This is a genomic window from Corynebacterium sp. TAE3-ERU12 (assembly GCF_019209905.1).
In the GTDB taxonomy this organism is placed as follows: domain Bacteria; phylum Actinomycetota; class Actinomycetes; order Mycobacteriales; family Mycobacteriaceae; genus Corynebacterium.
This window is the reverse complement of the sequence record NZ_JAHUTM010000001.1, coordinates 459,992-517,119: the sequence shown is the minus strand read 5'-3', so window position 1 is coordinate 517,119 and position 57,128 is coordinate 459,992. Positions and strand designations below refer to the sequence as shown.

Here is a 57,128-nt window from a genome sequence, read left to right as displayed (position 1 = left end):
GCGGAGATGACCGCTCCTGCTTCTGCTTCGGTGCGTCCGAAATCGGCCGCGATATAGGGCAGCAACCCCATTGCGGAGAATTCGGTGACACCGATGCCGAAAGCACCGACGGAGAGTGCAGCAATGACCCAGCGGCGCCGGGCCGCGGAGATGTGGTCTTGCTGCGGGACAGGGCGACGGTTAGGCATTCGGGTGCGCGCCATACTCGCTTCCTCCACAGCTGGTTATTAAGTCGGCAGGTAAGCCGGGCGGGAATGCTACCGGCAGCGCACTGAGACTTGGAAATGGGGTTACCGTCCGACAGGGCGTGGCCGTCGGCAAGCTGGCGGTGAGGCGGGAGGTGTGGCCGGTAATAATAATTAACTCTGCCGGTACCGCGGCGACCACGACAGTTATTAGTGTGGCAAAATAAGAAGGGTGGATACAGTTACCTGCCAGCCTCCCGAAAAATAGCGCATGAGCTTGCCTTATGCACCCTACCTGGCACTGTTGTCACTACCGCTACACCAAGAGGCCACGCTGACGGTTTGGCGTGCATTAGTTATCGTAGGGCGAAACCATATCCACGGATGTGAACAGCTGCCACCCACAAGGAGTTCCCTTATATGGCCACCATCATCTGGACTCGGACTGACGAGGCACCACTACTTGCCACGTACTCTTTGAAGCCCATCGTCGAGGCCTTCGCCTCTCATGCCGGCGTTAATGTCGAGACCCGCGATATTTCGCTGGCGGGCCGCATCATCGCCCAGTTCGCCGATCGGCTCCCTGAAGACAAGCGCATCGAGGACCACCTCGCTGAGCTCGGCGAGAAGGTCAACGAGCCCGACGCCAACATCATCAAGTTGCCGAATATCTCGGCATCGGTGCCGCAGATTAAGCGCGCAGTCGCCGAGTTGCAGAACAAGGGATACGACATCCCGAAGTACCTCACCCAGCCGGAAACCGACGAACAGAAGGCCGACCGCGCCAAGTTCGACAAGGTCAAGGGTTCCGCGGTTAACCCGGTGCTGCGCGAAGGCAACTCGGACCGTCGCGCTCCTGAGGCTGTGAAGAACTTCGCCCGCAAGCACCCGCACCGCATGGGTGACTGGGCCGAAGATTCCAAGACCAATGTCGCCACCATGGCTTCCAACGACTTCCGCCACAACGAGAAGTCCGTTGTGATGGATAAGGACGACACCCTCACCTACCGCCTGGAGACTGCCGACGGCGAGGAGATCATCCTCAAGGACGGCCTCGAGGTGCTCAAGGGCGAGGTCATCGACGGCACCGGCATTAATGTGCACATCCTGTCGAACTTCCTGCGCTCGCAGATCCGCCGCGCCAAGCGCGAGGACATTTTGTTCTCGGTGCACCTGAAGGCCACCATGATGAAGGTCTCTGACCCGCTCATCTTCGGTGAGGTCGTCAAGGCCTTCCTGCCCAGCGTGTACCCCAAGTACGAGGAGGCGCTCGCCGAGGTTAACCTGACCCCGGATTACGGCATTGGCGTTATCCTCGACGGCCTGCACAAGCTCGACGACGACACCGCCGAGAAGGTCCGCGAAGCCATTGAGAAGGACCTGGCCGACGGCCCGGACCTGTACATGGTTGATGACGCCAAGGGCATCACGAACCTGCATGTGCCTTCCGACGTCATCGTCGACGCCTCCATGCCCGCACTTATCCGCAATGGCGGCAAGGGCTGGAACCCCAAGGGCGAGAAGCAGGACTGCCTGGCGGTTATCCCCGACTCCTCCTACGCCGGGGTCTACCAGGCCGTTATCGACGACTGCCGGGAAAACGGCAAGTTCGACCCGTCCACGATGGGCTCGGTGCCCAATGTGGGCCTGATGGCCCAGAAGGCCGAGGAATACGGTTCCCACAACAAGACCTTCCAGGTGCAGCACGACGGCATCCTGCAGGTCGTGGATTCCTCCGGCAAGGTGCTCATTGAGCACCACGTCGCCAAGGGCGATATTTGGCGTTCCTGCCAAACCAAGGATGCGCCGATCCGTGACTGGGTGAAGCTTGCTGTAAACCGCGCCCGCGCCACCGGCGACCCGACGGTGTTCTGGCTGGACCGCACCCGTGCGCACGACGCCAAGCTCATCGAGAAGGTCGAGAAGTACCTCGAAGAGCACGACACTGAGGGCCTGGATATCCGGATCATGGACCCGGAGGCGGCCACGAAGTTCTCGCTTGAGCGCATCCGCGAAGGCAAGGACACCATCTCGGTTACCGGCAATGTGCTGCGTGACTACCTCACCGACCTGTTCCCCATCATGGAGCTGGGCACGTCGGCAAAGATGCTTTCGGTGGTTCCGCTGATGGCCGGCGGTGGCCTGTTCGAGACCGGGGCCGGCGGCTCCGCACCGAAGCACGTCCAGCAGGTGCAGGAAGAAAATCACCTGCGTTGGGACTCCCTGGGCGAGTTCCTGGCCCTGGCGGAGTCGCTGCGCTACGCCAATGAGCATACCGCTGATGGCGATGAGTCCCAGGGGCGTGCGCTGGTGCTGGCTGAGGCACTCGACCGCGCTACCGACCGCCTGCTTGAGGACGGCAAGTCCCCCTCCCGCAAGGCCGGCGAGATCGACAACCGTGGTTCGCACTTCTACCTCGCCCGCTACTGGGCTGAGGAGCTTGCCAACCAGGATGCCGATGAGCAGCTGAAAAATGAGTTCACTGAGTTCGCTAAGAAGCTCAGTGATAACGAGGAGCAGATCGCCAAGGAGCTTCTGGAAGTTCAGGGTTCCCCGGCGGACCTGGGCGGCTACTTCTTGCCCGATGATGACAAGACCGAGGCCGTTATGCGCCCCTCGAAGGTCTTTAATGACATCATCGCGGAGATGAAGCAGAGCTAGTCTCTGCCCCACACCAAAGCCCTCCGGCAGCTACGTGGCTGCCCGGAGGGCTTTGTCGTGCGTTATCCGGGTCCGCGGCCGGTTTAACCCCAGATGGCGTGCAGCACAAGTACACACACAGAGGCGATCACTGCTGCGACGGGAAGGGTGATGACCCAGGCCATAGCGATGGGCTTCATAAGCTTCCAGTTGGCAGCCTTATTCACGATGCCGATGCCGAGCACAGCGCCGATGAGGATATGGGTGGAGGACACCGGCAGCGACAGTAGCGACGCCCCCATGACCACGGCCGCAGCGGAGAGCTCGGCGGCGAAGCCGGAAGCTGGGTGCATGGCGGTGAGGCCGGAGCCGACGGTGGCGATGACGAAGCGGCCGATGAACCACAAACCACACACAAGCATGACGCCCATGGCGAGCATGGCCTCTGGGGGCACGGGGGCTTCATCGTGAATCTGGTTGGTGGTCAGTACGTCAAGCACAGCTGCGAAGGGACCGATGGCGTTGGCGATATCGTTCGAGCCGTGGGAGAAAGCAAAAGCTGAGGCGGTAAAGACCTGCATCCAGGAAAACAGCAGGTAGGTGGAGCGGGATAGGGCGTGCTTTTTCAACGTGCGCGCGACGATGAATACCGACAGCCACACCGAGGCGGCGATCATGCCGAGGATGATGAAATTCCCGGCATTGGAGATATCCAGCTGTAGGTTCTTCAGCCCCTTAAACAGCAACATTGAGCCGATAATGACCGAACCGAAGGCAGCTAGTAGCGGGACCCAGGTCTCTAGTGCGCGGTGGGAATCCACCTCATTGGCTTCGTCGTTAAGCCGGTGTAGTTCCTTGTAGTAGTCCGACTCGAGTTCATCTGCGTCGTACTCTTCCTGGGCAACGGTGATGGCGTCGCACACCATCGCCGATGTGTAGGAAATCTGCTGTAGCTCAGATAGCCGCTGGAAGCGGTTTTTGTGTTCCTTCATGAGCTTATGCCGACGTTCCTTCAGCAGCTGCAGCTGCGCATCGGCTTGCTCGTTGTAGACAAGGATGTACCGCTTAATGAGGGAGAACAGCACCCATGCAACGGCACCACCGAGGACCGGTGACAGCACCCACGAAATGGCGATGAGCCCGATACCGCTCCACTGGACCATGTCCCAACCACCAACGCCGGTGTAGAAACCGATGGTTAAGGCGGCGCCGACGATACCGCCGATGATGGAGTGCGTTGTCGATACCGGCCAGCCGAGACGGGTAGCGATGAGCAGCCATAATGCCGCGCCGAGCAGGGCGGACATCATGATGAACGCGAAGTCGAGCGGGTCTTCGAACTGCACGCCTTCGAGGTTGACGATGCCCTTGCGGACAGTATCGGTGACTTCGCCGCCGGCGAGGACAGCACCACCGACTTCGAATATGGCGGCAACCATCAGGGCCTGCTTCATGGACAGCGTGCCGGCACCAACGGAGGTACCGAAAGAGTTGGCGACGTCGTTACCGCCAATATTGAAGGACATGAAGAAGCCGAACACGATGGTTGTGAGCAGCATCAGGAAGCTAGCTTCCTTGGTCAGCTCCCCATACGACCACCAGGTGAAGGTCACCAGGGTCACAGCCAGCAGTACACCGAAGGAGAGATGCCACCATTTATCCGATGGTGGCTTTACGTCTTGACTGGGCGCGTGTTGTACAGCGGTATCACTCAAGGTCGCCACTCTTTTCCGCGCATCTACGAGCGCTAGTTGTCCGATTGGTCGCCCCGGATTGTCGCTGTACTGAGTAATTCTTTCGTGAACTGGTTCATCCCTGCAGGTGAACGAATGGGGAACCCTCGGGCTGGCCGCACTGTGACCAGCCCTGCCTCCTGTGTGCTTCCTCCCCTGCACGCTGTGCTGCGAAATCTTGTTATCGGCGGCTGCCAGCACACCCCAAACAAACCGCCCGGACTGTCCATTATTGATTCCCATGCGCTTCTTACCTGCGCTATTGCAGTAGACCGAGCTGTCCGTTAATGTGCTGTGACAACACCTCAACCGCTTCCTACGCACTAAGGATTAACCAATGACTACGCGCTACGACAACTCAGCTTCGGACTCCTGGGCCCTGGCCACCCGCGCCATCCACGTCGGCCAGTCCCCCGATGAACAAACCAAGTCCCGCAACCTGCCCATCTACAACACCTCCTCCTACGTCTTCGATAACGCCGAACACGCCGCCGCCCGATTCGGCCTCGCCGACCCGGGCCCGATTTACACCCGCCTCACTAACCCCACCGTCGATGCCGTCGAGCAACGTCTAGCCAACCTGGAATGTGGTGTGGCCGCGGTGCTCTTCGCCTCCGGCCAGGCAGCTGAGACCGCTGCGCTGCTCACCCTGGCCCGCGCCGGCGATCACATCGTGGCCTCCCCGCGTCTCTACGGCGGCACGGAAACCCTGCTCAAGGTCACCCTGCCCCGCTTGGGTATCACCACCACGTTCGTGGAAAACCCCGACGACCCGGAGTCCTGGCAGGCCGCCGTGCAGGACAACACCGTCGGTTTCTACGCAGAGACCATCGCCAACCCCCAGGTCGACATCCTCGACGTGCCGACCATCGCCGAGATCGCGCACAACAACCAGGTGCCGCTCATCGTCGACAACACCGTGGCCACCCCCGTGTTGATTCGCCCCATCGAGCTGGGCGCCGACATTGTGGTCTCGTCGGCCACGAAGTACCTCACCGGTAATGGTTCGGCCCTGGGTGGCATCCTCGTCGACGGCGGCGAATTCGACTGGACCGCCCAGCGCGATGGTCGCGACCTCTTCCCCAACTTCACCGAACCGGATGAGGCCTACCACGGCCTGAAGTTCGCTGACCTGGGCGCACCGGCATTCGCATTGCGCGCCCGCGCCGGCATTCTGCGTGATACCGGCGCTGCCCCTGCCCCCTTCAATGCGTGGGGCCTGGCACAGGGCCTGGACACCCTGGCCTTGCGGGTCGAGCGCCATAATGCCAACGCCCAGAAGGTCGCCGAATACCTCGAGAGCAATGACCGCGTCGCCAAGGTTAATTACGCTGGCCTGCCCAGCTCCCCCTGGTACCAGGCCAAGCAGAAGCTGGGGCTTGCTGGTGCCGGCGCGGTGCTGTCCTTCGACCTGAAGGTCGCCGATGGTGCTGATGAGGAGTCCATCCGCAATCAGGCGTGGGCCTTTATTGACGCGCTGAAATTGCACTCCAATGTCGCCAATATCGGCGATGTGCGCTCCCTTGTGGTCCACCCGGCGACTACGACCCATTCGCAGTCCGACGCAGCGGGCCTCAAGCGCGCTGGCATTAACCAGTCCACTGTGCGTCTGGCGGTGGGTATCGAGGCCGCCGAGGACATCATCGCTGACTTAGAGCAGGCGTTCGCCGCCACTGCCTAAGGTCCTTTATCCCCCTTCGCGGGAATGCGCGCGTACCATCCTGCACAATGGTTACAACGGAAGCGGACAGCACGTTCTGTCCGCTTTTGTTCAATTCACCGCCCGCCTACCGGAGGTTTTCGCGCAATGAGTACCCGTTATGACAATTCCGAAGCTGCTAGCTGGGGTTTCACCACCCGTCAGATCCACGCCGGCCAGCCCGTCGACTCTGATAATGGCTCCCGAAACCTGCCGATTCACATGAGCACGGCCTTCGTTTTTGACGATGCGCAGACCGCCGCGAACCGCTTTGACTTGTCTGAACCGGGCTTCATCTACACCCGCCTGAACAACCCCACCGTCGCCGCCGTTGAGGAACGTTTCTGTGCGCTCGAAGGCGGCGTGCACGCGGTTTTGTTCGGCTCCGGTATGGCAGCAGAAACCGCCGCGATTTTGAACCTCGTTCGCGCAGGCGACCAGATCGTCACCTCCCCGCGCCTCTACGGCGGCACCGACACCCTGTTCTCGGTGACGCTGCCACGCCTGGGCGTCGAGGTCACCTATGTAGACAATCCCGACGACCCGAAATCCTGGGCCGCTGCGGTTCAGGACAACACCCGCGCCTTTTTCGCTGAGGCCATCGCCAACCCGCAGGCCGACGTCCTGGATGTGCCGCTCGTCGCCGAGGTCGCGCACGACAACCAGGTGCCACTAATTGTCGATAACACCATCCCCACCGCGTGGGCACTGCGTCCGCTGGAACTCGGCGCGGATATTGTCATCGCTTCGACCACGAAGTTCTACACCGGCAATGGCAGCGCCCTGGGCGGTGTGCTGGTCGACGGCGGCAGCTTCGATTGGACTGTTCAGCGCGACGGTAAGCCCGTATTCCATGACTTCGTTACCCCGGACCCGGCCTACCACGGCCTGAAGTACGCCGACCTCGGCCCGGCCGCCTATGGCCTCAAGGCCCGTGTGGGTTTGCTGCGTGATACCGGCGCGGCCCCCAGCCCCTTCAACGCATGGTTGATTGCCCAGGGCCTGGATACTCTGTCGCTGCGGATGCGCCAGCACAACACCAATGCGCAAAAAGTCGCCGAGTACCTTGAGGAGCACCCCTTGGTACGCAAGGTCGCTTTCCCGGGTCTTCCCTCATCGCCGTGGAATGACACCCTCACTCGCCTGGATATGCCCGGCGGCGGCGCGGTGCTCACCTTCGATATCGCTGGTGAAGATGGCGGACCGGCCTCCCGTGAGCGCGCGTGGGCGTTTATCGACGCGCTGAAGTTGCACTCCAATGTCGCCAATATCGGCGATGTGCGCTCCCTTGTGGTCCACCCGGCCTCCACTACCCATTCGCAGTGCAGCGATGAGCAGAACGCCGCAGCTGGGGTCACCCAGGCCACGGTGCGACTGTCGGTGGGCATTGAGGATATTGAGGACATCATCGCCGATTTGGATGGCGCTTTCGCCGCCCTATAAACCCATCAGGAAAGTGTCATGATTCAGCACACACTTCCCCCGGAAGGCCAACCCGGTTCCATCGCCATTGGTGATGTCATAACCGAGGCTGGTGCGACCATCAATGATGTCACCGTCGCTTTTGAGCGCTGGGGGCGGCCGAATGCTGATTTCTCCAATGTGGTGCTGCTTGAGCACGCGTTGACCGGCGATGCCCACGCCTCGGGCCCTGTGGATACTGAGCACCCCACCCCTGGCTGGTGGAATGGCATGATTGGTTCGGGCCGGGCGCTTGATACTGACCGATTCTGCATTATCTGCACCAATGTCATTGGCGGCTGCCGGGGCACGACGGGGCCGGCCTCATTGCATCCCGACGGCGCCGCCTGGGGCTCCAGGTTCCCGGCAGTATCGGTGCGGGACGCGGTCAATGTCGAATATATGGCGCTGAAAGAACTGGGGATACACCAACTCGTCGCAGTCGTTGGCGGATCGCTGGGTGGTGCTCGCGCCTTGGAGTGGTCGCTGATGCATCCCGACGTGGTGGGTCGCGCTTTGGTGCTGGCCGCTGGTGCTCGCGCTAGCGCCTGGCAGATCGGTATTCAATCGGCACAGATCCAGTTCATTGAGACCGATCCGCACTGGTATGGCGGCGATTACTACAGCACTGGTGAGGCCCCGGTGCGGGGTTTGGGTTTTGCCCGTCGGGTAGCTCACCTCACTTACCGCGGAGAGCTGGAACTCGATGACCGGTTCGGCGCGTCTGCCCAAGCTGGTGAGAACCCGCTGGGCCCGAGTCGTGGTGAGGGCCGCTTCCAGGTGGAGAGCTACCTGGACCACCAGGCAGATAAACTCGCTGCCCGTTTTGATGCTGGTTCATATGTGGTGCTGACCGACATGCTCAACCGGTATGACATTGGTCGTGGCCGCGGCGGCATGAACGACGCTTTGGCGTATTCCACGGTGCCGACGATGGTCGCCGGTGTGGATACCGACATTCTCTACCCGTTGCATCAGCAGCGGCACCTGGCGCGCAATCTGGGCAATTGCTTAGGCCTGCGCACAATCTGCTCCCCGACCGGGCACGATGGTTTCCTCACCGAGTTCGACCAGGTCGAGGCGATTATTCGTGAGTTCTTCCAGGTTTGTTAAGCCCACACAGCCCTAGCTGCCGAGCGCGTCGACGGAGGCAGAAAGGAACACCATCAGCCCGCCAAGGGCGAGACAAAACAGCAGGTCGAAGGTACGCGAGCGGACAGAGAAAATGCCCAGCATTGTGTCCGGAAGGTACTGGCGCAGCACCCCGAGATAGACCACGGTGAGCCCGAAAACGAAGGTCGCGCGCCGCCAGCGTTCCAGACCGAGAAAGACCGCAGCGGCCCCGACGCCAATAAACAGGCAACCGAACAGGGCCAACTGCACCCAGCGGGGCCAGCTGTCCCCGCGGGCGCCAGCTGGGCTGTGCGGGTTATACCGCGGGTCGGGCAGATGCTGCGGATCTGCGCGCTGGGCGATCTCTCTCATACCTGCAGTGCCTTAGCCCTGCAGACCTGCGGCACGCTCTGCGCGCTCCACCACATTGCTGACTAAGAATGCGCGGGTCAGCGGGCCGACACCGCCGGGGTTCGGCGAGACCGCACCTGCAATATCCCACACGTCGGGGTGCACATCGCCGGCGAGTTTGCCGTCGACACGCGAGACCCCCACATCGAGCACAGCCGCACCGGGCTTGACCATATCCGGGGTAATCATGTGCGGCTGACCGGCCGCGGCGATGATGACGTCGGCACGCTTGGTGTGCTCGGCCAAGTCCCGAGTACCGGTGTGGCACAGGGTGACCGTGGAGTTCTCGCTGCGGCGAGTCAGGATGAGGCCGATGGGCCGGCCGACGGTCACGCCGCGACCGACGACGACAACCTCAGCCCCGTTGAGTGGCACGTCGAAACGGCGCAGCAGATGGATGCAGCCATTGGGCGTGCACGGCAGCGGGGCGGGCTCATTGAGCACGAGCTTGCCGAGGTTGACTGGGTGGAGGCCATCGGCATCCTTATCGGGGTCGATGAGGCCAAGGATGCGGTTTTCGTCGATATGCTTCGGCAGCGGTAGCTGCACGATATAGCCGGTGCATTCGTCATCATTATTGAGCTCTTCGATGACCTTCTCGAGCTCTTCCTGGGTGGTGTCTTCCGGCAGGTCGCGGCGAATGGACCGCACACCGATTTCCTCACAGTCACGGTGCTTCATCTTCACGTAGGAGTGACTTCCCGGGTCATCGCCGACCAGCACAGTGGCCAGCCCCGGGGTGACTCCGGCCTCCTTGAGGCGGTTCACTCGTTGCGCAAGATCGTCAAAGATCTCGGCGCGGTACAACTTTCCATCCAACTTCGTCGCCGTCATGGCACCAAGTATGGCAGGTGCGGCGCCAGCGGTGGCATCAGGCGCGATAATCGGGGCTCTACTGGCTACTGGAAAGCTACTAGAAAGCTACTGGAAAGCCTGATTTCTAGTAGACGCACCCCTCTACCTGCATAAACAGCTCTACTAGACAGCTACTAGAAAGCCTGGTTTCTAGTAGGCGCACCCCTCTACCTGCATAAACAGCTCTACTAGAAAGCTACTGGAAAGCTACTGGAAAATTTTCCAGTAGAGTTTCCAGTATGAATCCGCACTGGTCACAGCACGACGATGATGAAGCGATCACTCCCTCGCTTGAAGAGCTGCGCACACGACCCGAAGACCAGTGGTTTGAACGTAAGTCCTTCAGGATCGAACCCAAGGACCTAGCTAAAGCTCTCGTCGCATTTGCCAACACAGATGGCGGCATAGTCGTGATCGGCGTTGAGGACCGCAAACTTCAGGGCACAGCAAGTGCGGATCAGCGCAATAAATTCCTCCAGACCTCGGTAAATTACACCCAACCTCCAGTCCAGTTCACCTACAAAGAAGCTAAGGGAAAAAGCGGTTCTGGAGAACCTGCCGAAGTCATCATGCTCACTGTGCCGCCCAGCGAACACGTGCATACAACCACCAAAAATGAGTGTTTTATTCGAGTAGGCGACAGCAGTCAGAAGCTCACTGACCCTAACGCCATCATGGAGTTGCGCTATACCAAAGGTGAGCGCCACTATGACGCCACTGCTGTACCGAATACCTCTATCGCCGACCTGGATCACAATGCTTTAGAGGAGTACGCAGCGGAGATCGGCTCGTCAAGTATCAAAGATGCCTTAAATGCACGCAATCTCATTGCACGTGAGGGTTGCATTCATACCGCCGGAATCTTGATGTTTGGCAAGGCTCCGCAGAGATTCTTCCCGAGTGCGTTTATTCGGGTACTGAAGTGGAGCGACCCAGACCGTCATGCGGGACGTCAACAAAACCTAGAAGAAGACGAGCGCTTTGAAGGCTCCATCCCTCAGCAAATCGCTGATGCGCAGGCGTTTATAAAGTCCTTAATTCCCAGCGTCCACAGGCTAGGACCTGGCGGCAAATTCGTGAGTGAGTCGGAAATTCCGCCTGATGCTTGGCTAGAAGGTTTGGTCAATGCAGCCATCCACCGCTCATACAGCATGCAAGGCGATCACATTCGTTTCGAAATCTTTCCGGACCGATTAGAAATTTCAAGCCCTGGTAGGTTCCCCGGACTAGCTGATCCGAGAAAGCCGGAGTCCATCACGCGCTTTGCCCGAAATCCGGTTATCGCGCGCATCGCCTCCGAACTCCGCATCGGACAGGAACTTGGTGAGGGAATTCGCCGTATTTTCCAGGAAATGCGCGGCGTGGGCCTGCTTGACCCTGAGTACAAACAAACTAACGGCAGCGTCATTCTTGTGATGAATGCCGAGCGCAGGATTAATGCTGCCCAGCAACAGAAACTCCCCTTACACGCAGATGAGGTCCTCACTGCGCTACAGCGCGCCAATAAACCATTGGGGACAGGCGAGGTCGCTACCCTAACTAGACTTAGCAAACCCGTTGCCCGCAATGCACTCAATTCACTACGCGATGCCGACCTCGTGGTATGGCAAGGCAAGTCTCCACGAGACCCACGAGCAACATGGAGCGTCCGCGACGCTTTCTAGCTACTGGAAAGCTACTAGAAAGCTACTGGAAAGCCTGGTTTCCAGTAGAAGAAGCCCCCTACCTGCGTAAACAGCTCTACTAGAAAGCTACTAGAAAGCTACTGGAAAATTTTCCAGTAGCTTTCTAGTGCGTCCGAGCTAGCTAGCGCCGCGAAAACCGATCTGGCGCCACGCTTCAAAAGTGGCCACCGCCGCACAGTTAGACAGATTCATCGAACGTCGGCCGGCAAGCATGGGAATCCGCAGCTCAGTGGTGATCCGTGGGTCCGCCAGAGCAGCGGAGTCCAACCCGGTCGGTTCAGTACCAAAGACCAATACGTCGCCAGGCTGGTAGGACACCGTAGAAAACCACGTCGTCGCTTGAGTGGTGAAGGCGAATACGCGCCGCTGCGGCTGGGCCCCATCGGCAGCCTGCTCAGCACTAATCCCGGTCAGTTCGGTCAGTGCCGCATCCAACGACGGGTGCACACGCATCTCAGCTAGATCGTGATAATCCAGCCCGGCGCGCCGAAGATGCTTGTCATCGAAGTTGAACCCCAGTGGCTCAGCCAGATGCAGAGTTGCCCCAGTATTGGCGCATAGGCGAATTGCATTGCCGGTATTTCCTGGGATAACCGGCTGGTCAAACAGGATATGGCAGGTGGGCTCAGGTGGTTTAGGCGTGTTCATCAGCGGTCTCTCCGGAGAAGCGGCGGCGGCCCCGACGCATATCCTCAATTCGAGCATCAAAGTTGGTGAGATTAGGGGTATCCACCACCCCATGTCGCTGCAGGAAGTCAAGCATTGTCGCCGCAATGAGCCGGCGCGACTTTGGTTTGGCGAATTTATGGCCCTCCCCCGGCACCACCAGGTGCTCGACAGGCATACCGCGCGCGGTGAGCGCATCCACCATCTGCTGCGATTCGGCGGGCGGCACGTTGGTGTCAGTATCCCCGTGGATGAATAACACCGGCTCAGTGATCCGGTGCGCGTTGGTAATCGGGGAAATATCGTGCAGCAGCTCCGCATCCTGCAGTGGGTAGCCGTATTTCGGTGCCGCCGCTGCCGCCAGCCACGGCTCAGTGGAGGCGTAATAAGTTTCCCAACTGGTCATGCCACAGGCATCAATGATGGCCCGGAAAAGCCGGGGGAAACGCTCCGCGGCCAACAAAGACAGGAAACCGCCGTAGCTGCGGCCGCCGAGGGCGATGCGGTCAGGGTCGGCAATGCCGGCGGCAATGAGGAACTTGGCGGTATCAGCTAAGTCCCGGATCGCGGCGAAGCGCCCATAGCGGTCATCGGCGTGGATGAAGGCACGCCCAGCACCGGAGGAGCCACGGATATTCGGCGTGAATACAGTGACCCCGGAATCAATGAGCGCAGTAAGAATGTCGTGGTTGACCGGGCGAGACTGCAGTTCAGGCCCGCCGTGGACGTGGATATAGACCGGGCCTGGCCCCTCATTGGCATCGATATCCTTGCCAAGCCCGTTGACAGCGGAGTGGTAGAGCCAGCCGGATAATTCCAGCCCATCGCGGGCCATATACCGCACCAGCTCCGGCATATAGTCAGCCTGCGCCCGCTCGGTGATGCGGCGACTGCGCTCCACATCGAGCGATTCAATTTTTCCGGTCGCGGTACTCAGTATTTCTACCGTCGGCGGCAGGTTGGGGCCCTCCACAGTAAGAGAGAGCAATTCCCCATCATCGGTGATGGACAAGTCGGTGGCAACCATGCCGGGAAGTTCAATGGACCGGCGCACCAGCACTTGCTGGTTCTCCCCCAGGCTCAGCACGTCAAGGGCAGACACACCGCCGGTATTCCACAGCACTGCGGCGGTGGTGAGGTTCTCACTGATCACGAACTCGTCGACATCAGAATCAGCCATAGCGATAAGTTCACTGATCTCTACGTCATCACCCTCGATTTCCAGGCGCAATACTCGACGACGGTCACTGCCGTGATCCGATAAGGCGAGTACGACCTGGGTGTCGAAATCGGGCATCGCGGCGGAACCGAGAATGACTCCGGATTCGGTCATCGCGCCGGGCTCGGGCGGCAGCAGCGGCAGCCACGAACCATCGGGGCGCACCAGCAACAGCTCGCGGGAACCACGTGGGCCCACACGCATCAGGGCATGCCCGGACTCGGCGGCGACAAGCTGGGAGTCAGTGCGCCGATCCAGGACCACGTGGTCACCGGTGCGCGGGTCCACAAGGCGGCCTTCGGCAATGCCGTCGGCAGTGAAGGCATCCATGGCCAACTGGTTGCCGTCCCATTCCACCAGGGTGTTTTTGGCGTCACCGGATAGCTGCGGGTGCCGGGCCTCATTGGTATTCGACCCGGCGGGCACTAACCACGTTTCCAGCCGCTCAGTACCGCCTGGGGACACCTCACAGGCAATCCATTGCGCATCCGGGGAATGCAGTACGCGGGTTACTGGGCCCTCAACGGGTAGTTCCACGGGGCGTTCATCACCAACAGCGCCGTTTTCTAGCGGCACTTCGACGGCTCGTGGGTAGCCACCATCACGGACGATATAGGCAATGGCGGTGCCGTCGGGCGATAGCGATGCCCCGTAGGTGTGTCTCATGCGGTCATTCTAAAAGACGTGCCGACACCGTTTTCCCGCACCTAGAGCATGATCAATAATGCTGTGACCGCGATTGCGTTATTGAGTGCATGTAGGCACACCGAGGGCCACAAGCTGCGGTTATGCCGCACCAGCAGAGCCATGGCGATACCGAGGAAGGAGATCATCAAAATGGCCTGCGGTTCGACGTGGATCAGGCCGAACAGCACAGCGGAACCAAGCGCTGCCACGATCACACCGAAGCGTCGCTCCAGCAAGGCGTAGATGAGACGTCGGAAAACGATCTCCTCTACCAGCGGGGCGACCACCACGGCGACAATGAACACGGCCACTGCCAGCCCGGGGCCCGCGGCAAGGCTAGCGCTGATCGTTTTTGAGCTGGAGTCGGTGGGATTGTCGAAAAGCAGTGGGTGCACCACCACGGTCACCAGGAGTGCCACCACCCAGGCCAGCGGCACTTGCCAGAGCAGTCGCAACCAACCATGAGCGGGCCGTACGAAACCGAGTTCACGGATAGTCCACCCGCGTAGCCGGATCGCAATCCCACACAGCACTAACTGGATAGCCCCGGCTAATGGCAGGACATAAGGAACAGCCGCGGAGCCAAAGATGGTGAGTAACACTGCGGCGACACCGGCTACTGCAACCAGCGACAGCATAAAGGCGCCGATAAGGATGGCGGCGTCCTTGCCGGATACTGGTCGGTCAAACGTGTGCGTCCCCGGTGCAGTGTGCATGCGTACACGATACCGGGCATCTTTCATGACTACCTACCTAAAATCCCGGCTCTTACCTGCGACAACAGGAGAGCTCACCATCTCACGTAGCGGAATGAGTTTATCGGCGATGATCGTCACCGCACCTGAAGCGTTCTGCGCCACACCACGAATAGCCAGTGCTCGCTCTGTGGTGGCGGTGACCCGGTAGCGCTCCCACAACCCCGGAGAGCACAACACGTTCATAAGCCCGGTCTCGTCCTCAACGCCTAAGAAAATGGTGCCCTCGGCGGTACCTGGGCGCTGCCGGTGGGTGACGACTCCCCCAACCCACACGTGGCTGCAGTCCGGCAAGGTGTTGAGCTCAGCTGCGGGCACCACTCCAGCGGCAGCAAGTTCTCCGCGCAGCGCCGCCACCGGGTACTCATCTGGGGTAACTCCCAGGCCACTTAGGTTGGCGGCGGCAAGTTCGAACTCACTCATCCCCGGCAGCGCTGGTGCTGTGGCCACAGTAAGTCCCGGCAGCATGCCGGCGTTTTCGGTGGCAGCCACCCCAGCCGCCCACAGGGCTTGCCGACGGTCCAGGCCGAGGCATTCCATCGCCCCGGCGTGCGCGAGTGCTTCTAGGTGCTTGACCCCAAGATCTGCACGTCTAGCCAGGTCAGCGGGGCTGGTGTAGGGCCCACCGCCATCGCTATCGCGGGCAGTTACGATGCGCTGCGCTGCCTCTTTGCTAAGTCCACGCACCGAGGACAGCCCCAGCCGGATTCGCCCGTTGGGGCAATCCGCTACAACGAGGGAGTCATTAATACTGGCCCCATCGCAGCCCACCCCGTGGCGGCGGGCGTCAGCTACTAATGACTGCGCCGAGTAGAAACCCATCGGTTGGGCGCGCAGCAGTGCAGTGCAGAACTCTGCTGGGTAGTGGTACTTAAACCAGGCGGAAAAATACACCAGGGACGCGAATGACTGGGCGTGGGATTCGGGGAACCCGTAGGCGGCGAAGGCCACGATTTTGTCCCACAGCCGGTCCCCTACGTCCCCGGTGATGCCGTTGGTATCGCGCAGGCCCTGCAGGAAGCGGGTGTGCAGTTGTTCCATGCGTTCTTTCGACCGCTTCGATCCCATTGCCCGGCGCAGCGCATCGGCCTCAGCGCCAGTGAACCCGGCAGCGTCGACTGCGATCTGCATCAACTGTTCCTGGAATAGGGGTATGCCCAGGGTTTTTCCTAAGGATTTCTTCAGCACGGGGTGATCAAAGGTGACCGGGTCAAGTCCATTGCGGCGGCGGATATAGGGGTGCACGCTGCCGCCCTGAATCGGCCCGGGCCTAATGAGGGCGACTTGTACGACAAGGTCGAAAAACTCGCGGGGGCGCAGCCGCGGCAATGTGGCCATCTGGGCACGCGACTCAACCTGGAATACACCCACAGCATCGGCGCGGGCGAGCATGGCGTAGACCTCAGGCTCGGAGATATCTATGGTGTGCAGTTCGATCTCGCGGCCCCGGTGGGTGGCAACCAGGTCCATGCAGTGGTGAATGGCTTCGAGCATGCCCAAGCCCAGCAGGTCGAATTTCACCAGCCCGGCGGCGGCGCAATCATCCTTATCCCACTGCACCACAGATCTATCTGCCATCCGAGCCCATTCCACAGGCACCACATCGGCAATGGCCCGATCACAAATCACCATGCCACCGGAGTGAATACCCAAATGCCGCGGTTGGCCGCGGAAACCGTCGGCAAGCTGCGCCACATCCGCAGGAGGTTCAGCAATGCCATGTACCCACGCGTCAACCAGCCCAGGTGGGTGCCCCAGGGCCCGGGCAGCATCGCGCAGCGCACCCCGACGTCGGTAAGTAATGACGTTGGCGACCTGAGCTGCATTATCGCGGCCGTAGCGGCGGTAACAGTACTGGATAACTTCTTCGCGGCGGCCCGATTCAATATCCAGATCGATATCGGGCGGCCCGTCCCGCTCGGCAGAGAGGAATCTTTCGAAGAGCAAGCCGGCGGCAATCGGCTCCACATTGGTAATGCCCAAGGCAAAGCAGACAGCAGAATTAGCCGCCGATCCGCGCCCCTGCGCCAAAATATTGGTGCTCCGACAGAACTCGCAGATGTCGTGGACGATCAGGAAATAACCGGGAAAGCCCAGCTGGTCGATAATGCCGAGTTCGCGGTCAAGCTGTTCCCACGCGGCGGGGGCTTGCGCACGGGCGCCATAGCGGCGCTGGGCCCCGGCGTAGGTGAGGTGACGTAACCAACTGGATTCATCATGCCCGTCGGGCACATCCCAGGCCGGCAGCTGCGGGGCAATGAGGTCAAGCGTGAAGGCGCATTCGCGGGCCAGTTCAGCAGTATTTTCCAGGGCCCCTGGAATATGCCCGGCACATTGGGCCAACTCTTCTGGTGAACGCAGCCAGGTACCGCCGACCGGCGGCAGCGCACAGGCGTGTGTGTCGAGTGATTCTCGCTCGTGTAGTGCATGTTTCGCTGCGGCCAGGCGGGCCTGAGCAGGGCTTGCGCACGTGGCTGCGGAACTCACCACGAGACGCACGCCATGCCTCGTGGCGGCGGCAGTGAGCTGCTCGGCGGCGTCAGCGTCGGCAGGCTCAAGCCGGATGCGGTGTTCAAGGACCACATGCTCGGCACCAAAAGCGTCGATGAGCTCGGTGAGCTGGGGCAGCCACGCTACGTCGGCAAGTACGCACCACTGCCCGCCGGCGGCTGCGCCCAGTTCGGCCAGAGGCGGGTAGTCCACTCGGTCCTTATCGCGGTGCGCGAGGTGGGCTGCGGTGATCGCCTGACTCAACCGGCGATATCCCTCTGGACCACGGGCTAAAACCGTTAACGGAGCCTGCGGTAGGGATAGTTCGGCCCCGATTAGGGTGGCGATACCAGCCTCAGCGGCGGCCTCAGCGAAGCGGGCAACCCCATAAAAACCATCCCGGTCAGCTATTCCCACTGCACGCAATCCCAGCCGGACAGCCTCTGCAACCAGGTCGACGGGGTCGGCTGCGCCATGCAGGAATGAGTACGACGAGCGGCAGTGCAATTCGACAGCACAATGCTGAGCACTTTGAGATTTACCCCGCTCAGCAGGGGGTTCGACCACTGTGAGGGGGCGGCGCTGATGGTTGCTTCGCATGCCATTGACGCCATAGCCCGGGGCGATAGTGCCTACGGCACGGCCGGACAGGATGCGTTCAATCCGTGACCACGACAGTGGCCCGGCGTCATTGCTATGCGGTGTGTCCCCTCCCATGCGGTTAAGCCTAAGCAGCACCTGGACACTATGCAAACACTTGTTCTAATGAACAATGCGGTTTTGGACATATCGGCACGCCTGATACAGTGGCCCCCACACGAAGAGACAGCTCGGTCTATATGGCTGGTTTTATCGCCAACCACACCCCGGCCAGCTACAAATACAAGGAGACACCATGAACCTGCGACGTATCGCAGCAACTAGCGCCGCGCTAGCCGTCACCGCTGCTGGCCTAGTTGCCTGCGGCTCTGATGAACCGGAAGCTCTTGCAGAAGGCGACACCATCCGCATCGGCACCACCGACCGCGAAAAGGAAGCTTGGTCCGTCTTCGAAGAGAAGGCCGACGATGCCGGCATCGACCTCGACGTCGTCGAGTTCGCCGAGTACCCGCCGGTCAATACCGCCCTGTCTGAGGGCGAGCTGGACGTCAACCTCTTCCAGCACCTGAAGTACCTCGCCCAGTACAACGTTGGCGCCAACGAAAACCTGGTGCCGATCGGCTCCACCGAGATCGTGCCCCTGGCCCTGTTCTGGAAGGGCGGTGACTCTGTTGACGAGATCAAGAAGGGCACCGAGGTCGCCATCCCGAACGACTCCACCAACCAGGGTCGCGCCATCAACGTGCTGGCCTCCGCCGGTCTGCTGAAGCTCACCGACGACTCGGTCTCCAACCCCTCCCCGCTGGATATCGACGAGGATGCCTCCAAGGTGAAGGTCACCCCGGTCGATGCCGCCCAGACCACCCTGGCCTACGGCGAGGGCAAGCCCGCCATCATCAACAACACCTTCCTGGATCGTGCGGGCATCGACCCGAACTCCTCCATCTACGAGGACAATCCGGAAGACCCCGCAGCCGAGCCGTACATCAACGTCTTCGTCACCACCGAGGCCAATAAGGACAACAAGGACCTGCAGACCCTGGTGAAGCTGTGGCACGACCCCGAAGTCCTCGCCGCCGTTGAACGCGATTCCCGCGGTACCTCCGTGCCGGTGGAGCGCAGCCCCGAAGATCTGCAGAAGATCCTGGACCGCGCTGAGGAAGACGCGCGAGAAAACCCCAATGGCGAGTAAGCCCGCACAAACAGCCGCCACCGGCGGCACTACCGTCCGCTTTGAGAACGTCACAAAGGTCTTCGGCTCCGGCAAAGCAGCCACCGAGGCAGTCAACGATGTCTCCCTCAAGGTCGAGTCGGGCAAGATCCTTGGCGTCATCGGTTATTCCGGCGCCGGCAAGTCCACGTTGATTCGACTGGTCAACGGGCTAGAGCGCGCCTCTGAAGGCAAGATCTTGCTCGATGACACCGATATCGTCGGCATGAGTGAGCGCCAGCTGCGCAGTATCCGCCGGGAGATCGGCATGATCTTCCAGCAGTTCAACCTGTTCAGCTCGCGCACGGTGGCAGGCAATGTCGCCTACCCCCTAGAGCTGACCGGGGCGAGCAGTAAAGAACGCAAAGCCCGCGTCCAGGAACTCCTCGAGTTCGTTGGTCTGGGTAACCGCGGCGACGCTTACCCCGAGCAACTCTCGGGTGGTCAGAAGCAGCGTGTGGGCATTGCCCGTGCGCTGGCGACCAACCCCCGCCTGCTGCTTGCCGACGAGGCGACGTCCGCGCTCGACCCGGAGACCACCGCTGAGGTGCTGGCCCTGCTGCGTCAGGTAAACCGGGACCTCGGTGTGACCATCATCCTCATTACCCACGAGATGTCGGTGGTGCGCGCCATCGCCGACGAAGTAGCGGTCATGGATGGTGGCCGAGTGGTCGAGCAGGGTTCGGTGCACGATATTTTCGCCAACCCGCAGACCGAAACCGCCCGCCGGTTCACCGCCACTGCGCTGCGTGACCGTCCCGAAGGCCGCGAGCTGGATTCGGCTCGCGTCAACGCGGACAAGGCAGCATTGGTGACGGTGCGGATCGACGACACAGTTCCGTTGACCACGTTGATGGGCGTCGCCGCCGAGCACGGCCTGGATGCGTCTGTCGCCCACGGCTCAGTGACCAACGTGCAGGCCCACGCTTTCGGCCGGCTCACCCTGCGGCTTACCAACCGCAATGATGAGCCCGCTGACCGTGGTGCCCTGGATGAGGTTATTGCCGCCTGGAAGCAGTACACCGAAACGGAGGTCCTGGCATGAACCAATTAGTTCTCGCCGCCGACACCAACTGGGACCAGTTGCGTCCCCGCATGGTCGAAGCCTTCGGTGAAACCCTGTGGATGGTCGGTTTGACCATGCTCATCGGTGGCATCGTCGGCCTGGCCTTGGGTGTGTTGCTCTACATCAGTCGCCGCAGCGGCATCATGCCGTCCGGACCGTTCAACACGGCCCTGAACGTGCTGGTGAACTTCATCCGCCCGATTCCGTTCATCATTTTGGTCACCGCCATGGGCCCCATCACGGTGCAGGTGGTGGGTTCTACTATCGGCACTGAGGCCGCCATCTTCGTGATGTCGGTGGCTGCCTCCTTCGCTGTGGCACGCCTGGTGGAACAGAACCTGATGTCCATTGACCCGGGCATTATTGAGGCCGCTCGCGCTATGGGCGCCTCACCGTGGCGCATTATCCGCACGGTCATCGTGCCGGAGGCGCTGGGGCCGTTGATTCTGGGCTACACCTTCGCCTTCATCGCCGTGGTGGATATGTCGGCCATGGCCGGATATATCGGCGGCGGCGGTTTGGGTAACTTCGCCATCGTCTACGGCTACCGTGCCTTCGACTGGAATGTGACCCTGGTAACCACCCTGGTCATCGTGCTTATCGTGCAGGCCGCGCAGTTGCTGGGCAACTACCTGGCTAAGCGCGTCATGCGCCGCTAACCACGTCGAACAACCCCACACGGGCCACCGGAGTTTTCCTCCGGTGGCCCGTTTTTATGTTCCCTACCTCGGCGGCAGCACAGTGACTTCAGTAGCCACCCAGCCCTTTTGTGGTTTCGGATTATCCCCGCAGCTGGAGATCACCGCGTCGGTGACGATTTGTTCTAACTGCACCGCGCAGCGTTTACCGGAACGGAAACGCACCACCACTGCCGTATCAGTGTCGGTGACCTCGATGACATCATCTAAACCGCGCGAACCAATAAACCGCCGGGCGGCCAGCTCAGCGACCTGCCCCCGAGGTTTCCAGGTACCCCGGCCCCGACAGCCGGTGAACTCAAGGCGCTCATTAGCTGCAGCATGCACCACTGCATCGGTCTCTGCGATACTGATCCGGCCATAGGAGTAGTTCCACGGCATCAGCAACATCGTCGGGGCGAAGCGGTGGCCTTTGGAATGGGAGGTTTCCCAGACCCGATCACCGTGTTTGCTGTGTAATTCCGCGGCCACCGGGCGGCCCTTGAGCGCACAGCATTTATCCCGTTTGCCGTGGGTGCACACCAGCAATAAGGGCTCTCCGGTGATATGGGCACCAGCGGTGGGCTTGCCGTGGCGGATATCGAGGCTCATCAGCTCCGCAATACCGCTGACCGTGCGGGTTTCCATCCAGGCGCCGCCGGGTTGGTTGGGGCTGCAGTGCGAAATAAACACCACCCGCTGGCCATCATCATCGTCGCCACGGCGCTGCCCGGCGCGGCCGGGACGTCGGATGAGCTGCAATTGCGCGCCGCGTTCTTTGAGCCACCGGGAGATTTCCTTCGACTCGGCCTCGCCGAACACTCCCCCATCAAGAATGTCGCGACTCCAGCCGGCCCGGTATTCCAGGGCGATAAATAGCGTGGCGGATTTGGCCGTGCCGGCAAGTGGTTCGGCGTCTCGGTCAGAGCAGCCTTCGGGGCGCGGTCGTGCTGATTTCGCCTTCGCCCGCGCGGGGCGCCGGGTGGGGGTATCACAACTATCGGAGGCGGTGCTGCACTCCTCAGCAGTATTCACCCCGCGCCGCTGACCTGGGGTGGGTTGGGGCGCGCAGGCAGACTCTGCCGGATCGGTGCAGTCGTTCATAAGTTGTAAGCCTAACAAGGTTATTCCACTGGCTCAGTGCCTCTACCTGGCATTAATTGCGTCGGGCATACCACTATGCCTACGGTTTTGGGCATGACGCAGCAGACGAGTTGGACCCACATGATGAGGCTGATAACTGCCGTGCCCCTGGTTGCCTGTGTGGCGTTCACCGCCGCCTGCGCCGATAATGAACCGGCCCAGCCGGAGCAGGGCGAACAAGCGGTGTCTATGCGTGATGTCGACCCGTCGACCGAAACGGAAACAGAAACGGTCACCGAGACCACAACCAATACCGGCACCAGCACGAGCACCGAGTCGACCACCAGCACCAAAACGCAGACCACCACGGTCACCTTGGACCCGGACGAGCCCAAGGATAAGGAGTTTTCTCGCTCCCCCTCCAACCAGCGCCCCCTGACCACTGGTCTGGGCATTACCGACGTGCGCGTCGGCGCGCATGAGGACTACGACCGCGTTGTCTTTGAATTCGATGGTGCTGATGGGGCCGGCTGGGATGTGCGCTATACCGACACCCCCGCCCAGGACGGTTCCGGGATGCCCATTGCCCACCCCGGCGACCAGGCGCTGATGGTACATCTGTCCGGTACGGGCTACCCCTTCGAACTCGGCATTCAGGATTTGACCGCCGGTACGTTGACCCCCACCACTACTGATGCTGTGGTGGAGGTCTCCGGTCATAATATTTTCGAGGGCCGCACCCAGTACCTCATTTCGATTAAGGGCTCTAAGCGCCCCTTCCGGGTATTCCACCTGAAAGACCCACAGCGCATCGTTATTGATATCAAGCACGACTAGCGGTACGCGCCTTCGATACGCCACTTGCCTTTATGCCCGATGAGTAAATAAGCCTCGGGCGCGCCTTTATTGTCGACCACCACCTGCATCCGGGCTGCCCGGTGCGCACCATCGGGCACCCACCAGCGCTCATCAATGGGCCACGGCCCAGCCCAGGCGGTCACCGGCAGTGTCTGTGCACCGCGCAGCAGCGCTGTGGGTTGGTCGGTCAACATGCCCCGCCCGGTCACCGCAATGGGGTTGTCAGCATCCCCCAGCAACTGCACCTGGGCCGATGGGTGCGTCAGCGGTGGTGATGGCGCAAGCACCGCACCAGGCCACGGGCCAGATTCCGCCGGGGCTTCCTCACCTACGGGGACAAGGGCGACGCGCTCTTGGGGCCCCCGGCCACCGACGGTGACAGGCCGGCGCACCGCATCTGGCCCAAGCAGACCCTGCACTCGTATCGCGGCGCGTTCCGCACGTTGGGCAGCGCCATCAGGCCCACCCCACAAGGCCTCGTGGATATCCCCGGCGACGTTCACGTCGAGCGGCTCAAGCTGTAATTCCACAATGCCGCCGGGCTCATCGGCGCTATCACTATCTGTGCAGGCAGTACCCGCCCGGCGCTCAGTGAGCCACCCGTCGAGTTGCCACCGCACCCGGTCAGCGGTGGTGGCCTCAGTCAACGGGCCTGTGCAGCGCCACACTCGGCGCAAGCGGGCGCCATCGGTGAGTTCGGCTGATACCGCCAACCGGGTGCAGCAGTACCCGGCCTCGCGCAGACTGTGGTGCAGCTGGCCAGCCAAGCTGCGGGCAATAAACGCTGCGGTATCGACGCGGTGTACTGGCTCTTCCGGGCGGTATTGCACACTGAGATCGACTGTGGCGGGTGCCGCAGATACACCTTGGCCATGGTCTCCTCGGGCAACCCGGTGCCAGTACGCGCCCTGCGCGCCGAATCGGTTCGCCACCTCAGCAGCCGGTAACCCGGCGATATCCCCCAGTGTGCGCAACCCCATCCGAGACCACATCTCAACAAGGTCCTCGGACAACCCCAGTGCGGTCTCTGCGGCGACTTCGATAAGCGAAATATGCTGCATGAATGCGGCAGTCTGCCCGGGTGGCACATGCACCCCACGCCTGGCCGCCAGCACCGCAGTGACCAGGTCATCGGCCACCCCACTAAGACAATCCGCCCCGGCAATTGCGGCGGCATCGACGAGTAATTCCATCGCCCGGTCCTCACTGCCGTGATAGCGCGCCGGGCCGTAGGCGGATACGGCAACCAGGCCGGGGCGCAATGATTCCACTCCGGCCGCGATATCGCATAGGCCAGCAAGTACTGGCTCAAACTGGGCGGCATCGCGGGTGGGATCAGCGTCGGTGAGCTGCACTTGGGGGCAGGAGGCCTGGGCGTACCGACGGCTATGGCCACGGCGGATACCGGCCCGGCGCGCTGCTGCGGAACATGCACTGACCTGGTTGCCGGTAATGATCGCGGCCGGGGCTAAGGCAGTATGCGCCTCGGCGCCGGCGGCCAGCCGGGCAGCTTGGACCGGCCAGTCCGGCAACCACACCACAATGACCCGGTGAGTGGTCATGGTGCGATCCGTAGTTGCTGCGCTGCCCGGTCGAACCCGTCAAGGGGCTCAGTGGCGGCTGCTCGTGCCACCGGGTCGGTATCGGCACCGACTACCCACGTAACCCTCTGCGGGGCGCGTCCGGCGATGGCGGCACTGACCTCGTGTTCCAGCGCCCTGATCCGGCCATGCCCGCGTCCCAGGCCATGCACCGCAATAAGCCGGGAGGATAATTGCGCCGCCGCCCCAGGCCAGTTGTGCCCCAGGTAGAGCAACGCGGTCCCCGCAGTACGCAGCCGGGCCTGGACGGGCCGGGCATAGCTGGGTGGCGGGGTGCGGTTGAGTGCCGCGGCCACCAGGTCCACCCCATCGGCGAGAGTGCCAAGTACTTCCAGGGGCCGCTCCCCTGGGTCTGGCACTACCAGGATGCGACTCAGGTCCGCGCCTTGTTCGGCGGCTGCGGTAGGCAAAAACCCTGGTAGGCCCACGATGGCGATATGCCCGCCGGATTCGGTGACAGCGGCAACAATCCCGGCAAGCAACGTCCCCGGGGTATCTAATTCGGTGACCGCACCACGCACCAAGGCGCCGTGGAGAACCCCGGACAGCGCCGCAGGAACAGGTAAGAACCGACTCTGCAGGCCCGTACTGGCCTGGCCAGTTGGCGCGCCAGCAGCACCGCCAGCACTAGCGCCGCCAGCGCCGGCAGCGCCTACGTCGGAATGCGCGGGCAGGTCGGGCACAGCGGCGATGCGCGACATGGAGCGACGCAGTGCAGCAATCGCATCGCTGCGGTCCAGGCCGGAGAGATCCGGTACTGCTTCCATCGCCGCCCCCTCCGCCACAGCTTTCGAACACGTTTTCTTATTTCGAAATCGTATTCGAATCGCTTGGGGGCGTCAACGCCGCTGCACTAGGCGAAAAAGCGAGTTATTCCTCGGTGCCGGGAACGTCCATCACAACATCGAATTCCAGCAGCTTGGCGGCCTCCACCACAGGCTTGCCATGCTCACCTGCGTGCGCAGCCCGGGCTTCACCATCACGCCAATTCGCGTAGGCCTCTTCATCAGTCCAGTGGGTGACCACAAAATAGCGGTCCTCACCGGCAGTGGGGCGCAGCAACTGGAAACCCAGGAAACCGGGCTGTCCATCAATGACACCGGCCCGAGCAGAGAACCGCTTCTCCAACTCGGGCCGGTGGTCGGCGGGCACAGTAAGGGCGTTGATTTTAACGATACTCATACGCCTCAGACTAGCCTCTACTCCCATTCAATCGTTCCCGGCGGCTTGGAAGTGATATCCAGCACTACTCGGTTGACCTCCGGGACCTCATTAGTAATGCGGGTAGAGATCTTCTCCAAGGTCTCATACGGCACGCGGGTCCAGTCCGCAGTCATGGCGTCTTCAGAGGTCACCGGGCGCAACACAATGGGATGACCATAGGTGCGGCCATCGCCTTGCACGCCGACGCTGCGAACGTCGGCAAGCAACACCACCGGGCACTGCCAGACAGTGTCATCCAAACCGGCCGCAGTCATCTCTGCACGGGCGATGGCATCGGCACGACGCAGAGTGTCCAGCCGCTCCGCATCAACCGCACCAATAATGCGAATACCCAAACCCGGGCCCGGGAAAGGCTGGCGGCCGACGATCTCCTCCGGCAGGCCCAGCTCGCGGCCCACCGCACGAACCTCATCCTTGAACAACAGACGCAGCGGCTCTACCAGGGTGAACTCAACATCATCGGGCAAACCGCCGACATTATGGTGACTCTTGATATTGGCGGTACCGGAACCACCACCGGACTCAACCACATCCGGGTACAGGGTGCCTTGCACAAGGTAGTCAATGGTTTCGCCCTCAGGCGCGCCCTCAAGAGCCTGGGCCACAGCGCGTTCGAAGGACCGGATGAACTCCCGGCCAATGGTCTTACGCTTGGTCTCCGGGTCAGTCACCCCGGCCAAGGCATCAAGGAAAATATCGGAGTCGTGCACGGTAATCAGCCGGGCACCAGTAGCGGCGACGAAATCCTGCTCAACCTGCTCGCGCTCGCCCTGACGCAACAGACCATGATCAACAAACACGCAGGTGAGGCGATCCCCAATAGCGCGCTGCACAATCGCGGCAGCCACCGCCGAATCCACACCACCGGACAGGCCACACAAAGCACGGCCCTCACCGACCTGGGCCCGAACCTGCTCAATGAGCTCCTCGGCAATATTGGCCGCAGTCCAGTTCGCATCCAGGCCCGCGATATCGCGCAGGAAGTGTTCCAGCACGCCCTGGCCATAGGGCGAATGCCGCACCTCGGGGTGGTACTGCACACCAGCCATCCGCTTATCGGCGCACTCAAAAGCAGCAACCGGGGCGCCCTTAGTGGAGGCAGTGACGGTGAAACCATCAGGAGCCTGCGTCACCGCGTCACCGTGGCTCATCCACACCTCGTGGGATTGTGGCGCGTCGGTATGCAACACGCCTTCGGTGACACTGAGCTGAGTGCGGCCGTATTCGCGCTCACCAGTGGGGGCAACAGTGCCGCCCAAAGCCTGGGTCATGGCCTGGAAGCCGTAACAGATGCCGAATACGGGGATACCGAGTTCGAGCACCTCCGGGTCCAAGGTGGGGGCACCGTCGGTATGCACAGAAGCCGGGCCACCGGAGAGCACCAAGGCACGCGGATTCTTAGCCTTAATCTCCGCGGCAGTGGCGGTATGCGGGATGACCTCTGAATACAGGTTGGCCTCTCGCACACGGCGGGCAATGAGCTGGGCGTACTGGGCGCCGAAATCGACGACGAGAACGGGGTGATTTACCTGGTCGGACACGCGCATAAGAATAGCAGCCAGGCCAGGTGCTTCCCGGCCGGGCTGCTATTCGAGCTGTATGCGCCTCGTGCTGCGCCCCTAACGCACCGACAGGTCGACCTTCTGGAAGGACTTCACGTCGGTAAAGCCGCACTTAGCCATGCTGCGCTTGAGGCCGCCGACGATATTGCTGGTGCCGAAAGCCTCAGTGGACGGGCCGAACAGCAGCGAGGCCATACTGGGGCGGTCCTGCTCTTCCAGCAGGGCGCTTTCGGTCGGCTCGACAACACCACGCGGGAACTGCGGGTGCGCCGCTGCCGACGGCCAGGTCCAGCCCTTGCCCGGGGCTTCAGCCGCCATCGCCAGTGGTTCGCTCAGCGCAACTGCGTCAGCGCCACATGCAATGGCCTTGGCGACGTCACCGGCGGTCTGGAAGTCACCATCGGCGATAACGTGCACGTAGCGGCCACCGGTCTCATCGAGGTAATCCCGGCGGGCGGCGGCGGCATCGGCAATAGCGGTGGCCATTGGCACCTCAATACCCAGCGCTTCTGGGGTGGTGGTGGGGCCCGTGCCGACGATGACGCCAGCAGCACCGGTGCGCATCATGTGCAGGGCGGTGCGGTAATCCACGACACCACCGACGATGACGGGCATCTCCAAAGAACCAATGAAGTCCTTCAGGTCCAGCGGCTCACCATCACCAGCGACATGCTGGGCGGAAATGAGAGTGCCCTGGATAATCAGAATCTCTGCCCCAGCTGCGGTAATCGCCGGAGTTAATTCGCGGGCCCGCTGCGGGGAGACCCGCACTGCACTGACCCCGCCGCCATCGCGGATCTCTTTAATCCGGCGCACCAGCAGTTCTTCATCAATGGGCGCGGAGTGCAGTTGCTGCAGCACCGCATTGGCACCACGGTTCGAATCGAGCTCGGTGGCTGCGTCGATGACCTCTTCGATCTTGGCGGGCACATCCTCATGGCGCGCCCACAGGCCCTCGGCGTTGAGCACCGCCAGACCGCCGAGGCGACCGAACTCAATGGCGGAGTCCGGGCCGACCACAGCGTCGGTCGGGTGGGTCATCACCGGGATGTCCATGGTGTAGGCATCAATCCGCCAGGAGGTGTCTACGTCCTTCGACGAGCGGGTTCGCCGCGACGGGATGATAGCCACATCTTCAAGACCATAGGTGCGGCGGGCCTCGCGGCCGTGGCCAATTTCAACAACATCGCGCATAGCTAACAGTATTCCTTTACCGCTGGTAGTAGTTGGGGGCTTCGACGGTCATTTGAATATCGTGCGGGTGCGACTCCCGCAGGCCAGCGCCGGTAATCTGCACAAACTTGGCGTTCTGCAGGTCCTCGACAGTGGCCGAACCGGTGTAGCCCATAGCCGCACGCAAACCGCCGACGAGCTGGTGCACGATGGCGTCGAGGGGGCCACGGTAGGGCACGCGGCCCTCAATGCCTTCGGGGACGAGCTTTTCTTCGCTGAGCACATCAGCCTGGAAGTAGCGGTCCTTGGAGAAGGAACGCTTCTCGCCGGTAAGCCCGCGGCCCTGCATGGCCCCCAGGGAGCCCATACCGCGGTACATCTTGTACTGCTTGCCATTGACGACGACGGTCTCGCCGGGCGCCTCGGCGGTGCCGGCCAGCAGGGAACCAAGCATCACAGTCGACGCACCGGCTGCCAGGGCCTTGGCGATATCGCCGGAGAACTGCATGCCGCCGTCGGCGATGATGGGCACCCCGGCCTTCTTCGCCACGCTGGCGGCCTCCATGATGGCGGTGATCTGCGGGGCACCGACACCGGCAACAACGCGGGTGGTGCAAATGGAGCCCGGGCCGATACCGACCTTGATCGCGTCGGCACCAGCCTCAATCATGGCCTGGGCAGCAGCGCGGGTGGCGAGGTTGCCACCAATGACCTGCACCCGGTCGCCGAATTCCTTTTTGACCTTGCTCACCATCTCCAGCACACCGGAGTTGTGTGCGTGGGCAGTATCGACGACAAGGACGTCGACGCCAGCGTCGGCAAGCGCGGAGGCACGGCTCCAGGAATCCTCACCGGTGCCGATGCCCGCACCGACCAGCAGGCGACCGGAGCTGTCCTTGGCGGCGTCGGGGTACTGGTCTTTTTTGACGAAGTCTTTGACCGTGATGAGGCCGGTGAGCTTGCCGTCCTTATCAACGATCGGCAGTTTCTCGACCTTATTGGTGCGCAGCAGGTGCAAGGCCTCCTCATTGGAGACACCGTGCTCAGCAACAACCAGCGGCATAGCGGTCATGACCTCAGCAACCGGGCGGTTCTCATCGGTCTCGAAGCGCATATCGCGGTTGGTGCAGATGCCGACGAGGACACCTTTATCGTCAACGACCGGCAGACCAGAGATGCGGTAGCGGGCGCATTTGGCGTCAACATCGCCGATGGTGTCGGTCGGCGAACAGGTCACCGGGTCGGTGACCATGCCGGCCTCGGAGCGCTTGACGTTTTCCACCTGCTGAGCCTGGGCTTCAACGGAGAGATTGCGGTGCAGGATGCCCATGCCGCCCTGGCGGGCCATGGCAATAGCCATCCGGGACTCGGTGACAGTGTCCATTGCCGCGGAGATAATCGGCATATTCAGTCGCAGTTCGCGGGTGAGCTGTGAGGAGGTGTCCACCGCGGACGGGATGACGTCGGAAGCATCGGGGATGAGAAGAACGTCGTCAAACGTCAGGCCTACAAGCGGGATCTTATTGGGATCGTCTCCGCCAAGGCTGATTCCGGTGGGGTTAGTCATTGCGCTGAGTCCTCCTGGTTGCGGCCACTAATGACTCAAGAGTAATCGCATCAGCGCGGTCTCGGGCAGTGGGGCTATCGGCTTGGGCTACTACGGCGGCATGAGTGCTGTGTGCATTAACACCCACCTGGCCGCTACGGTGTTATGCGTGAGCAGAGACTTCTGGTCCTCGATGCCGCGTGATCCCTTCGAGGACGACCCGAACGACCCCTCCCGGCTACTCGAGCCCGAGGAGCATTTCGAGCCTCTCACTGAGCAAGAACGAGAGGAAGTTCGCACCGATCTGGCGTGCGTCCGTGAATTCCGTGCTGCCATGAGCCCGGTGGGGTTCCTGGGGGTCTGCATGGTGTGCGAAGACTGCCAGCAGATGCACTTCTACACCTGGGAAATGTTGGAGAACCACTACCTGCTGCTACTCGCTGGCAAGCAGTCACCAGTACATGAGCCAGAATTCGACCCGGACGTGACCCGTTACGCCCCGTGGGATTACTGCTTGGGCTACACCGACGCACGGATGCGGCGGCGTCCCTAGCTCTGCAGGCGAAACGCGCCTTACTCGGCCGACTCAGTGGTCGGCTGGGTGGATGAGCCACCCGAGCGCGGCGGCACCGTAGTCGATCCGCTAGCCGGGGTGCGCTGCTCCTGATTCTGAAAACCAGGGGTCCTGGAAACCCCGCCCCTAAAATTGTCCTGCGTGCTCGACGGGGCTGACCGGGTCGAACTCATCGGAGTACTCGGGCTGCCGTTATCAGCATCCTCAGGCTCGGCATTGGGCGCGGTGGGCACGGCGGCGGCCTCGGTGGTGGTTTCCGTGACGGTTTCGGTGACTGTTTCCGTGCGCGCCGGCTTCGCCGGTTCGGTGACGACGGTAGTGCTGCCATCGCGCACAACGGTGGTGGTCACCACAATGGTGCGCACCTTCTGTTGGGCGCGTTCCATGCGTTCTTCCATCATGGCGCGGTCTTCGGCACGCACCTGCTGCAGCAGCACGCGGGCGTGGTCGAGCAGACGCTCAGCCTTTTCCTTATCGCCACTATCAGCAGCAGCATCAGCCTCATCAATAGTCGAGGCCAACTGCACGGACAATGACTGATCCCCCTGCAGCTGCTCACGCAGCGGCCAGAGTGCACTGCCGGGCTCTGCATTATTAATCAGGCCCAGCCCGCCGACGAGCACGACGGCGGCGGCAGCAGCACCGATACCGGCAGAGGAGAGCCGACCCGGCATCATCCGCTGGCGCAGCGGCACAACATTATCGTCACGCTTGGGCTGCTCGGCGGTCTTTTCCGCGCTGCCTGCAGGGCCGGTGGCCCGACCGAAATCGGCGGGCAGGTGCGGGGTCGGCGGCATATCGGCGTCGACCTCATCGCAGAGGCCGATCATCATCTCAGCTAGTGCAGAATCTGTCCCATAAGCGCCTGCACCGGCGGCCACATCGCCTTCGGAAATAGCGGTGAGGAATGCGTCATCAGCAGCGAGCTCCTCGACCGATGGGATCGGCTCAATGCCACTGGTGCCACGGTTGGGGTTTTCACTCACCGTGTTTCCTCCGCTTCTCGTTCAATAATCGCACGCATCTTCATCAGCGCACGATGTTGGGCCACGCGCACAGCTCCTGGGGTGGTTCCGATAATCGCGCCTGTTTCTTCGGCACTCAAACCCTCAAACACCCGCAAAATGACTATGTCGCGAGACCTGTCGTTTAATGCATCGAGTAGACGACGCACATCGTTACTACTTGCGGCAGATAAAACATCCTCTTCGGGGGTACCCATCCCAGATATTTGGTCCGGAACATCCGCCATCGCCTGACTTAGGTCACGCCCGCCGGAGCGGTGGGCGTCGGCCACCTTATGCGCGGCAATGCCGTACACGAAGGCCATAAACGGCCGCCCTCGGTCCTCGTACCCCGGCAGTGCAGACAGCACCGCAAGACATACTTCCTGAGCGATATCTTCCGGGGCGGTGTGCCCATCACTTCCCATGCGCGCGCGGCAGTACCGCACGATTGGTGGGTGAATAGCTGCCAGCAGTTGGGAAGCTGCAGCGCGATCGCCGCGGGCAGCCAGCGGCACCAGGCCGCTGATATCCGCGTCGTCACGCATAACGTCTCCATCTATTCTGACGGCCAAGCTGTTGTGATTGAGATCATCCTAGTACTGACGCAAGCATAAAAATATTCCCGGTCATTAAGCCTGGGCTCACCGCCGGGTGCTGGCCTTCTCCGCCACAAAGTTCGTGCGAACTGCGCTCGACGGTTCCCCCGTTGTCGCACTGATGTAACCAGCGGTTCATATACGACGCGAACACTAGCCTGCGTTGACACCGCAGAGACTCGACCACCGCCGAGCCCCTAGTGCGCGACCACTGCACAGCGAAGGAGCACCCATGACCCACATCGATCATCTCCCGGGACCGAACTCCGATGTTTGGGATTGGCAGCTGCACGGCTCATGCCGCGGCGAAGATTCCTCGGTGTTCTTCCACCCCGAAGGTGAGCGTGGTCGGGCCCGCGCGATGCGCGAGATGCGCGCGAAAAGCATCTGCCAGTCCTGCCCGGTCCTGGTCCAGTGCCGGGAGCATGCCCTGTCCGTAGGCGAGCCCTACGGCATCTGGGGCGGCATGAGCGAGTCCGAGCGCAATGAGTACCTGCGTTCCCGCTCCCGGCGCCGCCAGCGAGTACTCAACTAGCCCGCAGGTTTTTATTCCGGCGGGCATACCGCAAACGCCCCGGCCAGATATCCCGGCCGGGGCGTTTCACTGCGTGGTACGCGAGGGTGACTAGTCGTCGTCCTCGTCGGAGCCTTCCGGCTTGTCGACGACGGAAACCTCGGTGGTGAGCACCATCCGGGCCACCGACGCGGCATTGACCACTGCGGAGTGGGTGACCTTCACCGGGTCAATCACACCCTGAGCAATCAAGTCGCCGTACTCGCCGGTCGCGGCGTTATAGCCGTGACCGTTGTCCATCTCGGAGATGTGGTGGACAACCACGGCACCGTCGATGCCACCATTAGCGGCAATCCAGAACGCCGGGCGCTTGAGGGCCTTGGCCACAGCGGAGACACCGACGGCCTCGTCGCCCTCGAACTCGTTGGCGTAGGCCTCGAGCTCATTAGAGATCTGCACCAGCACGGAGCCACCGCCGGCGATGACGCCTTCCTGCACCGCGGCGCGGGCAGCGTTGACGGCATCTTCAACGCGCAGCTTGCGCTCGTTGACCTCGGTCTCGGTGGCTGCGCCAACCTTGACCACGGCAACGCCGCCGGAAAGCTTGGCCAGACGCTCTTCGAGCTTCTCCTTGTCCCAGGCCGAATCGCAGCGCTCAATTTCGGCGCGAATCTGGGCGCGGCGCTGTTCCACGGCCTCGGCGGTACCAGCACCATCAACGATGACGGTCTCGTCCTTGGCGATGGTGATGCGACGGGCCTGGCCGAGCACCTCAAGGCCGGTTTCCTTCAGGCTCATACCGGTATCTGCGGTAACAACGCTGGCGTTAGTAACCACAGCAAGGTCATCCATGAAGGCCTTGCGGCGGTCGCCGAAGTACGGGGCCTTCACGGCGGCGACCTTGAGGGTCTTCCGCATGGCGTTAATAACCAGGGCGGAGAGTGCTTCGCCCTCGATATCCTCGGCCATAATCAGGGTCGGCTTGCCCGACTCGGCGATCTTCTCCAGCAGCGGCAGGAAGTCCGGCAAGGAGGAGATCTTCTCGCGGACCAGCAGCACCTGGGCGTCTTCGAGCACAGCCTGCTGGGAATCGACGTCGGTGACGAAGTACGGGCTCATGAAGCCCTTATTGAAGGACACACCCTCGGTGACCAACAGTTCGTCGTTCAGCGACTGGGATTCCTCAACAGAGACAACGCCGTCCTTGCCGACCTTGTCCATAGCGCCGGCGACCATATCGCCGATCTGCTCGTCGCGGGAAGACACAGTGGCCACCTGCGCGATGGCATCGGAGCCGGACACCGGGGTGGCCTTCTCCTGCAGCAGCTCGACGGTGCGCTCAGCGGCAGCGGCAATACCGCGGCCAAGCACCATCGGGTTCGCACCGGCGGCAACATTGCGCAGACCCTCGTGGATGAGTGCCTGGGCGAGCAGGGTTGCGGTGGTGGTGCCGTCGCCGGCGACATCATTGGTCTTAATGGCGACGGACTTCACCAGCTGGGCGCCGAGGTTTTCGAAGGGCTCCTCGACGTCGATATCGCGGGCAATGGTCACGCCGTCGTTGGTGACCAGCGGGCCACCGAACGCCTTATCCAGCACTACGTAGCGACCCCGGGGACCCAGGGTGACCTTGACAGCGTCGGCAAGCGTGTCCACGCCCCGCTTCAGGCCCTCGCGGGCCTCTTGATCAAAGGCAATAAGCTTGGACATGCAGTTATAGCCGCCTTACTTTTCGACGATGGCGAGAATATCGCGCTGCGACAGGATGAGGTATTCCTCGCCCTGGTACTTGATTTCGGTGCCGCCGTAGCGGGAGAAGATGACGACGTCGCCTTCCTTGACGTCCATAGCAACACGCTCACCCTTGTCGTTGAAACGACCCGGGCCGGCGGCGATAACGGTGGCCTCCTGCGGCTTCTCCTTAGCGGAGTCCGGGATGACCAGGCCGGAGGCGGTAGTGGCCTCTGCCTCGTTGATCTGGACGAGGAGCTTGTCCTCGAGCGGCGTGATGTTGACGTTCGCCACGATAATTTCCTCCGTATGTGAGTCTTTGGTGTGCCGGTTGACTTCCAGCACAGCCGTCGTCGCGGGTGAACAACTGTGTGTCAAACAACCTTGGTTGGCACTCTACAACCGCAAGTGCCAACACTCAACGTGGAGTAGTGCCAGTTTTTTAAGCCGCCGGCTCATCCTTGGCCACCAGCGGAATCTCCACCGGCAAACCCGGATCCGTACCGCAGCCATAACCCGAGGGCTGACCACCAGCAGCAATCAGGTGCGCCGCCAAGGTGGCAATCATCACGCCATTATCCGTACACAACCGAGCCGGCGGCACATGCAACGACAACCCCGCCTTCGCGCACCGCTCAGCAGCCAACTCACGCAACCGCGAATTGGCCGCCACTCCCCCACCCAGCAACACCACAGTCGCCCCCACATCAGTGGCCGCCCGCACTGCCTTAAACGTCAGCACATCACATACCGCCTCCTGGAATGAGGCACACAGGTCAGCAATATCAATAGTGCGGCCTTCCCGCTCGGCAGCCTCAACCACCCGCGCCACAGCGGTCTTCAGACCAGAAAAAGAAAAATCATGGCGGGAATCCTGCTGCCGCATCATGCCGCGCGGCAACGCTATCGCCGCCGGATCGCCCTTTTTCGCCAACTTGTCAATCACCGGGCCGCCGGGATAACCCAACCCCAATAGCCGAGCGACCTTGTCATAAGCCTCACCGGCAGCATCATCGAGGGTGGAACCAAGCTCCGACATGGGCCGGCCAATCCCGCGCACCCGCAACAGCTGGGTATGCCCGCCAGAGACCAACAAAGCAACCGCATTGGTCAAGTCCGCGCCGCTAGCCAAGGCATCAACGGCCACATGCCCGCCGAGGTGATTGACCCCGTAGAACGGCACATCCCACGCAGCGGCATAGGCCTTCGCCCCAGCCGCGCCGACCAGCAGCGCACCCGCCAGGCCCGGCCCCACCGTGGCGGCCACAGCATCGGGGGCGTCGATACCAGCGTCGGCAAGCGTGGCCCGCACCACCGGCTGCAGCGCCTCAAGGTGAGCGCGGGAGGCGATTTCGGGGACGACACCACCGAATCGAGCGTGCTCAGACATTGAGGAATGCACCACATCGGATAACAACTCGATGGTGGGCGCGGGATCTCCGTCGGGCAGGTCGGTGCGGTAGGTCACGCGCACCACGGCTGCGCCTGTTTCATCGCAGCTGCTTTCGATGCCGAGGATATTCATCGTGGCGGTCTGCGGGGTGCTCATGCGGGCTGATTCTACGCTGTCACCTGCAGCGCGCCCGAGGCTGCTACCAAGCACGGCGCAACCAAATAAGAAGGTAACTCTGAAATGGGGGTGAGAGATATAGCGAAATATTGTTCCCGGGTCCTATTATTTTTGCTATGTCCCCTACTTCTAGCCGTCCCAGCCGTCGACCGGGCCCTAAGCCAACCTTCACTCTTGATGATGCAATTGACGCAGCGCTGGAAGAAGGTATCCGCGATTTCACCATCGGCAGCGTCGCCAAGCGCCTCGGTGTCGCCCCGTCTGCGCTCTACCGCGTCACTGAGGACCGCCGCGCTCTCGTCGGCGCCATCCTGGACCGACTCGCCCAGGAATTACAGCCCAGCTCCCACGACCTGCCCTGGCAGGACCAGATTCGCGGCAATGCCGCCGAGCTGTGGCGCCTGGTCAATAAGCACGAAGGCCTGGCGATGGTGCTGCTCACCCTCGATATTTACGATAATGTGCGCGACCCCCTCGCCAATATCGTCACCGGTTTAGTCAAGGGCGGTTTGAAGGTCTACCAGGCACTATTCCTGCTCGACCTGGTCGCTGAAACCACCCTGGTTTCCAGCGTGAACTACGCCCCGCTGAAGCGGCGCACCGCCTCCTTCGTACGCGAATCGCTTGCCGACAATGTGAGCCCGGAAGAGATCCGCAGCCTCGCCGGTGACGCTGAGGTGCAGCTCAAGCAGAAGATTGAGTACCTCATCATCGCCATGGAAAACGGCCTCCTCGAGCCGGCTGTGGTGCGCGAGCGGGAACAATCCGAGCGCATGGTCTCCGAATCGCCGTTTACTGACCAGTAATCAGGCCTTCTGCGGGGCAGGTTCCCGGCGCATCACCCACGCGTCATCGCCCTGCGGTTGGTAGTACTTTTCGCGCCGGCCGATGGTGGTAAACCCCGCAGCTTCATACAGCCCGATGGCCGGGTCATTGCCCACCCGGACCTCTAAAAACACCGGCCCGGGGTTCTCATCGGCGGCCGCCAGCAGGCAATTGAGCAGTTTTCGGCCCAGCCCGGTGCCGCGGTAGGAACTCGCCACCGCCATGGTGTGCACTTCATAGTCAGGGTCAGCTTCGGTACCGACCCGGGCCAGACCCGCATATCCCACCAATTGCGTGCCGACGTGCGCGCCGACATAGAACGTAAAAGGGCTGCTCAGCTCGGAGACAAACGCGGCTGCTGGCCACGGGTCCGCACCGGCGAAAACCTCGGCTTCTAGCCCGGCAAGCTCCGTGGCCGCACCGGGCGCCAACCGGCGGATAATGGGCTGCTCATCAGTCATGCCCGTGCTCCGGGCGGTGCTGCAGCGCTGGGGATACCGGCTTTTTCTTCGGGGCCACCGCATCAGGCCGGCGCAGGTACAGCGGCGCTAGCGCGGCACCTGGTTCGGTCAGCCCACCGGTGGCTGCGCAGTCACGCACCGCAACCCGCACCAGCGCCTCTGGGGTGGGCAGGGCCTCGGCAATACTGGGCTCGTGGTCAAGGTGCTCGGCCACCAACCGGGCATGGGTGGTTGAGCCCACAATCCGTTCGGCCTGCGGGTACTCCTCAGCAAGAGCGGCCGGGGCCAGCACCATCGGCCCAGCACTGCGGTGCCCGTCGCAGTAGGTGGCGGCATAGACCTCACGGCGGCGCGCATCGGTGACGACCACGGCGGGGCCGTCAATCGGCGCCAATGCGTCCAGGGAGCACACCCCGTGCACGGGGATGGCCAGGGCGTCGGCGAAGCTCGCGGCGGTGGCCATCCCTACGCGCAGGCCAGTAAACGGGCCCGGGCCGCAGCCGGTGACCACTGCGGCAAGATCGCGCCGGCTCAGGGAACTTTCGGCCAGGCATTCCAGAATCAGTGTGACCAGCACCTCGTTATGGGCGCGGCCATCAAGGAAGGTGCGGGTAGCAACGGGGGCAATGCTGTCCCCTGTTACCTCAACGATCCCGGCAGTGACCTGCGGTGTTGAGGTATCGATCGCGAGCACATACATAACCCCCACCCTAGTGGCCCATCCCCGCATCGCCTTGCACCCGGCGCCACGAGACTGTGCGCACCTCATCGTCGCTACCGCGACTGATCTGCACCAGCAGGTATGCGTCGGTGAGCTGTTCTACCAGCCCCTCCCCCCATTCCGCGACGACAGCGCAGTCGGTGAGGTCAGTATCAACATCGATGGCGTCGAGGGCGCCGAGCACATCACCACCGGTATCAAGCAAGCGGTAGCAGTCCATATGCACCAACGGGCACCCACCAGTAACGGCGGGGCGATGTTCGCGGGCGATGGTGAAGGTCGGTGAGGTCACCCGGCCACGCACCTGCATGCCTTCCCCAATGCCCTGGGTCAGGGTGGTTTTCCCGGCCCCCAATGGGCCATCCAGGATCACCAAGTCGCCAGGGCGAAGGGTTGCGCCCAAGTGCGCCCCGAAAGCGCGCATCTCATCGGCGGTTGGCACGGTGGCGGTGCCGCTGGTGCTGAAGTCGAAGGAGCTCACCAGCCCGATATTAGTCGGCGTCGGCAGACAGCCCAGCCTGGTGCAGCAACCGCAGCAACTCCTCATTGACCAGCTCCGGGCATTCCATATGCACCATATGGCCTGCACCTGGCACCCGCACTAGGCGCACCGCCGGCCAGTGCGCGGCGATTTCATCGGAGCGACCAGGCGGCACCATGCGGTCCCGAAGACCAGCGATGACCACCCCGGGAATATGCGATAGGGCACGCAGCCCCTCAGTTTCGTCGTGCCCTTGTAGTGACTCGAAGAAGTTGAGGATCGTGGTGGACTCGGTGCTGTCGATCATCTGCTCATTGAGGTTCAGCACTGCCGACGCTGTTTTCTGGTCCCCAAAAGACCCACCGTGCACAATCGGCTTCGTCCAAAAGTGGATGAGGTTGCGGATATGGTCGGTCAGCCACGGCACCTGTGCGGCAACACTGACCACGGCGTGGCCGGCGGGGTTGAGCAGCATCCGGGGAATCCCGCCCTCATTCAGGCCCCGGGCGGCGGTGGCAATAAGGGCGATACCGCGAATGCGGGGCACAATATCGCTACCGACGCCGCCCAGCGCCATCGTCGTCATGCCCCCCATTGAATGGCCCACTAGCACCAGCGGCCCCTCCGGCACGCGCTGGTGAATAACGGCGGCGAGGTCCTGGGCGGTCTGCGCGATGGTGCATGACTGCGGGGTGGGGGTGCCCGACTGGCCGTGGCCACGCTGGTCGAACAGCACCATGCGGATACTGTCCCCAAGCTCGTCGCGCAGCCACGCCGCCTGCCGAGACCAAGACGCAGCAGACTGGCAGTAGCCGTGGATGAACACCACACTCAGCGGCGCCTCGGCGGGGCCGATTTCCCGCACCGCCAAGGGCACACCATCATCAGCGGTGACCGTGCCGCGCCAGGTCGGTTCGGGCAATTCGAGCTGCACCGGCGCGGCGGTGGGGGTGCGTTGCGGCATGATGCGGTGGCGCACCCCGGCAATACCTGCGGTGGCAGCTGCGGCGAGAACGCCCGCCCCGACGGCCATATCAAGGCCGTGGGTGGGCCGTGGGAGGTATTTGTCGAACCGGAAAGACGCCATAATCTGCCGCTAACTTTCGATATACCGGCGCACCGTCCGCCCGCGCGGCATGGTGACTATCTCGTAGTTAATGGTGCCGAGTGTTTCCGCAAGCTCATCGGCGGTGGGCGCACCGGGTTGGTTACCGGCCGCACCGGGGCCGAAGATGACCACCTCATCACCGGTGTGCACACTGTCGTCGACTTCGATGACGAACTGGTCCATGCACACCCGGCCGATCTGGTGGAAACGTGTGCCGTGACACCACACCGAGCACCGGTCCGATAGTGACCGGGGCATTCCGTCGGCGTAGCCGAAGGGAACCACTGCCACGCGGGTGTCGTGGTCGGTGTTCCAGGTGCGCCCGTAGCTCACCGCTTCTCCTGCCGGAACGTCCTTGACCAGGCCGATTCGCGCGCTCAGGGTCATCGCGGGCACAAGCCCATGACTGCGCCCGGCAATCGGCTCGAGGCCGTAGTTGACCAGGCCCGGGCGGATCATGTCGAAGACCAGGTCCGGGCGGCTGAGGCTCGCTGCGGAATTAGCGGCATGATTGACCGGCAGTGTCAGCCCTTCAGCGCGCAGCTCAGCGATCGCGGCGCGGAACCGGTCGGCTTGCATATCAATGCTGGGGTCATCGGGGTCGTCAGCATTCGAGAAGTGGGTGGCCGCGCCGGTGACGTCGATAAGCCCCTCCCCGTGCGCCTGGGCGATGCGGGGTGCGGCGGCGCTGAGGTCACCGTTGATCGCGGAGAATCCATTGCGGTTCATGCCGGTATCGACGGTGATGGTCACCCGCGGCCTTTTACCCACGTGCTGACCCGCCTTAATGACGGCATCCAGGTGGGCGAGGGAGGCCACCCCGAGGTCCACATCATTGCCCACCGCACCAGCAATATCTTGGTCGGGCAGCCACAGCCAGCACAGCACCGGGGCGGTGATTCCGGCCTCGCGGAGCGCGCGTGCCTCATCGAGGGTGGCCACCCCCAGCTGGTCGGCCCCGCCGGCGAGCACAGCCCGGGCGGCTTGGGCGATGCCGTGCCCATAACCATCGGCTTTCACCACGGCCATAATGCGCGGCGCACCGGAGATTTCGCGCACGCGGCGCACATTGGCGGCAATTGCGCTGAGGTCAATCGTGGCAGTTACCGGGTGCGCTGTCGGTTCAATGCTGGGCATGGGCTCATTGTGCCATCGCGCGCAACCAGTCCTGTTTATTGCGCCCGGCGACTTCGGCAGTGGCCTCCCGGATGGCGTTGGCGATGAGGCTTGCCGACGTCGGCGCCGGCCCGGCTGGGGTGCGTGCCGACAACTCCGCTGCGGTGGCGTGAATAGTGGCTGCTACGGCGATGATTGACGGGTGTGGGGTGTGCGCGAGCCACGCCCCGATAAGCCCGGCTAGTACGTCCCCGCTGCCTGGGGTGGCGGCCCAGTAGCTGCCGGATTCAACGATGGTGGCCTTACCGGCTGGGGTTTTCGGTGCCGGCGGTTCCGCAATGATTGTGGCGTGGCCTTTCAGCAGCACCACACAGCCCAGCTCGGCGGCCAAGCCAAGAGCAGCGCTGAGGCGGTCCACTTCGGGGTCGGCGATAGCGGGGTGCGTGGGTGGGGCCGTGTTTTCCGGCTCTCCGACAGGGTCATTTCCAGCGGGCTCGGCTGCGACCGGATCGTCGGCACGCGGATCGGGCACTGCGTCCTGGTCCCCTTCCCCTGCGGTGCTGGCTGCCTTAGTGCCTGGGCACATGGGGTTCGGGGTGTTCTCCGCGTCGGCGATGGCAGCAGCAAGCCTGCGGAACTCACCGACGTGCGGGGTGAGCACGGTGAGCTGACCGGCCGCATTGCGTTCCCGCAAAGTGTCAAGCACCCGGGTTTCCTCAGCGAGCATGGTCAGCGCATCAGCGTCGAGCAGCGCGGGCTCCGCAGAGCTGAGCACAGTGACGAGTTCTTCGCGCACCAACCAGCCAGAACCACGACCAGGGCCGACCACCCAGGCCTGGACGCGGCCACAGTTATTGATCGAGTCCGCACCGACAACTTCCGGCAGGGCCCGAATGATCTCGGGCACACAGGGCCCTACTGCCCGCACCATCGAACTGGTGGCCCGGACTGCGGCGGTAGCGGTGAGCACCCCGGCACCGGGGTATGTCTCGGAGCCAGCACAAATACCCACGACCCCACCGGAGTATTTATCGTCGCTGGGATAAGGCTGCAGCCGGGGGACTGCTACCGCGTCCTGCAGGCCCTTAATCATGCTGAGTGCGGGCTGTTTAGCAGCGGCGATATCGGCAGCGGCGACTCGGGCGAGTTCCTGCGACAGTGTGGGGCGGGTGCTGTCTGTGACTCCAATATCGGCCACCACCACACGTCCACAGGCAGGGGAAATCGCGTGCGCCCGACGCAGCCCACCGAAGGTCACGGTGGTCTCGGCGGTGACGTGGGTGACGAGTCCTTCTGCGCCTTCCGCACCGGTGCCACCAGTATCGGCCACCACCCCGGAGGGCACATCAACGGCGATGAAGGGCACCTCGGCTTGTTCAAGTGAGGCCACAATGCGGGCACTATCTGCACGCAGCGCCCCACTACAGCCCAGGCCGACAATGCCGTCGATGGCCAGGGCGCAGTCGCTGGCGTGCAATAACATCGGCCCAACGATATTGCCGCCGGCTGTGGTGAACGCGTCAACAGCAGGCTGGTGTGGGTTCTTCGAGCACAGCACGGCACTGACCCGGTAGCCCTCGTGCAGCAACTCCACCCCGGCGTAGAGGGCGTCTCCCCCATTACCGCCGGAGCCGACGAGCAGCACAATGCGACGCGGGTTGAGCCGGACTGGGCCGAGGAATTCGCGTGCGACCTTAGCCACCGCCGATGCTGCGTTGCGCATGAGCTCATCGACGCTGGTTTGGGTATCCAGCAGGGGGCGTTCTGCGCGACGGACTTGGTCAGCGGTATAGACGGGCATCATATGGCCCAGGCTACGACGCCCGTACTCGCCGTGATCGACGTGCCGCCGCAACAGCTAAGAATAGGGCCACAATCATGCCGATAATGGACACGGTCACAATCGCTACTGGCCCGCCTGCGCCGAGCACCCCGGGCATACCTGGAATCCCGGGCTGGATCAGTCCACCGGTCAGTGCCCCGCCGGCGATGCCGAGATTAAAAGCCCCGGAGTTAAGACCAGAGGCCGGCTCGGCCAGGTCCCCGGAGGCATCGAGCACCCACCCCTGGGACACGACACTGACCGCCCCGCCGAACAGTCCCCAAAGGGCCATCACCGCCCCGGCGCCAAGCGGCCCGGAGGCCTGGGTGAGTACCGCCATGGCGATGGCAAGCCCCAGCGGCAGTGCCACCATGGTGGCGGTGAGAGAACGGTCCATTGCCGGGCCGGATAGGAAATTTCCGGATAGGCCGGCTAGGCCGAAAATCAGCAGCATGGTGCCCACACCGGCAACACTGACCCCGGATAGTTTCTGCAGGATTGGGGAGGCATAGGTGTACGCGTTGAAGTGAAAAAGCACCACCACGAAGGTGTAGAGCACCCCGAAGCGCACACCGGAAAGCGACCAGGCGCGGCCGATATCGGCGAAGCTGGCACCAGGGGTCGCCGGGATCGGTGGCACCACCACCCACAGCACAATGGCCATGCTGGTGGCCAGCGCTGCGGCGGCGAAGAAGGACCCACGCCAGCCGACGAGGGCACCGACGTAGGTGGCTAGCGGCACGCCCAGCACGATGGCCCCAGCCCCGCCGGAGAAGGCCACGGTCAGGGCGCGGGCGACCTGTCTGGGGCTGGCCAGGCGCGCCGCGGATGCGCCTAGCAGCGCCCAGAACACGCCCAGCCCGATACCGATCAGGATTCGGGATGCGAGAAAGAATCCGGGGCTGGGCGCCAGGGCGGTCATCAGTGCCGATAGTGCTGAGGCAATAAGGGCGGCGGTGAGTACGAGGCGGCGATCTATCCGGCCGGTAAGCCGCGGGGCGATGATCGCAACGATGGCGGCGAGCACTCCGGGCACGGTCACACCCAGGCCGATCACACCGTCGCTGGTTTCCAGTCCGTCGGACATTAGCGTCAGGACCCCGATGGGTAATTCCTCGAGGGTGGTCATGGTGAAAATCCCCGCCCCCAGGGCGATCACTGCTGTCCAGTGGGTGCGTTCTGGGTAGGTCTGTGGCGTCATCATTGCGCTCACCTCCATTCGTGGTTGGGCTGTGGTGGGCCACACATAATGTAGGTCACGCTGCACCGGTGCCAGCACCTGGTCTCAATCTCTTCCGGATCACCGCATTATGGGAGATACTGGTAGCTATAACCAGCGATAATGAGGAGACCCTAATGTCGATGGATGCGTCCACACCCGTTATTTCGGTACGCGGATTGACGAAGAAATTCGGCAACCACACCGCCGTGGCTGGGCTGGATCTGGATCTGCGCCCTGGGACTGTGCACGGTTTCCTGGGCCCCAATGGGGCCGGCAAGTCCACCACTATTCACGCTATTTTGGGCCTGTTGCGTCCCGACGCTGGCAGCATCAGTGTGCTCGGCCATAATCCGACTACCAACCCGTCCCGGGCGACCCGCAGAGTTTCCTATGTTCCCGGTGATGTTGCCCTGTGGCCACAGCTGACTGGTGCGAAAACTTTGGCCACCTTGGCTCGCCTCCGCGACCGCCATGGCGGCGATGACCCGAAGCGGCGCGCAGAGCTGATCGAGCGGTTCGACCTCGATCCGACGAAGAAGATCCGCGAATATTCCAAAGGCAATCGGCAAAAGGTGATGTTGGTTGCTGCCTTGGCTGCCGATGTTGACGTGTTGGTGCTCGACGAGCCGACCAGTGGCCTCGACCCGCTTATGGAGGATGTGTTCACCGAGTGTGTGCGCGAAGCCGTGGGCCGCGGCCAGTCGGTGCTGCTGTCGAGCCATATCCTGCCGGAAGTACAAAAGCTTGCCGACGATGTGACCATTATCCGCCAGGGGCGCCTGGTCGAATCGGGTGCCTTGTCGGAGTTGACGCACCTGCGTGGTTCGCGGATTACTGCCGATATTGCTGGCACCCACTATGACCAGTTGCATCCGCGCGCTGAGGTCAGCGGCACGCTGCAGAAACTGCTGGACCAAGGCGCAACAAATATCACCTGCACTGACGCGGCCTTGGACGATATTTTCATGGACCACTACAGCGCCGCTGCCAGCGCCGATGCTGGAGGCCAGCGCTAATGGGCACACTTATCCGCCTGCATCTGCGTACCCGATGGATCTTCATTACCGCCTGGCTGGTGCCGTTATTCGCCCTGGTCGTCGTGGCGGTGCCGGGTTATTACTCGGTCTACCCCAACGACGCGGCTTTCGAAGCGATGTTGCCGACTCTGGTGACCAACGCCGGTATGAAAGCCGTCTACGGGCCGATCGATTACGACTTCTCCCTGCCTGCCGTGGCCATCTGGGAAAACCACAGCTATGTGCTGATTTTGGGTTCGGTGATGATGGTGCTGCTGGCTGCGAGCATGACCCGGGTTCAGGAAGAAAACGGGATCACTGAGCTGGTGCGCGCCCAGGGGCTCACCGCGCGGGTGCCGACGTTGGCAGCAGCGGCTGTCATTGTCCTTATTGGGGTGGTTTTCGCCGCCGCCTCGGCGGCCGGGCTGTACTACGGCCATACCGTCACCGATGAGGTGACGGTATCGGGCTCTATTCTTGGTGGTCTTGCGGCGGGGACCTGTATGACCGCGATGGGGGCTGTCGGTGTCGTGCTGGCGCAGTTGGCCGGTACTGGGCGTGCTGCCCGCGGGTACGGCCTGGCTGCGGTGGCGGTGGCTTTTGTGCTGCGCGCTGTCGCCGACGTGAACGATATCGGCTGGTTGCGGTGGCTCTCCCCGTTGGGCTGGCGCGATATTGTGGCCCCGTTTACTGCCGATGAGGCGTGGTGGCCGCTGTTGTACGTCACCGCATTCATCATCCTGGCTTTCCACCTGGCCCTGGGTATGGCCACCTCCCGCGAAGTGGGCGCTACCTGGCCGGCCACGTCGGCACGCGCAGGCACAAAGCACTCCGCCCCTGGAACTGTTGACGCCGGTGCGGCAGCCTTAGTGCCCGGTTATGGGCATTGGGGGCTGCGGTGGCGGCTGGACCGGATGACCGCAGTGTGGTGGGGTGTGGCGGTCGTTGCCACTGCGGTGGGTTTTGCCTCATTGACCGCAGATATGGTCGAGCTGCTGAAAAGCTCCCCTGGTGCGGCGGATTTCGTGCCCGGCATGCTCGATGGCGATGCCATTGAGGCGGCTTTTTTGGCGCATATGGGTGTGTTTGCCGGCACATTGCTGTGCTGCGCTGCGGTGCATCTAGCCACCTCAGCTGCCGGCGATGAACGCCACGGGTGGCTCATCCCGGAGCACACATCCGGCACCACACACCGCACACCGTACGTCGTCGCCTGGGTGTTCACCGTGCTCACCGTCGTGGCGATCAGCGCCATCGCCGCCCCGCTGACCATGTGGGCCGCACAAAGCAGCACGGACAAAGACCTCACCGAACCGGGCCTGTGGCTGTTGGCGTCCTTCGCCCCGGGCGCGATTGCCACTGCGGGCTTAGCGACGCTGCTGGCTGCCGCCGCACCGCGCTGGAGTGGGCTGGCGTGGATTCCTGTGGCTTTTTCCGGCGTGGTGTCGTACCTGTACGAGCTGCTCAACCTGCCGGAGTGGATGCAGGATTGGTCGCTCGTGGGCCACCCCGTTTTTGTGGAATCCGAGGGCTATGACTGGGTCGCAACTGCTGTGCTTGTGGCCATCGGTATCGCAGGTGCAGTCATTGGTGCTGTGCTGGCCGACCGGCGTAACAGCGTCGGGTAGTAAAAAACACGACAATGCCGGGTACCCCACGATGGGGCACCCGGCATGCGTGGTGGCTCAGCAGGTCCTACTCGACGGTGACGGACTTGGCGAGGTTACGCGGCTTGTCGATATCGTCATTGCCGCACTGGCGGGCGATCTCGGCGGCCAGGAACTGCAGCGGCACGGTGGACAGCAACGGCTGCAGCAGAGTGGAGGTCTCCGGGATCTCAATGAGGTAGTTGGCATACGGCTTGACTGCTTCATCACCGCGTTCGGCGATGACAATCGTCTTCGCGCCACGGGCCCGGATCTCCTGGATATTGGAGACGATCTTCGAGTGCAGCACCGCCCGACCCTTCGGGGAAGGCACCACCACAACCACCGGCAGGTCGTCTTCGATAAGCGCAATCGGGCCGTGCTTGAGTTCCCCGGCGGGGAAACCCTCGGCGTGAATATAGGCCAATTCCTTCAGCTTCAGCGCGCCCTCCAGGGCAACGGGGAAGCCGACGTGGCGGCCGAGGAACAGCATCGTCGGGATCGCCCCAAGCTCGCGGGCGATATCGAGGTACCGGTCGCCGTCTTCGAGGACGTCGGCGATCTTGTCCGGGATGGCCTCGAGTTCTTCGTACTCGCGGGTGACCTCGTCGGGGTACTTCGTGCCGCGGGCCTGGGCCAGGGCCAGGCCGACAATATAGTTCGCGGCGACCTGGGCGAGGAAGGACTTGGTGGCGGCGACACCAATTTCGGGGCCGGCGTGGGTGTAGAGCACCGCATCGGCCTCGCGGGGGATCTGCGCGCCGTTGGTATTACACACGGCCAGCACTCGTGCGCCCTGCGACTTGGCGTGGCGCACTGCCTCCAGGGTGTCGGCGGTCTCACCGGACTGGGAGATAGCCACCACGAGAGTCTGCCGGTCCAGCACGGGGTCGCGGTAGCGGAATTCGGAGGCGACCTCAATTTCGACGGGGATACGCACCCAGTGCTCAATGGCGTACTTGGCCAGCAGGCCGGAGTGGTAGGCGGTGCCGCAGGCGACGACGAATACCTTCTTGATATCGCGCAGGTCCTGGTCGCTCATCCGCTGCTCGTCGAGAACAACACGGCCATCAATGAAGTGGCCGGCCAGGGTGTCGCGCACCGCGGCGGGCTGCTCGTGGATCTCCTTGAGCATGAAGGACTCGTAGCCGCCCTTTTCTGCTGCTTCAAGGTCCCAGTCGATGGTGAAGGGGCGGCCTTCGGCTGCGCTGCCGTCGAAATTAAGCAGGGTGTAGTCGTCGGCGGTGATGACCGCGACACTGTCCGGGCCCAGTTCGACGGCTTCCTTGGTGTAGGCAATGAACGCGGCAACGTCGGAGCCGAGGTACATGCCATCGCCGCCGACACCGACCATCAGCGGGGTGGAGCGGCGACCGGCGACGATGGTGTCCGGGTGGTCGGCGTGGGTGAACAGCACCGTGAACGCGCCCTCGAGGCGGTTGAGCACGGCCAGCGCCGAGGCCTGGAAGTCACCTGCGGTGCCGGAGTTGTCCTCGCCGTTGTAGGCACGCGCCAGAAGGTGGCATGCGACTTCGGAGTCAGTTTCGGAGTTGAGTTCGATACCGGCTTCTTCGAGTTCGCTGCGCAAGGGGGCAAAGTTTTCGATGATGCCGTTGTGCACGATGGCGACCTTGCCGTCGTACGAGATATGGGGGTGCGCATTGGCGTTGGTGGGGCGACCATGTGTGGCCCACCGGGTGTGGCCGATACAGGTGGTGCCGGTGAACTGGTCCCGGCCAACCGCGTCGAGTTCATTTTCGAGGTTGGCGAGTTTGCCGGCGCTCTTTTCTGAGAGGATGCCGCCTTCTCCATCGAGCACTGCGATACCCGCCGAGTCGTAGCCTCGGTATTCCATGCGTCGCAACGCATCAATAGCTACCTCAAGGGCGGGCTTCTGGCCTACATATCCCACGATTCCGCACATGGCCCTAAGAATAACCACCCGGCGCGGTCCTAAGTGAACCCTGTAGAGGCCGCGTCACTCATCAGCGACGGTGTTCGCCTATTTCATGCTGCGTATCAGCGGTGCGCGCCGCCGCTGGGGCGTGCGAAATATCCCAATTATTGTGGGCGCGCCCCGCCCCCTTGACCCAAGGAATCACGAACAAGGGGTGGAATCGTTATGCTGGCCACGTGGCAAACCTGAACAAACTCGTATCCAAGCTGTCGAAGCGCGGCCCGCATAATGTGCTGGTCGGCGATCTTTCCTATGTTGGCCTGCCCGGCGCGGTCTACACCCCGGATGAAGGCACTAACCTGCCTGCCATTGTGTGGGGCCATGATTGGCGTGAACCGGTGCAGAATTACCACGCAACCCTGCGCCACCTGGCGTCCTGGGGTATTTGTGTGGCCGCCCCCGACACCGAGAACGGCTTCCTGGCTGACCATCGCGGCCTGGCCGCCGATATGGAGTCTGCGCTGCAGGTTCTTGCGGGTGTGCGTTTGGGCACCGGTGAGGTGACCGTGCATCCGTCGAAGATTGGTTTCGCAGGTCATGGCATGGGTGCTGGTTGCGCCGCCCTGGCTGCTGCGGGCCGTGACCATGTTGCCGGTGTGGCGTGTGTCTACCCGGCCAATACGGCCCCGCCGGCGGATGCTGCCGCCACTAATATTCATGCCCCGGGCCTGATTTTGGCCCCGGAGGATAATGAGTGGCTCGACCGCGGCAACCCCGCCCGGATGGCTGTGAAATGGGCTGGCGATGTCTGTTACCGCAAGATTGAAGACACTGAGCAAAATGATTTCTCTGAGTCGCCGTTGCTGCGACGCTTGCTTGGTGTGACCTCTTCGGATCGTAAGAAGCGGGAGTTCGCCCGGGCTATTCTTACCGGCTGGATTCTGGAGGTCATCGCCGGTCTTGATGATTACGCCGGTTTTTCCGATCCGTCGGAGAAGATCAAAAACTCCAAGGGCCAGTCCGTTGAGTTCTTGCGTGAGACCATTCTTGTCCCCGGTGCTTCCAGTGATGACGATGAGAGCAAGGACGACTAACTCGTAGGTTTGTAGTTTCAGGTTTCACGGCCGCGTGTGTGGGCTATCCCGCGCGCGGCCGTTGCCATGTCTAGCGGTTAGCCGCTGGAGATGCGCCGCACTGCGCCTGCGGTGGGCTGGGTTGTGGTGGTGCTTGCCGACGGTGTGGGCTGGCCGTGGTTATTGGCGCGGGTGAGGCTGCGGCGGGTCTCGGCGAGGGCCTTTTCCCAGCGACGTTGGTGGAGACCCATCTGGGACCGGTAGGTGCGCATGATGTCGTCGAAGTTGGCGCGGTGGTTATCGGGCATGACTACCACTGGCTCACTTTCGGCATGTCGACAGAACGATGCCCAGGTGCGTGTTCACCAGTGGGCTCAGGATCAGCGGTGAGTTTCGGCTCTGGTGCGCGGGCAGGTGCGGGCGCGGGGTCAGGTGCAGGCGCGGGAGTGTCGGCTGTGTGCTCTTCCGGTTCGGTGTTATCGCCGGTGCCGTAGTGGGCTACCTTGCCTGCCGGTGGTGGCGGCTCGACAACATCAGAAAAATCAGGCTCAGGTTCTGGCTCAGGCTCAGGTTCTGGCTCAGGTTCTGGTGCCGGTTTGGGAATCGGCTCAGGTTCAGGCGCTGGTTCGTGGTGTGGCTCCGGGCACTCCGGCATCGACAAGTCGAGAAAACATTCCGCCTCGAGTGTCGCAGCAGCCGATACCGCAACCTCTGCGGCTACGCGGCCAGCCACCTCAGCTGCTATCACCACTGCCCCAGCCACGGCACCAACAGCTCCTGCCACACACGGCATAACCGGGCATGGTTGCTGCTCCTGCGGCGACCCTGTTGCCGGCGGTGGCGCGGGCAGTACCGGATTGTGGGGTTCGCCTGCACTGTGGGGTGCGACAGGTTGCTGCGGGACGAGTGGTACCTGCGGTTGGGTTGGGCAAATCGGCTGCTGCCCATCGGGTACGGGTTGCGGTGCCGAAGGAGTCTGCGGCACCTGCGCGGGCATAGTCGGTGCGGCCGGCGCAGGCGACACGGGCGGCGCGGTCGGCGCGGTCGGCGCGGCAGGTGTCGGTTCCGAAGGGGATATCGGGGACTGCGGGCACTGCGGTGCCTGCACCACCTGCGGGCATGGCTCCACTGGTTCACATACCGCCTCATCAACGCAGCGTGACGCCTCATCAAGAAGCGACTCCACACACTCATCACGCGATGCGATCACTGCATCAATAAAAACCAGCAATTGCTTCACCAACTGAGCACACGCCACAGCCACTGCCCGGCCCGCCCCAGGGGTACCCACCATCGCCTGGGCGGTCGCGGCAATCGCCGCCCCGGCGGCTACTGCTTGCTCCATCGTGGCGTCGGAATCCTCACACACGGTGGTGATGAGCTGCGCAACAGTGCGTAAATCCATGCCCACGCCCCCACCGGCTGACCATTGCTGCTGGCACTGCCCAGTAGCTGCCGCAACAGCGTTTTCCATCGCCTCAGCAGCTGCTCCAGCCACACCGGAGAAGTCCACATGAGATTCCGAATCAGCCTGGCCCGCACCGTCGAGCAGTGTGTCCGCAACCGAGACGAACACACTCGGGGCAAAACCGTTGATATGCGCGGCCCGCTCCAATAATTCAGGCGCGGCCTCAGCAGCCCGCGACAGCACCCCCGCCGCGGTGGCAACAGCGTCGATTTTGACGCATACCTCAACCAGCTTGACCAGGCCTCGGCTTATCAGTGGTGCGGCCATGACACACCACCGATCTGGGCGCTGCTGCGGCTATGCTGCTCGCCCTGGTCAGCGTCGGTACGCGCGCACTGGCCGCATTGGTCGGCAACGGCCGGGCCATGCTCGGCCATCCGCGTGGAGTTGATGTAGCCCCGCTCACGCAGCCGATCAATCCCGGCGGCTAGGCGGGCACCATGTCCGGCAAACCCGGCGCCAGTAGCGCTGGGCCGCAGCGGCGGCACCGCCCGCCATAAAGCAGCGTGTCGATCGCCGCGATTGCTCAGTTCCGTGGCGATCCGGCGTACCGCTGGTGCGGAAATATATAACTCGTCCACGAGTTCCCCCTGACCCGTCGATTAGTGGTGTCGCCACTTAGACGCCACGAGGGCCAGGGACGGTTCCCCCAATTTTCGATAGGGGTAAAAACAGGGGGTACCGCGTGTAAAGGGGTATATCAGCGGCGGGAGTACCTACGGCGGTGGCCCTCCACACCGGTCCAGGCAAACGGCCCGGTGCCTTCTAGCAGGCCCTCGCCGGAGTTGGCGTAGTTACCGGGATCGTCGATAGTGCGCTGCTGCAGTGCGTAATAGGTCGGGTCATCAAGCTGTACCCGGTCAGCAAGGATCTTCTCGTGCTGCTCAGTGCGCAGGAACTGCTCATACCCATCGACGACAACGCCGGTGAGGAACTCGGCGACACAACCAGAACCATAGGAAGCCAGGGCCACCCTACGCCCAGCCAGATCCGGCACGGTGTCGAGCAAGGACAGCAAACCGAAGTACGTGGAGGCGGTGTAGGAATTACCAACACGGCGGTTGTAGCCGGTGGTGGGGGCAATAATTTCCTCAGCGCGCGGCTTATCCATATCCACGCCGAACCGCTCCGCCAGCATCAGATGCGCCTTGGAAGCCATCTTGGTAAACGGCTGGTGATAACAGAAGTAGTCAATATCGCTAAAGGCAGCACCATCGTGGTCGCGGTAATCCTCATAAGCACCGGCGACGGCATCAATATAGGCGCTAATCGACAGCTTGCCTTCAACCAGCGCCTGGGAGCGGTAGTTGGGGCGCCAGAAGTCCATCACATCGTCGGTATGCACACCATTGGCGGCATCCAGACGCAGAATGCGCGGGTTAGCAGAGACAATAAATGCCACCGCACCAGCGCCCTGGGTGGGCTCGGCGGCGGAATCCAAGTCGTAGCGAGCGATATCAGAGGCCACCACAAGCACCCGCTCCTTAGGGTTGCGGGTCACCAGTGCCGCAGCGAACTGCAAAGCAGCCGTAGCCGAGTAGCAGGCCTGCTTGAGTTCCACAGTGCGCACCGCCGGCGGCAAGCCAAGCAGTTCGTGCACATAGACACCAGCGGACTTGGACTGGTCAATACCGGTCTCGGTGGCGAACATCAGGGTGCGGATGCCCTCGGCGCCGTGGCGCTCAATGAGCGGGGCAGCCGCGGCAGCAGCCATAGTCACCGGATCCTCATCGGCGCCGACAACAGACATTTGCTCCTGGCCCAGGCCCTTGTGGTACTTGGCGGGCTCGGCCCCAAGGCGCGGGGCGATATCGGCCAGGTCGACCCGGTACGAACCGGTGGCGAAGGAAATGTCATCGATGCCGACCGGCACGGCCTGAACCTCGGTGGAGTTCGTCATATCCTCTTCCAATCTCAACGCGCCGGCCGGTGGGGTGTTCCGGCAGGTTTAGCACTACGTCGACTCTACCGCCGAGTCAGCGGCGGTCTGAATTTTGGTATGCGCCACACCATGGCAGCCCTGGCGGCGCAACGCCATACTTTCCGCCAGATTCACTGCCTGGGCGGCACTCTCGGCGGCATTATCGGCCTTATTTCGCCTGCTGGGCGCGTTCGATGCTCACATGGGTGGACATCAACTCACCCGGGTTGGTCTGGGCGGCCAACAACGACAGCTCACCACACCACACAATGGCAGCGCAGCACGCAGCAAGACGACGGGCATTATCGCCAGGATCGCGGTCATCCTTGCAGCCGATCCGGCGCAGATTATTCTCCACAAAATCCAGGCCCTTGCCGTTGCCGACACTGCCGACAATGAGGTTGGGCAGCGTGCAGGAAAACCGCACCGCACCATCGACATCTTCGACCTGGGTGATGCCCTGGGAGCCTTCCACAATATTGGCCGCATCCTGGCCGGTGGCCAGGTAGAAGCCCAGCAGCATATTCGCGTAGTGCGCATTCGCCGAACGCAATGAACCAGCCAGAATGGAACCAATAAGGTTCTTGCGTTCGTTGAGTTCCACTAAGCGCTTGGCGTCGGTACGCAACCGTTCCTGCACCACCTGCTCGGGGATGATGGCCTCGGCGACGATATTCTTCCCGCGCCCGAGCACCCCGTTGACCGCGGAGACCTTCTTATCAGTGCAGTAATTCGCCGAAATGGAGCCGTATCCCAACTCCGGGTAGGTGTCCATGAGGTAGCTCATGAGGTTCTCGGCGGCCAGGGTGGCCATATTGTGCCCGGAGGCATCACCGGAGGTGAACTCGAAACGCATCACCAACAGGCGCCCGGCGACCTCAGTATTGATATTGATGAGCTTGGCGAAACGGCTGGACGCCCCCACGACCTGCTGCAGCGCACCCATATCGGCAAGCACCTTATCCCGCACCACCACCGCGGTCGCAGCACTATCCAAGGTGAACAGCACCGAGCGAGTCATCCGCTCATCAACGAGAGTGCAGGTAATGCCGCCCTCAATCATTCGGGAGACCTTCGCCCCGCGACCACAGGAGGGCCACAGCGGGGTTTCGTAGGTGGCCATCGGCAACTTCAGTTCGTCTTCCATGACGTTGCCGCTGATCCGCACCGGCCCCACCCAGCTCAGTGGGACCGCGGCATATTCCTGCTCTGGGGTGGGGGTGCTCATGGTGGGGCTCCTCAGAAAAACGGGGATGTCTTTGGGCCCGAGTTTAGTGTTGCTCAGCCCCGAGGCGGGCACACGCCAGCATCCAGGGCAATAATGCGCTGCTCAGCCCAGGCGGATTGCACCTCATCGTGCTGGCGACGGGCCTGCGGATTATGGCGTGCGGCAGCACCAATGGCGATTCCGCAGTCGCCACCGCCAGCCCCGGAGCTTTTCGCGGCATACCCGTGCTCGGTCGCGATATCGGCCAAAGCTGCCAGCCGTTGGGTCTCAATCGTCAGTCCGCGTTGGTGGGCGTAGTCGGCCAACAGCTGCCGCGCCTGCGCCATAGCGGTGCGCACCACGTCGAGCTCAGCGTCGGCAAGCCCCTGCCATACCTGCTGGCTCACCTGCGCCGAGCCGGCATGAAAATCCTCCACTGCCTGCGCCGACGGGGTGGCCGCCCGGGCTTTGGCCAGCTGCGCATCAGTTTTCATGGGGCTGCCTGTCCACCCAATGAGCAGCTCAAGTTCTGCGGGCCAACACGTGTTGTCCAGCACCAGCCCATCCCAGTGCGTGCCGACGCTGGCAGCACCGGCCTCGGCATAACCGGCCAGGTCGGCGTCGCTAATGCGGGCGTAGCGCACCACTGCCCCGGCGGCACTGCACGCAATATCGCCCGCACTGCCCAAAGCCCGGGTGCGCGCAGTGGCAATAGCGGCGGCTTGGAATAATTCCAGCGCACTGAGCTGCACCTGCGCAGCAGAGGTGATCGCCTGGATCACGGCCACGGTGACCGCCCCCGAAGAGCCCAGGCCATATTTGCGACCCGTCGCGGCATCATCAAGACCGGACTCGATCTGAATATCCACGGCGCGGCACTCCTGCTTGCCGACGCGGTGGGCAACCAGCTCAAAACCCATGCGCACAGCGGCGGCCACAATATCGCCTGTCGGCCAACCGGCTGTGTCGACCCGACCATCGTGGACTGTGTAGCTGCGCCCAGCCGCGTCGAATTGGGCGGAATACACCCTCGCCTGGTGGGGCGAATCGGTTTGGCGGGCGGTAGCGGTGACAAAACGGTCGATACCGGCGATGACTGCGGGCACACCGGGGCGCATCACCGCATACTCGCCAGTGAGGTAGAGCTTGCCGCAGCCGGCACCGAAACCAGCAGCGTCGGCAGGCGCAGTCGGCCAACCCGTCGGGGCGTCTGCAGGGCCGGTCATTTACGACACCAGGCGCGCGCCCGGGCCGGACCCGGAAACCAACACATCAATACCGGAGAACTCGGCGCGCACACGCTCGGCGATGGTCTCAGCATCGGCGGGGCGGCACAGCACCTTCACATTCGGCCCAGCATCCATGGTGGCGTAGCCCTCGGTTCCTTCCTCGCGCAGCTTTTCCACCAGGTCAAGCGCGGCGATGGTCTCCGGGGTGAAATAGCGCACCGGCGGCACCGCCGCCAGCATCGTCGCATGCATACGCAGCGCATTCGACTCGGCAAGCTCCCCAATGCGCGTCACATCAGCATCAGCGATGGCCTGCTTCATTTGCTCAAGCTCATGTGGCACTGATTCCACCCAGGCGGGGTACGACGGGGCGGTCTCGCGGGTGCGTCGCATCGCCTCACGGGAACCGATCTTCTTACGGCCCGGCTTCAGCACCGCCATGACCAGCGCCACATCCACATCAGAATCCGTTAGCGGCTGGGCGTAGGAGGACGCATCATCATCGCCGGGCAGCCACTCAACAAGCCCGCCGAAAATAGAGCGGCAAGCAGAGCCAGAACCACGCCGGGCCAGCGCAGACAGTTCCCGTTCAGTCAGGTCCATGCCGTAGGCGCGGGCGGCAGCAACCGCGAGGGCAGCAAAACCAGAAGCCGAAGAGGCAAGACCAGCGCCGGTGGGAATCTCATTAACACTGTCCACCACAGCGTGCGGCAACTCGGCGGCGGCAATGCCATGACGTGCCGCAGCACGCTCGCGAACCAGCTGCAGGAATTTCTGCACCCGGCCGGACTCCTTCGCCGACATCTGTTCCCCACCAAGGATGGTGGTATCGGTCTCAAGGGAAGAATCCGGGGTGACCGTGGTGCGCGTCGGCGCAATACCCAAAGTCAGCGACAAACTCCCGGTGGCGGGAAGCTGATTAGCCTCATCGCGTTTTCCCCAGTACTTAATCAGCGCAATATTAGGGTGCGCGGTGGCAGTGGCCGGGGCCAGATCCAGGCGACTCATCACACATTGTCCTCGCTAGTAGGGGCGACTTCCATAATCCAGCAGGCCACCGCGTTGGCATCAGTCATGGCACTGCGGATCTCTCGGGCCTGTTCCACCGAATCAGCAAGAGCCAACACGCAACCCCCGCAGCCAGCACCAGTAAGTTTTGCACCCACTGCCCCTGCTGCCCGCGCCGCGGCGACCAAATCGGTGACCGCCTCATGGCCCACACCAAGCTCATCCAGGATGGTCTGGGCCTTATCCAACACAGCGCCAAGCGCGGCGATATCACCGTCGGCAAGCAACTGTTCGGCCTGGGCAGTTAACGCCCCCAAAGTGTCCATCAGCTCGGTGCCGCGCGCGCCACGCGAATCCACAAAACCACGCACCCGCGCCACCGCATCAGAAGTTGAACCCCGCACACCGGTGTCGCCCAACACCACCCACATGCGCGCCCCCAACTGCAGCGGGCGTGTCGTGCCTTGCTGGAAATGCACCGGGGTCAGCGACCGTGTGGCAGTGGCATCAAGGCCCGAGGGGTTGCCGTGCGCAATCCGCTCCGCGCCCTGGACCAGCTCAAAACGCTCCTGCTCAGTGAGCTCAACACCGGCGAAAGAACGCACCGCCTCCACAACCGCGTGGGCGACGGCGGCGGAACCGCCAAGGCCAGCAGAGGTGGGAATGCCAGTGCGAATCCGGATCAGCACATCGGATTCGGGCAGCCGGCAGGCGCG

The 57,128-nt window shown here is 62.6% G+C and carries 51 protein-coding genes (2 of these 51 running past the window's edge); 15 read left to right on the top strand and 36 right to left on the bottom strand.

What is annotated here, in order from left to right:
• Positions 1-203 carry the beginning of an MFS transporter gene (locus KRX51_RS02310; protein ID WP_218361336.1) on the bottom strand. 1,027 nt of this gene lie to the left of the window's left edge, so only the first 203 of its 1,230 coding nucleotides appear in the window; the start codon lies at positions 201-203; its stop codon lies off the left edge, out of view.
• 402 nt (positions 204-605) lie between these two features.
• Between KRX51_RS02310 and KRX51_RS02305 the strand changes: the two genes are divergently transcribed.
• On the top strand, positions 606-2,846 hold the full coding sequence (locus KRX51_RS02305; protein ID WP_218361335.1) for an NADP-dependent isocitrate dehydrogenase: 2,241 nt from the start codon (positions 606-608) through the stop codon (positions 2,844-2,846).
• Positions 2,847-2,929: 83 nt separating this feature from the next.
• Here the strand turns inward: KRX51_RS02305 and KRX51_RS02300 are convergent, their stop codons facing one another.
• Complete coding sequence (locus KRX51_RS02300; protein ID WP_218361334.1) at positions 2,930-4,540, bottom strand: inorganic phosphate transporter; 1,611 nt, start codon at positions 4,538-4,540, stop codon at positions 2,930-2,932.
• Positions 4,541-4,895: 355 nt separating this feature from the next.
• Between KRX51_RS02300 and KRX51_RS02295 the strand changes: the two genes are divergently transcribed.
• From KRX51_RS02295 to KRX51_RS02285, 3 genes are all read left to right on the top strand, one after another.
• Entirely contained in the window at positions 4,896-6,239 is a 1,344-nt protein-coding gene (locus KRX51_RS02295) for an O-acetylhomoserine/O-acetylserine sulfhydrylase (protein WP_218361333.1), read from the top strand.
• A 126-nt stretch (positions 6,240-6,365) separates the two neighbouring features.
• Positions 6,366-7,700 carry an O-acetylhomoserine/O-acetylserine sulfhydrylase gene (locus KRX51_RS02290; RefSeq protein WP_218361332.1) on the top strand — a complete coding sequence of 445 codons (1,335 nt, stop codon included), beginning with the start codon at positions 6,366-6,368 and terminating at the stop codon, positions 7,698-7,700.
• Positions 7,701-7,718: 18 nt separating this feature from the next.
• Positions 7,719-8,831 carry a homoserine O-acetyltransferase gene (locus KRX51_RS02285; protein WP_218361331.1) on the top strand — a complete coding sequence of 371 codons (1,113 nt, stop codon included), beginning with the start codon at positions 7,719-7,721 and terminating at the stop codon, positions 8,829-8,831.
• Between the two features lie 12 nt (positions 8,832-8,843).
• Here the strand turns inward: KRX51_RS02285 and KRX51_RS02280 are convergent, their stop codons facing one another.
• Both KRX51_RS02280 and KRX51_RS02275 read right to left on the bottom strand, forming a co-directional pair.
• Positions 8,844-9,203 (bottom strand): DUF3017 domain-containing protein, encoded by a 360-nt coding sequence (locus KRX51_RS02280; protein ID WP_218361330.1) that lies wholly within the window; start codon positions 9,201-9,203, stop codon positions 8,844-8,846.
• Between the two features lie 12 nt (positions 9,204-9,215).
• A complete protein-coding gene (locus KRX51_RS02275; protein ID WP_218361329.1) occupies positions 9,216-10,076 on the bottom strand; it encodes a bifunctional methylenetetrahydrofolate dehydrogenase/methenyltetrahydrofolate cyclohydrolase in 861 nt (286 codons plus the stop codon).
• A 260-nt stretch (positions 10,077-10,336) separates the two neighbouring features.
• On the opposite strand from KRX51_RS02275, the gene KRX51_RS02270 reads away from it, so the two are divergent.
• Complete coding sequence (locus KRX51_RS02270; RefSeq protein ID WP_218361328.1) at positions 10,337-11,761, top strand: RNA-binding domain-containing protein; 1,425 nt, start codon at positions 10,337-10,339, stop codon at positions 11,759-11,761.
• 138 nt (positions 11,762-11,899) lie between these two features.
• On the opposite strand, the gene KRX51_RS02265 is transcribed toward KRX51_RS02270, so the two are convergent.
• The 4 genes from KRX51_RS02265 to KRX51_RS02250 are packed head-to-tail and all read right to left on the bottom strand — an operon-like array spanning position 11,900 to position 18,316.
• Positions 11,900-12,430 (bottom strand): tRNA (cytidine(34)-2'-O)-methyltransferase, encoded by a 531-nt coding sequence (locus tag KRX51_RS02265; RefSeq protein WP_218361327.1) that lies wholly within the window; start codon positions 12,428-12,430, stop codon positions 11,900-11,902.
• Complete coding sequence (locus tag KRX51_RS02260; RefSeq protein WP_218361326.1) at positions 12,417-14,333, bottom strand: S9 family peptidase; 1,917 nt, start codon at positions 14,331-14,333, stop codon at positions 12,417-12,419. The genes KRX51_RS02265 and KRX51_RS02260 overlap by 14 nt, the downstream gene beginning before the upstream one ends.
• Positions 14,334-14,374: 41 nt before the next feature.
• Positions 14,375-15,070, bottom strand: a complete 696-nt coding sequence (locus KRX51_RS02255; RefSeq protein ID WP_218361325.1) for a CPBP family intramembrane glutamic endopeptidase — start codon at positions 15,068-15,070, stop codon at positions 14,375-14,377.
• Positions 15,071-15,103: 33 nt separating this feature from the next.
• Complete coding sequence (locus KRX51_RS02250; RefSeq protein ID WP_218361324.1) at positions 15,104-18,316, bottom strand: error-prone DNA polymerase; 3,213 nt, start codon at positions 18,314-18,316, stop codon at positions 15,104-15,106.
• 178 nt (positions 18,317-18,494) lie between these two features.
• On the opposite strand from KRX51_RS02250, the gene KRX51_RS02245 reads away from it, so the two are divergent.
• Genes KRX51_RS02245 through KRX51_RS02235 form a run of 3 tightly spaced genes read left to right on the top strand, consistent with a single transcriptional unit; the run spans position 18,495 to position 21,134 of the window.
• Positions 18,495-19,391, top strand: coding sequence for a MetQ/NlpA family ABC transporter substrate-binding protein (locus KRX51_RS02245; protein WP_218361323.1), 897 nt, complete (start codon positions 18,495-18,497; stop codon positions 19,389-19,391).
• On the top strand, positions 19,381-20,454 hold the full coding sequence (locus KRX51_RS02240) for a methionine ABC transporter ATP-binding protein (RefSeq protein ID WP_218361322.1): 1,074 nt from the start codon (positions 19,381-19,383) through the stop codon (positions 20,452-20,454). Before KRX51_RS02245 ends, KRX51_RS02240 begins: the two co-directional genes overlap by 11 nt.
• Positions 20,451-21,134, top strand: coding sequence for a methionine ABC transporter permease (locus tag KRX51_RS02235; protein ID WP_218361321.1), 684 nt, complete (start codon positions 20,451-20,453; stop codon positions 21,132-21,134). Before KRX51_RS02240 ends, KRX51_RS02235 begins: the two co-directional genes overlap by 4 nt.
• 63 nt (positions 21,135-21,197) lie before the next feature.
• On the opposite strand, the gene KRX51_RS02230 is transcribed toward KRX51_RS02235, so the two are convergent.
• Positions 21,198-22,256, bottom strand: coding sequence for a sucrase ferredoxin (locus KRX51_RS02230; RefSeq protein ID WP_218361320.1), 1,059 nt, complete (start codon positions 22,254-22,256; stop codon positions 21,198-21,200).
• A 93-nt stretch (positions 22,257-22,349) separates the two neighbouring features.
• Here KRX51_RS02230 and KRX51_RS02225 point away from each other — a divergent pair, with 93 nt between their 5' ends.
• On the top strand, positions 22,350-23,072 hold the full coding sequence (locus KRX51_RS02225) for a hypothetical protein (RefSeq protein ID WP_218361319.1): 723 nt from the start codon (positions 22,350-22,352) through the stop codon (positions 23,070-23,072).
• Here KRX51_RS02225 and KRX51_RS02220 read toward each other — a convergent pair.
• From KRX51_RS02220 to guaB, 6 genes are all read right to left on the bottom strand, one after another.
• A complete protein-coding gene (locus KRX51_RS02220; protein ID WP_218361318.1) occupies positions 23,069-24,655 on the bottom strand; it encodes a DNA polymerase Y family protein in 1,587 nt (528 codons plus the stop codon). The two genes, KRX51_RS02225 and KRX51_RS02220, sit on opposite strands and share 4 nt — an antisense overlap.
• Entirely contained in the window at positions 24,652-25,461 is an 810-nt protein-coding gene (locus tag KRX51_RS02215; protein WP_218361317.1) for a hypothetical protein, read from the bottom strand. Before KRX51_RS02215 ends, KRX51_RS02220 begins: the two co-directional genes overlap by 4 nt.
• Positions 25,462-25,564: 103 nt before the next feature.
• Entirely contained in the window at positions 25,565-25,876 is a 312-nt protein-coding gene (locus KRX51_RS02210) for an antibiotic biosynthesis monooxygenase (protein ID WP_218361316.1), read from the bottom strand.
• 17 nt (positions 25,877-25,893) lie between these two features.
• The gene (gene guaA / locus KRX51_RS02205) at positions 25,894-27,465 is read right to left on the bottom strand and encodes a glutamine-hydrolyzing GMP synthase (protein ID WP_218361315.1); all 1,572 of its coding nucleotides are present in this window, start codon (positions 27,463-27,465) and stop codon (positions 25,894-25,896) included.
• A 72-nt stretch (positions 27,466-27,537) separates the two neighbouring features.
• Complete coding sequence (locus KRX51_RS02200) at positions 27,538-28,674, bottom strand: GuaB3 family IMP dehydrogenase-related protein (protein ID WP_218361314.1); 1,137 nt, start codon at positions 28,672-28,674, stop codon at positions 27,538-27,540.
• 16 nt (positions 28,675-28,690) lie between these two features.
• Positions 28,691-30,220: an IMP dehydrogenase gene (guaB, locus tag KRX51_RS02195; RefSeq protein ID WP_218361313.1), complete on the bottom strand. Its 1,530-nt coding sequence runs from the start codon at positions 30,218-30,220 to the stop codon at positions 28,691-28,693.
• Positions 30,221-30,368: 148 nt separating this feature from the next.
• Here guaB and KRX51_RS02190 point away from each other — a divergent pair, with 148 nt between their 5' ends.
• Complete coding sequence (locus KRX51_RS02190; protein WP_370624982.1) at positions 30,369-30,752, top strand: DUF5319 domain-containing protein; 384 nt, start codon at positions 30,369-30,371, stop codon at positions 30,750-30,752.
• Positions 30,753-30,772: 20 nt separating this feature from the next.
• Here the strand turns inward: KRX51_RS02190 and KRX51_RS02185 are convergent, their stop codons facing one another.
• Positions 30,773-31,759 (bottom strand): hypothetical protein, encoded by a 987-nt coding sequence (locus tag KRX51_RS02185; protein WP_218361312.1) that lies wholly within the window; start codon positions 31,757-31,759, stop codon positions 30,773-30,775.
• The gene (gene shbA / locus KRX51_RS02180) at positions 31,756-32,325 is read right to left on the bottom strand and encodes an RNA polymerase sigma factor ShbA (protein WP_218361311.1); all 570 of its coding nucleotides are present in this window, start codon (positions 32,323-32,325) and stop codon (positions 31,756-31,758) included. Before shbA ends, KRX51_RS02185 begins: the two co-directional genes overlap by 4 nt.
• A gap of 283 nt (positions 32,326-32,608) precedes the next feature.
• Here shbA and KRX51_RS02175 point away from each other — a divergent pair, with 283 nt between their 5' ends.
• Positions 32,609-32,911, top strand: coding sequence for a WhiB family transcriptional regulator (locus KRX51_RS02175; RefSeq protein WP_218361310.1), 303 nt, complete (start codon positions 32,609-32,611; stop codon positions 32,909-32,911).
• Between the two features lie 90 nt (positions 32,912-33,001).
• Here the strand turns inward: KRX51_RS02175 and groL are convergent, their stop codons facing one another.
• The 3 genes from groL to tsaD form a co-directional block, all read right to left on the bottom strand.
• Complete coding sequence (gene groL / locus KRX51_RS02170) at positions 33,002-34,600, bottom strand: chaperonin GroEL (protein ID WP_218361309.1); 1,599 nt, start codon at positions 34,598-34,600, stop codon at positions 33,002-33,004.
• 15 nt (positions 34,601-34,615) lie between these two features.
• Positions 34,616-34,915, bottom strand: a complete 300-nt coding sequence (groES, locus tag KRX51_RS02165; protein WP_218361308.1) for a co-chaperone GroES — start codon at positions 34,913-34,915, stop codon at positions 34,616-34,618.
• Between the two features lie 148 nt (positions 34,916-35,063).
• The gene (gene tsaD / locus KRX51_RS02160; protein ID WP_218362226.1) at positions 35,064-36,146 is read right to left on the bottom strand and encodes a tRNA (adenosine(37)-N6)-threonylcarbamoyltransferase complex transferase subunit TsaD; all 1,083 of its coding nucleotides are present in this window, start codon (positions 36,144-36,146) and stop codon (positions 35,064-35,066) included.
• A gap of 161 nt (positions 36,147-36,307) precedes the next feature.
• On the opposite strand from tsaD, the gene KRX51_RS02155 reads away from it, so the two are divergent.
• Positions 36,308-36,997, top strand: a complete 690-nt coding sequence (locus tag KRX51_RS02155) for a TetR/AcrR family transcriptional regulator (protein WP_218361307.1) — start codon at positions 36,308-36,310, stop codon at positions 36,995-36,997.
• Here KRX51_RS02155 and rimI read toward each other — a convergent pair whose 3' ends face one another.
• From rimI to KRX51_RS02120, 7 genes are all read right to left on the bottom strand, one after another.
• The gene (gene rimI / locus KRX51_RS02150) at positions 36,998-37,477 is read right to left on the bottom strand and encodes a ribosomal protein S18-alanine N-acetyltransferase (protein WP_218361306.1); all 480 of its coding nucleotides are present in this window, start codon (positions 37,475-37,477) and stop codon (positions 36,998-37,000) included.
• Positions 37,470-38,177 (bottom strand): tRNA (adenosine(37)-N6)-threonylcarbamoyltransferase complex dimerization subunit type 1 TsaB, encoded by a 708-nt coding sequence (gene tsaB, locus KRX51_RS02145; RefSeq protein WP_218361305.1) that lies wholly within the window; start codon positions 38,175-38,177, stop codon positions 37,470-37,472. Before tsaB ends, rimI begins: the two co-directional genes overlap by 8 nt.
• 10 nt (positions 38,178-38,187) lie before the next feature.
• Positions 38,188-38,622, bottom strand: a complete 435-nt coding sequence (gene tsaE, locus KRX51_RS02140) for a tRNA (adenosine(37)-N6)-threonylcarbamoyltransferase complex ATPase subunit type 1 TsaE (RefSeq protein WP_255549434.1) — start codon at positions 38,620-38,622, stop codon at positions 38,188-38,190.
• A gap of 67 nt (positions 38,623-38,689) precedes the next feature.
• Positions 38,690-39,766: an alpha/beta fold hydrolase gene (locus KRX51_RS02135; protein ID WP_218361303.1), complete on the bottom strand. Its 1,077-nt coding sequence runs from the start codon at positions 39,764-39,766 to the stop codon at positions 38,690-38,692.
• Positions 39,767-39,775: 9 nt separating this feature from the next.
• Complete coding sequence (gene alr / locus KRX51_RS02130; protein WP_218361302.1) at positions 39,776-40,924, bottom strand: alanine racemase; 1,149 nt, start codon at positions 40,922-40,924, stop codon at positions 39,776-39,778.
• Between the two features lie 4 nt (positions 40,925-40,928).
• Complete coding sequence (locus KRX51_RS02125) at positions 40,929-42,707, bottom strand: bifunctional ADP-dependent NAD(P)H-hydrate dehydratase/NAD(P)H-hydrate epimerase (RefSeq protein WP_218361301.1); 1,779 nt, start codon at positions 42,705-42,707, stop codon at positions 40,929-40,931.
• Between the two features lie 10 nt (positions 42,708-42,717).
• The gene (locus tag KRX51_RS02120; protein WP_218361300.1) at positions 42,718-43,929 is read right to left on the bottom strand and encodes an MFS transporter; all 1,212 of its coding nucleotides are present in this window, start codon (positions 43,927-43,929) and stop codon (positions 42,718-42,720) included.
• A 65-nt stretch (positions 43,930-43,994) separates the two neighbouring features.
• On the opposite strand from KRX51_RS02120, the gene KRX51_RS02115 reads away from it, so the two are divergent.
• Both KRX51_RS02115 and KRX51_RS02110 read left to right on the top strand, forming a co-directional pair.
• Positions 43,995-44,963, top strand: a complete 969-nt coding sequence (locus tag KRX51_RS02115; protein WP_370624981.1) for an ABC transporter ATP-binding protein — start codon at positions 43,995-43,997, stop codon at positions 44,961-44,963.
• A complete protein-coding gene (locus tag KRX51_RS02110; protein WP_218361299.1) occupies positions 44,963-46,591 on the top strand; it encodes a hypothetical protein in 1,629 nt (542 codons plus the stop codon). Before KRX51_RS02115 ends, KRX51_RS02110 begins: the two co-directional genes overlap by 1 nt.
• A gap of 67 nt (positions 46,592-46,658) precedes the next feature.
• On the opposite strand, the gene glmS is transcribed toward KRX51_RS02110, so the two are convergent.
• Positions 46,659-48,533: a glutamine--fructose-6-phosphate transaminase (isomerizing) gene (gene glmS, locus KRX51_RS02105; protein WP_218361298.1), complete on the bottom strand. Its 1,875-nt coding sequence runs from the start codon at positions 48,531-48,533 to the stop codon at positions 46,659-46,661.
• A 209-nt stretch (positions 48,534-48,742) separates the two neighbouring features.
• Between glmS and KRX51_RS02100 the strand changes: the two genes are divergently transcribed.
• On the top strand, positions 48,743-49,600 hold the full coding sequence (locus KRX51_RS02100; RefSeq protein ID WP_218361297.1) for a dienelactone hydrolase family protein: 858 nt from the start codon (positions 48,743-48,745) through the stop codon (positions 49,598-49,600).
• Positions 49,601-49,677: 77 nt separating this feature from the next.
• On the opposite strand, the gene KRX51_RS02095 is transcribed toward KRX51_RS02100, so the two are convergent.
• The 8 genes from KRX51_RS02095 to mvk form a co-directional block, all read right to left on the bottom strand.
• Positions 49,678-49,887 carry a hypothetical protein gene (locus tag KRX51_RS02095; protein WP_218361296.1) on the bottom strand — a complete coding sequence of 70 codons (210 nt, stop codon included), beginning with the start codon at positions 49,885-49,887 and terminating at the stop codon, positions 49,678-49,680.
• 2 nt (positions 49,888-49,889) lie between these two features.
• Positions 49,890-51,314 (bottom strand): hypothetical protein, encoded by a 1,425-nt coding sequence (locus KRX51_RS02090; protein WP_218361295.1) that lies wholly within the window; start codon positions 51,312-51,314, stop codon positions 49,890-49,892.
• Entirely contained in the window at positions 51,299-51,628 is a 330-nt protein-coding gene (locus KRX51_RS02085; RefSeq protein WP_218361294.1) for a hypothetical protein, read from the bottom strand. Before KRX51_RS02085 ends, KRX51_RS02090 begins: the two co-directional genes overlap by 16 nt.
• 119 nt (positions 51,629-51,747) lie before the next feature.
• Positions 51,748-52,947: a hydroxymethylglutaryl-CoA synthase gene (locus tag KRX51_RS02080; RefSeq protein WP_218361293.1), complete on the bottom strand. Its 1,200-nt coding sequence runs from the start codon at positions 52,945-52,947 to the stop codon at positions 51,748-51,750.
• A 190-nt stretch (positions 52,948-53,137) separates the two neighbouring features.
• On the bottom strand, positions 53,138-54,196 hold the full coding sequence (locus tag KRX51_RS02075; protein WP_218361292.1) for a hydroxymethylglutaryl-CoA reductase: 1,059 nt from the start codon (positions 54,194-54,196) through the stop codon (positions 53,138-53,140).
• A 53-nt stretch (positions 54,197-54,249) separates the two neighbouring features.
• Entirely contained in the window at positions 54,250-55,401 is a 1,152-nt protein-coding gene (locus KRX51_RS02070) for a phosphomevalonate kinase (protein ID WP_218361291.1), read from the bottom strand.
• Entirely contained in the window at positions 55,402-56,412 is a 1,011-nt protein-coding gene (gene mvaD / locus KRX51_RS02065; protein WP_218361290.1) for a diphosphomevalonate decarboxylase, read from the bottom strand.
• Positions 56,412-57,128, bottom strand: the 3' portion of a protein-coding gene (gene mvk / locus KRX51_RS02060) for a mevalonate kinase (RefSeq protein ID WP_218361289.1). Its footprint extends 285 nt past the window's final position; 717 of the gene's 1,002 nt are visible here — the last part of the coding sequence; its start codon lies beyond the right edge, outside the window; the stop codon is at positions 56,412-56,414. The genes mvaD and mvk overlap by 1 nt, the downstream gene beginning before the upstream one ends.

What these genes read in the sequence shown, in the direction of transcription:
- tsaE (WP_255549434.1), bottom strand. Translation starts at nt 38,622, where the DNA reads ATGCGCGCTTTCGGGGCGCACTTGGGCGCAACCCTTCGCCCTGGCGAC.
- groL (WP_218361309.1), bottom strand. Translation starts at nt 34,600, where the DNA reads ATGTCCAAGCTTATTGCCTTTGATCAAGAGGCCCGCGAGGGCCTGAAG.
- guaB (WP_218361313.1), bottom strand. Translation starts at nt 30,220, where the DNA reads ATGACTAACCCCACCGGAATCAGCCTTGGCGGAGACGATCCCAATAAG.
- KRX51_RS02175 (WP_218361310.1), top strand. Translation starts at nt 32,609, where the DNA reads ATGACCCACATCGATCATCTCCCGGGACCGAACTCCGATGTTTGGGAT.
- KRX51_RS02275 (WP_218361329.1), bottom strand. Translation starts at nt 10,076, where the DNA reads ATGACGGCGACGAAGTTGGATGGAAAGTTGTACCGCGCCGAGATCTTT.
- KRX51_RS02220 (WP_218361318.1), bottom strand. Translation starts at nt 24,655, where the DNA reads ATGACCACTCACCGGGTCATTGTGGTGTGGTTGCCGGACTGGCCGGTC.
- mvaD (WP_218361290.1), bottom strand. Translation starts at nt 56,412, where the DNA reads ATGAGTCGCCTGGATCTGGCCCCGGCCACTGCCACCGCGCACCCTAAT.
- KRX51_RS02245 (WP_218361323.1), top strand. Translation starts at nt 18,495, where the DNA reads ATGAACCTGCGACGTATCGCAGCAACTAGCGCCGCGCTAGCCGTCACC.
- KRX51_RS02095 (WP_218361296.1), bottom strand. Translation starts at nt 49,887, where the DNA reads ATGCCCGATAACCACCGCGCCAACTTCGACGACATCATGCGCACCTAC.
- KRX51_RS02270 (WP_218361328.1), top strand. Translation starts at nt 10,337, where the DNA reads ATGAATCCGCACTGGTCACAGCACGACGATGATGAAGCGATCACTCCC.
- KRX51_RS02290 (WP_218361332.1), top strand. Translation starts at nt 6,366, where the DNA reads ATGAGTACCCGTTATGACAATTCCGAAGCTGCTAGCTGGGGTTTCACC.
- KRX51_RS02260 (WP_218361326.1), bottom strand. Translation starts at nt 14,333, where the DNA reads ATGAGACACACCTACGGGGCATCGCTATCGCCCGACGGCACCGCCATT.
- KRX51_RS02280 (WP_218361330.1), bottom strand. Translation starts at nt 9,203, where the DNA reads ATGAGAGAGATCGCCCAGCGCGCAGATCCGCAGCATCTGCCCGACCCG.
- KRX51_RS02235 (WP_218361321.1), top strand. Translation starts at nt 20,451, where the DNA reads ATGAACCAATTAGTTCTCGCCGCCGACACCAACTGGGACCAGTTGCGT.
- KRX51_RS02285 (WP_218361331.1), top strand. Translation starts at nt 7,719, where the DNA reads ATGATTCAGCACACACTTCCCCCGGAAGGCCAACCCGGTTCCATCGCC.
- KRX51_RS02155 (WP_218361307.1), top strand. Translation starts at nt 36,308, where the DNA reads ATGTCCCCTACTTCTAGCCGTCCCAGCCGTCGACCGGGCCCTAAGCCA.
- KRX51_RS02125 (WP_218361301.1), bottom strand. Translation starts at nt 42,707, where the DNA reads ATGATGCCCGTCTATACCGCTGACCAAGTCCGTCGCGCAGAACGCCCC.
- KRX51_RS02120 (WP_218361300.1), bottom strand. Translation starts at nt 43,929, where the DNA reads ATGATGACGCCACAGACCTACCCAGAACGCACCCACTGGACAGCAGTG.
- KRX51_RS02225 (WP_218361319.1), top strand. Translation starts at nt 22,350, where the DNA reads ATGACGCAGCAGACGAGTTGGACCCACATGATGAGGCTGATAACTGCC.
- rimI (WP_218361306.1), bottom strand. Translation starts at nt 37,477, where the DNA reads ATGACTGATGAGCAGCCCATTATCCGCCGGTTGGCGCCCGGTGCGGCC.
- KRX51_RS02240 (WP_218361322.1), top strand. Translation starts at nt 19,381, where the DNA reads ATGGCGAGTAAGCCCGCACAAACAGCCGCCACCGGCGGCACTACCGTC.
- KRX51_RS02090 (WP_218361295.1), bottom strand. Translation starts at nt 51,314, where the DNA reads ATGGCCGCACCACTGATAAGCCGAGGCCTGGTCAAGCTGGTTGAGGTA.
- KRX51_RS02265 (WP_218361327.1), bottom strand. Translation starts at nt 12,430, where the DNA reads ATGAACACGCCTAAACCACCTGAGCCCACCTGCCATATCCTGTTTGAC.
- guaA (WP_218361315.1), bottom strand. Translation starts at nt 27,465, where the DNA reads ATGCGCGTGTCCGACCAGGTAAATCACCCCGTTCTCGTCGTCGATTTC.
- KRX51_RS02075 (WP_218361292.1), bottom strand. Translation starts at nt 54,196, where the DNA reads ATGAGCACCCCCACCCCAGAGCAGGAATATGCCGCGGTCCCACTGAGC.
- tsaD (WP_218362226.1), bottom strand. Translation starts at nt 36,146, where the DNA reads ATGAATATCCTCGGCATCGAAAGCAGCTGCGATGAAACAGGCGCAGCC.
- KRX51_RS02295 (WP_218361333.1), top strand. Translation starts at nt 4,896, where the DNA reads ATGACTACGCGCTACGACAACTCAGCTTCGGACTCCTGGGCCCTGGCC.
- KRX51_RS02215 (WP_218361317.1), bottom strand. Translation starts at nt 25,461, where the DNA reads ATGGAAGCAGTACCGGATCTCTCCGGCCTGGACCGCAGCGATGCGATT.
- KRX51_RS02200 (WP_218361314.1), bottom strand. Translation starts at nt 28,674, where the DNA reads ATGCGCGATGTTGTTGAAATTGGCCACGGCCGCGAGGCCCGCCGCACC.
- tsaB (WP_218361305.1), bottom strand. Translation starts at nt 38,177, where the DNA reads ATGTATGTGCTCGCGATCGATACCTCAACACCGCAGGTCACTGCCGGG.
- KRX51_RS02135 (WP_218361303.1), bottom strand. Translation starts at nt 39,766, where the DNA reads ATGGCGTCTTTCCGGTTCGACAAATACCTCCCACGGCCCACCCACGGC.
- KRX51_RS02210 (WP_218361316.1), bottom strand. Translation starts at nt 25,876, where the DNA reads ATGAGTATCGTTAAAATCAACGCCCTTACTGTGCCCGCCGACCACCGG.
- glmS (WP_218361298.1), bottom strand. Translation starts at nt 48,533, where the DNA reads ATGTGCGGAATCGTGGGATATGTAGGCCAGAAGCCCGCCCTTGAGGTA.
- KRX51_RS02110 (WP_218361299.1), top strand. Translation starts at nt 44,963, where the DNA reads ATGGGCACACTTATCCGCCTGCATCTGCGTACCCGATGGATCTTCATT.
- KRX51_RS02250 (WP_218361324.1), bottom strand. Translation starts at nt 18,316, where the DNA reads ATGGGAGGGGACACACCGCATAGCAATGACGCCGGGCCACTGTCGTGG.
- KRX51_RS02230 (WP_218361320.1), bottom strand. Translation starts at nt 22,256, where the DNA reads ATGAACGACTGCACCGATCCGGCAGAGTCTGCCTGCGCGCCCCAACCC.
- KRX51_RS02255 (WP_218361325.1), bottom strand. Translation starts at nt 15,070, where the DNA reads ATGCACACTGCACCGGGGACGCACACGTTTGACCGACCAGTATCCGGC.
- KRX51_RS02080 (WP_218361293.1), bottom strand. Translation starts at nt 52,947, where the DNA reads ATGACGAACTCCACCGAGGTTCAGGCCGTGCCGGTCGGCATCGATGAC.
- alr (WP_218361302.1), bottom strand. Translation starts at nt 40,924, where the DNA reads ATGCCCAGCATTGAACCGACAGCGCACCCGGTAACTGCCACGATTGAC.
- KRX51_RS02070 (WP_218361291.1), bottom strand. Translation starts at nt 55,401, where the DNA reads ATGACCGGCCCTGCAGACGCCCCGACGGGTTGGCCGACTGCGCCTGCC.
- shbA (WP_218361311.1), bottom strand. Translation starts at nt 32,325, where the DNA reads ATGCGTGACGACGCGGATATCAGCGGCCTGGTGCCGCTGGCTGCCCGC.
- KRX51_RS02305 (WP_218361335.1), top strand. Translation starts at nt 606, where the DNA reads ATGGCCACCATCATCTGGACTCGGACTGACGAGGCACCACTACTTGCC.